Source organism: Anaerostipes faecis (genome assembly GCF_910574135.1).
Classification (GTDB): Bacteria; Bacillota; Clostridia; order Lachnospirales; family Lachnospiraceae; genus Anaerostipes; species Anaerostipes hominis.
Genome location: NZ_CAJSYK010000020.1, coordinates 1 through 48,130 on the forward strand (window position 1 = coordinate 1; position 48,130 = coordinate 48,130).

The window sequence follows — 48,130 nt, forward strand, 5'->3', positions numbered from 1 at the left end:
CAAGGCATAGCTTCCTCTATGTCCAACGTTTATGCCCTTTTTTGCCAAATCTCTATTCCTGCACGATATTCAGTTTTCAAATTTCAGTTAGAATCTCATTCATTGAGATTCCGAGAAGTTATTATTGTGAGAAGGAGGAAAACTATGATTACAAAAAAAGAATGTGTAGCAATGTTGCTGGCAGGCGGCCAGGGAAGCCGATTGTTTGCGTTGACCCAGAAGAAGGCGAAGCCTGCCGTTCCCTACGGCGGTAAATATAAGATTATAGATTTTCCGTTATCCAACTGCGCGAATTCAGGGATCGATACCGTGGGTGTCCTGACTCAGTATGAACCCCTGGAGCTTAATTCCTATATCGGAACTGGAGGATTCTGGGATTTAGACAATATGAACGGAGGAGCCTTCGTGCTTCCGCCGTATGTGAGAGGAGAAAAAGGGAATTGGTACCGCGGAACTGCTGATGCCATTTACCAGAATATCAATTTCATCGACAACTATGATCCGGACCACATCATTGTATTGTCCGGTGACCAGATCTGCTGTATGGATTACCAGAAAATGCTCAATTACCATAAGAAGAAAGGTGCTGACTGTACGATCTCTGTACTGGAAGTTACATTGGAAGAAGCGAAGCGTTTTGGGATCATGAACACCGATAAGGACAACAAGATCGAGGAGTTTGAAGAAAAACCGGCTCATCCTAAGAGCACGAAAGCATCTATGGGTATTTATGTGTTCAAATGGAAACTGATCCGCCAGTACCTGATCGATGATGCCAATGATCCGGATTCAGAACACGATTTCGGCAAGAACATCATTCCGAGAATGCTGGAAGAAGGAAAGAAGATGTATGCATACAGCTTTGACGGATACTGGAGAGATGTAGGAACGATATCAAGCCTGTGGGAGGCCAACATGGAGCTGCTGGAAGAGAATCCTCAGCTGAATTTAAATGATGACAAGCTGAAAGTCTACACAAGGACTTACGGACTTCCGCCTCATTACATAGCAGAAGGCGCCAGTGTGAAAAAGAGTATCATCGCAGATGGTTCTTTCATTGAGGGAACCGTGGAAAACTGTGTCATTCATTCCGGCGTAAAGATCGGAAAAGGTGCGGTGGTGAAGAACAGTGTCATCATGAAGGATTCCATCGTCCGGGAAAACAGCGAGATCAATAAAGCGATCATTGATGAAGAAGTTGTCGTGGAAGAAGGAAGCAAAATCGGAGAGGGCAATGAAGTTACCGTCATCGGCTATCACAGTGTGGTGCTTGAGGATGCTGTCGTTGAGGATGGTGCAATGATCTATCCGGAATCTATTTTACACTAGGGAGGTAGAAACTATGGAAAATCAAATGCTTGGAATTATAAATGCAGGAGAAGAAAACAGAAGACTTCAGGATTTGGTGCGCACCCGAAGCTTATCGGCACTCCCGGTAGGCGGAAGATACCGGACCATAGATTTCCTCCTGAGCAATATGGTCAACTCTGCCATTAAAAACGTCGGAATCATGACAAGATACAATTACAGCTCTCTGATGGACCATGTTGGTTCCGGGAAAGACTGGGGCCTCAACAGAAAACGTGGAGGACTTTACACATTTCCTCCGTACATATCAGGAAGTGGAAGATCCGGAGAATATGCCAGTGTCATGGATGGTCTGAGGGGAACTTTGGGATTTTTAAAGAAAGCTACCGAGCCGTATATTCTTCTTGGCCGTTCTTATGTGATATTTAATTCCGATTTTAACGACATGCTGGAAAAGCATATCGACAGCGGCGCAGATATCTCCATGATGTATTTTGACAACAGTGATGACGCCACCAACTGTGATTACGACGGCGTATACCTGAAACCGGATGAGTCCGGACGCATTACGGATATGTGCTATTCTGAGACGAAGCACCGCTACGGTAAGAAGAGCATGGATGTGTATATTATGAAACGGGAACTCCTGATCGACTTTATCCAGGAGGCAGTATCCCACAACAGAAAACATTTCTTCTTCGACGTACTTATTCCGAATTTTGACCGCCTGTATATTCAGGGCTATGAATACAAAGGATATGTAGGCTGCATCACATCTGTGGAGGCTTATTACAATATCAATATGGATTTATTGAAACAGGATGTGCAGAAAGAACTGTTTTTTGGTAAGAATAAAGTGTATACTAGGACGAGTGACAGTGCGCCTGCCCGCTATGGTATCGAGGCGAATATCAGCAACAGTCTGATCAGCAGCGGCTGTGAAGTCGACGGAACCGTAGAAAATTCTGTTATCTTCCGCGGATGCCAGATTGAAAAAGGCGCAGTGATCAGAAATTCTATCGTTATGGCGGAAGGCTTTATCGGAAAGGGTGCGGACATCAACCATACGATCATGGACCGTCATGTAAAGATCTATTCTAACGCACATTTATCCGGATCCAGACAGCATCCGGTGTTCATACCGAAGGGAGCCAGCGTCAATGAATAAAAGGAATGAGTGTATGATGAACGTACTGATGGTTGCAGCGGAATGTGCTCCCTTTGTGAAACTGGGCGGCCTTGCCGATGTCATCGGTACTCTGCCGAAGGAGCTCAACAAGCTCCATGTGGATACCAGAGTCATGATGCCGTTCCACCGTCAGATTAAGGATAAGTATGCTGCACAGACAAAGCATATGGCAGATTTTTATATACATTTTGCCGGAAGAGACGTATATGTAGGCGTTGAGGGATTATTTTTCAACGATGTCACATATTACTTTATTGACAATGAAGAGTACTTCGGCGATGCGGTTTACAGGGGCGGGGACGCAGAAGGAGAGCAGTACGCATATTTCTGCCGCGCTGTAATCGAGGCTGCCGGAAGGATTGGATTCCTTCCGAATGTGCTCCACTGCAATGACTGGCAGACCGGGCTGATCCCGCTTCTTTTGAAGACTCAGTACAGCCATTGGGAGATCGGGCGTGCCAGGACGATCTTTACGATTCACAACATGATGTATCAGGGTGAGTATGCCTTTGAGGCTTTTCATCACTGGCTGGGTATCGATCCGAGGTATGATACACCGGAATTTATGCATAATTATGAGTGTGCAAGCTTCATGAAAGCAGCCCTCGTATTTGCAGACCGGATCAGCACGGTAAGTCCCACTTATGCACAGGAGATCAAAACTCCTGAGTTTGCATACAGGCTGGAAGGCATTTTGAATGCCAGAGCCTGGGATACATGGGGAATTGTAAACGGCATCAATACAGAAGAATTTGATCCGGAGACGGACCCGTATCTGCAGTATCATTTTAATAAAGATGATCTGACAGGAAAGAAAAAGAACAAGGAAAAACTGATCAGTGATCTGGGACTGAGCATTTCTCCCGGAGTGCCGATCATCGGCATGGTCAGCCGTCTTACCGCACAGAAGGGACTTGATTTAGTCAAGTATATCCTGGATGAGCTGATGTGTACGGAAGATATCGCTTTCGTCGTATTGGGAACCGGCGATCATGATTATGAAGAATTTTTCCGCTTTATGGAGAATAAGTATAAGGGAAGAGTATGCTCATATATCGCATACAACAATGCGGTGGCTCATCAGATCTACGCTGCCAGCGACTTGTTCCTTATGCCTTCCAAGTTTGAACCGTGCGGCATCTCACAGATGATCGCACTTCGATACGGAACTCTGCCGATCGTGCGGGAGACCGGAGGGCTTTGTGACACGGTCCAGAGCTACAATGAATTTGAAGAGACAGGAAACGGATTTTCTTTCAGGAATTATAATGCGCATGAGATGCTTTCGATCATTCGTTACGCATTGAATACGCTGCGCAGTCCAAAGCGCAGGAAAGGCTTGATTCAAAGGGCGATGGAGTCTGACAACAGTTTTGGGTCATCAGCCAAAAAATATCTAGAATTATACCAGAGCATTCTTTAGACAACTGGTGAAAGGAGCAACAGAGGATGAAAATTGTAAACAATAACAGCAAGGTGAAGGAGATCATCAGCAATGTTGAGAACAAGCTGAACAACAACTTCGGAACAACATTGGAGGAGGCGACCAGAGATGAGCTTTATAAAGCGGGAGCTGGCTGCATCCGGGATGATATCATGCATCTTTGGACCAAGAGCCGTAAAAAGACAGAGGATCTGGGACTGAAAAAATTATATTATATGTCTGCAGAATTCCTTATGGGAAGAGCATACAGCAACAACCTGATTAATTCCGGGGTTTTGAGGGACTATAAAGAGGCCTTCGAAAAGATGGGCATTGACTTTGACGATATTTTAGATGAAGAGAGCGATCCGGGGCTTGGAAACGGAGGGCTGGGACGTCTGGCGGCATGTTTCCTGGATTCTTTGTCTACATTAAATCTGCCGGCGATCGGATGCGGTATCCGTTATGAATACGGACTGTTCCGGCAGAAGATCATCGACGGCAGCCAGGTAGAGGTAGAAGATGACTGGCTGAGAGACGGTTTTGTGTGGGAAGTAGAACGCCCGGAACTGACGATGGAAGTCCACTTTAACGGAGAGATCAAGGAAAACTGGACGGAGGACGGCTTAAAGATCGAGCACTACAACTATCACACAGTGCTGGCCGTACCGTACGATGTGCCGGTAATGGGATATAAGACCAATGCCCCGGCCACATTGAGACTCTGGAGTGCAAAGAGCAAGCAGAACTTTGACCTTCACTCCTTCAATAAGGGAAGATATGAGAAGGCCTCTGCGGACTCAGAGTTTGCAGAGGTGATCTCAAAGGTTCTCTATCCTGCGGATGACCATATGCAGGGAAAACTGCTCAGATTAAAGCAATTTTATTTCCTGACATCTGCCACTATGCAGCTTATGGTAAAACACCACAAGGAAAAAAGAGGAGATCTCCATACTCTTCCTGAGTATGCGGCTGTCCAGATCAACGATACTCACCCGACCCTTGCGATCCCTGAATTAATGAGGATTCTCATGGACGAAGAAGGCTTTGGATGGGAAGAAGCAGAGGACATCGTAAGCCAGATCTTTAACTATACGAACCATACGATCATGGCCGAGGCTTTGGAGTGCTGGGACGAGAATATGTTTAAGCTCCTTCTGCCAAGAATCTATCAGATCATCTGTGTCATGAACCAGAAGTACTGTGAGCGCCTGAGAATTTATTATCCGAATGATGAGGCCAAGATTGCTTATATGGCGATCATCGGAAATAACCAGATCCGCATGGCAAATCTTTGTGTTGCCGTCTGCCACAGGGTAAACGGAGTGTCCCAGCTTCACGGAGACATATTAAAGACGAATCTGTTCCACGATTCTTACAATATTTATCCTCAAAAATTCCTTGCCATTACCAACGGCATTACACACAGAAGATGGCTTGCTCTGGCAAATCCGGAACTGTGTGATCTGATCCAGGATAATGTCAGGGGAGACCTGCTCGGTGACTACCGTCTGTTTGAAAAGATCATGCCGATGGCTGATGATGCGGAATTCTGCAAAAAATATGATGCTATTAAACAGCGCAATAAGAGAAGGCTTGCCAAGTATCTGAAACAGAAACAGGGAATTGAGATCAATCCGGATTCTCTGATCGATGTACAGTGCAAACGGCTTCACGAGTACAAAAGACAGCTGTTAAAATGCCTGCATATTATTTATCTGTACAAACAGGTGAAGAAAAATCCTGATTTCTTAAGCAAGCCGATCACCTTTATTTTCGGGGCAAAAGCGGCTCCGGGATATCAGAGGGCAAAGGAGATCATTCGTCTGATCAACTCCATCGGAGATATGGTCAACAATGATCCTGCTACGAAGGATAAGATGCAGGTTGTATTTGTAGAAAACTACTCTGTGTCTGTGGCTGAAGTGCTGATACCGGCGGCTGACATCAGTGAACAGCTTTCAACAGCCGGACTGGAAGCTTCCGGAACCGGAAACATGAAGTTTATGATGAACGGTGCGCTGACTCTGGGAACCATGGACGGAGCCAATGTAGAAATTTTTGAGCAGGTAGGAAAAGAAAATATCTTTATTTTCGGAGCCACTGTGGATGAGATTAATTCCATGAAACAGTACCGGACATACAATCCGGGAACCATTTTTGAACAAAACCCAATGATCCGTGAGGTGTGCAACTGTCTGATCGCCGGAGAACTTCCGAGATACGGAAAGAGAAAATACTCTGATATTTATCAGTCTCTGCTGTTTGGAGAACATAATATCCCGGATCAGTATTTTGTCCTGTATGATCTGCCTTCTTATGTGGAAGAATTTGAGAAGGTATACGACATGTATATCAATCACCACGATGAATGGGTGAAGAAAGCGGTGATCAATACCGCCAAATCCGGATTTTTCTCTTCCGACAGAACAATCGAAGAATACAATGAAAAAATCTGGAATTTACCAACATACAAATAGGCAGGGTGAGAGAGCATGATCCATAATGCATCAATTGAGCAGTACAGAGAACCTGTTGGGGCTGTCACAAAAGGCGAAGAGGTAAAACTTCGCCTTTTTGCCTTAGAGGGAACTGCTGTCACTGTGGAACTGGTCTTATATTCGGAAGATTACCATAAGACCTTTTCAATGAGAGAGAAAAAGGGCTTCTATGAATGTATCATAGAGATGCCCGAAAAAGCGTGTATCCTGTGGTATTATTTCAGGATCACAGAGGGTAATTACACGTATTATTACGGAGCAAGGCCGGGACGGACCTGCGGGGAAGGCATTCGGGTAGAAGAAGATGTCCGGGGCTTTCAGATAACGGTTTACGAAAGAGGGTTTGAGACGCCTAGATGGCTTTCAAAAGGCATTATGTATCAGATATTCCCGGACCGGTTCTGCCGGGGAGACCGGCAGAATACCGTACGAGGGGAAGCATACCACAGAAAAATGGGCCGTGATATTTATGTGCATAAAAGCTGGGAGGAACGCCCGCTTTTCGGACCGATGGAGGGAAAAGAATTTTACGATCCGTGTGATTTCTTCGGAGGCGATCTGGAAGGGATCAAAAAGCGGCTGGATGAACTGAAAAAGCTTGGGGTTACATGCATTTATCTGAATCCGATCGTCGAGTCAAGCTCCAATCACCGGTACAATACGGGAGATTATAAAAAAGTAGATCCGTTCCTTGGAGACAACGATGACTTCAGGGAATTATGCGAGGTTGCCAGAAGAAAAGGAATCCATATTATTTTGGACGGGGTTTTCTCCCACACGGGAGCAGACAGCCTGTATTTCAATAAAAATGGGAATTATAAGAGCGTGGGCGCGTACCAGAGCCAGGATTCACCATATTATGACTGGTATTCTTTTGACAGCAGGGGAGATTACAAGAGCTGGTGGGGCTTTCGGAGTCTGCCGGAAGTCAATGAGCTGGATGACCGCTTCCTGTCTTATATTATCACGGGAAGGAATTCCGTGTTAAAGCACTGGTTTAACCTGGGGGCATCGGGATTCCGGCTGGATGTGGCAGATGAGCTTCCGGATGAATTTATTTTCCTGATGCGAAAAACGATGAAAAAGATGTTTAAGAACTATGCCCTGATCGGGGAAGTGTGGGAAGACGTGACCACCAAGGAAAGCTATGGGGTCAAGAGAAAATATGCTCTCGGCAGGGGTCTTGACAGCACTATGAATTATCCGTTTAAGGTAAACTGTGTCAACTTTTTGCTTGGAAATGAAGATGCGTATGCCATGCAGCAGTTTTTGCTGGGGCAGCAGTGCAATTATCCAAAGCCGTTTTATTACAGTGTGATGAATCTGCTTTCGTCCCACGACATCCCAAGAATCCGGACGACACTGGCTTCCGGCATGAATGAGATGCTGCCGTCAAGGGAAAACCAGATCGACTATGTGGTCACATCAGAAAATGACCGCAGGGGAGCCGTGCTTTCCAGGCTGGCATTTGCGATCCAGTTTTTCATTCCGGGAATTCCCTCGATTTATTATGGGGATGAATATGGGATGAACGGCCTGATGGACCCGTTTAACCGGGGACCTTATTTTAAACATGACACGAAAATTTATGAAGAATTGAAGACGGTTTCTGTGTTCAGGAGCAGGGAGAAAATCCTTCAGACAGGGTATGCGCTGTACATCGGTGCATCGGAAAACGTTTTGGCTGTCCTGCGTTTTGTCGCCGGGAATAAAGATATATTCGGAGAACCGTGCGGACAAGGGGCCTATCTCCTGCTTGTCAATCCGGGAGAAGAGGAAGAAGAAATAGAATTTGACATCGCGGATCACAGGGAAGGGGTGCCTGAGGAGGAACACAGGCGTCTCGTCAAGATGCTTGGCAATACCCGTGTCCACACAAAGGTACAAAAATCAGACTATAAGATCATGCGTCTGTCATAATTCCGTCAATAACTCTTCGTCCGCATGATCCATGACGGAGAATGCAACATTTGTCCCGTGATCAGCGATCCGTTCGAGGGATGAAAGCATATCAGAAAATAACAGACCGGCCCGGGGCTCACAGATGCCCTGGGCCATTCTGTTCAGGTGGCGTTTTTGATAGCGGCGTTCCATGGCATCTATGGCCTGTTCGTGTTTATAAAAGTCGGGGATCATTTCTTTTTTGTGCTCTTTAAAGATCAGCACGGCGTCCTTAAGAAGGGCAGATACAGCGTTGTACATATTCACCAGCTCGCGCTTCGCATCTTTGCTCAGACGGGAATTGTGGTCAGCCGCTGAGCGGGCACTGTCAGCGAAATTTTCGGCAAGATCTCCGATGCGCTCGATGTCGCCGACGGTATAGAACATGCTGCCGAGAATCTCGCGGTCGCCTACGGGCAGTTCCTGCAGATTGGAATTGACGAGGAAGTCGGTGATCTTCTGGCTCAGACTGTCGATCTCTTCCTCTCTCTGGTAAATCTCTCCCAAATGTTTTGTACTGCAGTTTAAAAATGCGTGGAAAGCCAGTTCCAGATTCTTGTTCGCGAGCTCTGCCATGCGGGAAATCTCCTGCCGGACCTGAGGAATCGCGGAGATCGGAGAGCGGTACTCGCCGATGAAGTTAAGATCGGAGCGGGCAGGCTTTACTTCGTCTCCGGGGACGATCTTTTCTGCCAGTTTGACGATCAGTCCTGTGCTCGGGAACATGATCAGGACTTCGAAGATTTTGAAAAAAGTATGAGCGTTGGCAACGCTGCGCCCTACATTGCCGCTTGATATATGTAAGATCGTGTCGGTGATCGGGCCGAGGAATAAGCTGAGCATTGTAAAAATTGCAGCGCTTCCGAAGATGTTAAATAAAAAGTGAATCACTGCGGCGCGCTTTGCATTTTTCTTTCCGCTTAAACTGGCGAGGAGTGCAGACACACAGGAACCCATATTGCAGCCCAGAATGATGAAAAAACAGATGGGAAGTCCCAGCAGTCCCTGGGAAGCCATCAGGAGTACGATGCTGACCGTCACAGAGGAACTCTGGAGTACAGCGGTGATGACAAAGCCGATCAATACAGCGGCAAAATGGTTGTCCAATCCGGAAAGGGCCTGCATGACAGCCGGTGAGTCCTTGAGGAATGACATCGTAGATGACATGGTGGTAAGGCCGGTGAACAGCACGCCGAATCCCAGAACAACTTCCCCTGCTTTTTTAATCCTTGGGTTCTGTACGAACATGACCATGATCACGCCGGACATTAAAAAAACAGGTGCTGCATCTGAGAGATTAAATGCTACCAGCTGGGAGGTCACGGTTGTTCCGATGTTGGCGCCGAGGATCACGCCCGCTGCCTGTGACAGATTCATAAGACCTGCGTTTACAAAACTTACGACCATGACCGTGGAGGCACTGGACGACTGGATGATCGCTGTGAAGAAGATGCCTACCAGCATCCCGGAAAATCGGTTGGTTGTGAAAAATTCCAGGATCCCTCTCAGCCTGGCACCGGCGGCTTTCTCAAGACCGTCACTCATCAATTTCATTCCGTATAAAAAAAGTCCCAGGCCGCCGGCCATCGGTAATAGAAAAGAACTCATTGCTGCCTCCTTGGTTTATATAAAATTTAACATAGATTTTACAAATACGTTACTTCTATTTTACTTTAAAATAAGCAAAGAGACAAGAAAAACAGATTGTCATTTTTCATTGTACAAGGTATAATAAACCAAATATAAGGAGGAAGTTTATGAAGCATTATGATTATATTTTAGTGGGCGGAGGACTTTTTAACGGAGTCGTGGCCAGAGAAGCAGGAAAACAGGGGAAAACATGTCTGGTCGTGGAAAAAAGAGACGCCCTGGGAGGAAATATCATGTGCAGAGATGTGGAGGGGATCTTGGTCCATGAGTATGGAGCACACATTTTCCACACAGGCAATGAGGAAGTGTGGCAGTATGTGACCTCGCTGGCAGAATTCAACCATTACATCAACTGTCCGGTAGCCAACTATCACGGTGAGACATATAATCTTCCTTTTAACATGAATACCTTCAGCAAGATGTGGGGAATCACATTCCCCGCCGAGGCAAAAGAGATCATAGAGTCACAGAAACAGAAGGTGGAGGGAGAGCCATCAAATCTGGAAGAACAGGCCGTCAGTCTGGTGGGTACAGATATATATGAGAAACTCATCAAAGGGTATACGGAAAAACAGTGGGGAAGAGACTGTAAGGACCTGCCCGCATCGATCATTAAGAGGATTCCTGTCCGGTACATCTATGATAACAACTATTTTAACGATCCGCATCAGGGAATACCGAAAGAAGGATACAACAAGCTGATCGAGAGGCTGTATGATGGCTGTGATGTGATGCTCTCCACAGATTATCTGGAAAAGAGAGAGGAGCTGGAGGCTATGGGGGACAAGGTCATCTACACCGGAACGATTGATTCTTACTATGGATACTGTTTTGGAAAGCTGGCCTACCGGAGTCTCAGATTTGAACACGAACTGCTGGAAGAAGAAAACCATCAGGGCGTGGCAGTCATGAACTATACGGACCGGGAGACGCCGTACACAAGAAAGATCGAACACAAGCACTTTGCATTCGGAAAGCAGGAAAAGACTGTAGTCACAAAAGAGTATCCTGCAGAATGGGAAGACGGGATGGAACCTTACTACCCGGTCAACGATGAGAAAAACAACCGGCTGTTTGAAAAATATCGCGAATTGTCCAGGAAAGAAGAAAAAGTCTTGTTCGGAGGAAGACTCGGGGAGTACAAATACTACGATATGGATAAAGTCATCGAGTCTGCTCTGCGGTTTACGAAGGATACGCTGAATCTGTGATGCTTTTCGTGTAAATTCTGCCGGGGTTAACAGAAAAAATTTAAAAAGACCGTTTGGAATTTCTCACAGAATTCTGAACGGTCTTTTTTTGTCCTAGGGGGTTTGCACGATTTTTTAAATCTTGTTATAATAAATTCTATATGCCATGAAATGAAAAAGAATGGAGAATACCAATGCAGATATATAACGACGAAGCACAAAAACAGTATTCCTACATGGAAGAAATGAAAGAGTGGGTGAAGGTACAGGAGGAACGCCTAGGAAGACCTCTCACCTGTCATATCACCACATTTGGCTGCCAGATGAATGAAAAAGATTCAGAAAAACTGCTGGGAGTTTTAGAGACCATCGGTTATCGGCAGACCGATACAGAATATGCGGACCTGGTACTCTTTAATACGTGTACCGTGAGGGAGAATGCAAATACGAAACTTTACGGCCACCTGGGACATGTAAAGAAAGCAAAAGAACAGAATCCTGAAATGATCATCGGCCTCTGCGGCTGTATGATGCAGGAAGAGCAGGTCGTGGAGAAGATCAGAAAGAGCTATCCGTTTGTGGATCTTATATTCGGGACCCACAACATTTTTAAGCTGGCGGAGCTCTTGAAAGCAAGGGTAGATTCCGGCGGAATGATAGTGGATATTTGGAAAGATACGGATCAGATCGTCGAGGACCTTCCGAGCGACCGGAAGTTTTCTTTTAAATGCGGCGTAAATATCATGTTTGGGTGCAATAACTTCTGCAGTTACTGTATCGTCCCTTATGTGAGGGGCCGGGAGCGCAGCCGGAAGCCGGAGGACATTATAAAGGAGATTGAAGGTCTGGTAAAGGAAGGGGTCCGGGAAGTGATGCTGCTCGGACAGAATGTAAACTCATACGGGAAAAATCTCGCTGAACCTGTGAGTTTTGCACAGCTTTTACAGAGGATCGAACAGATCGAAGGGCTTGCCCGCATCCGGTTTATGACACCCCATCCCAAGGATCTCTCTGACGAATTGATCGAAGTGATGGCTTCGTCGAAGAAAATATGCCGCCACATGCATCTGCCGGTACAGTCCGGAAGCAGCAGAATCTTAAAGAAAATGAACCGGCATTACACAAAGGAAAGCTATCTTGCGCTGGCCCAAAAGATCAAAGAGAAAATTCCGGGGATCGCGATGACTACAGATATTATTGTAGGATTTCCGGGGGAGACGGAAGAAGATTTTGAAGAGACATTGGATGTGGTAAGAAAAGTGAAGTTTGACAGCGCCTATACGTTCGTCTATTCCAGGAGGACGGGGACGCCGGCGGCTGCCATGGAAGATCAGGTGGAGCCTTCGGTGGTGAAAGAAAGGTTCGGACGGCTCCTTGAGGTAATCAAGAAAAGTTCCAAAGACAACAGGAAAGAAGGAATAGGAAAAGAGGAGGACGTTCTTGTGGAGGAGAAAAATACCCACGAGGGCGGCATGGTCACCGGCCGGCTTTCCAACAATATCTTAGTACATTTTAAAGGAGACGAGAGTCTTATCGGACAGATCGTCCGGGTAAAGATCACGGAAGAAAAAGGTTTTTATTATATGGGAGAACAGGTAAATGGCTAAATTAACTCCAATGATGGAACAATATATGGCGATCAAAGAACAGAATAAGGACTGTATCCTGTTTTACAGGCTGGGAGATTTCTATGAGATGTTCTTTGACGATGCACTGACGGCTTCCAGGGAACTGGAGATAACACTTACAGGAAAAAACTGCGGTATGGAAGAACGGGCCCCTATGTGCGGAGTCCCGTTCCATGCGGTGGATTCCTATCTCAATAAACTGGTGGAGAAGGGATATAAAGTTGCGATCTGCGAGCAGGTGGAGGACCCGAAACAGACCAAAGGGATCGTAAAGAGGGAAGTCATCAGGATCGTGACTCCGGGAACAAATATTTCTCAGCAGAGTTTAGAAGACGAGAAGAACAATTATCTCATGTGTATCTTCTGCAGCGACGATAGTTTCGGACTGTCCGTGGTGGATGTGACGACGGGAGATTTCCGTACCACATCCATGGATGAACTCCACAAAGTTGTGGATGAAATCTTTAAGTTTGCCCCTGCCGAGATCATATGCAATGATGCATTTATGATCAGCGGTGCGGACATAGAATTTATAAAAGATAAGCTGGGCGTCTCTGTTTCCAATATTGACCATTATTATTTTGACGAAGAGCAGGGGGAGGCCGCCATCAAATCCCAGTTCCATGTGGGAAATTTAAACGGCCTGGGCCTTTCAGACCATCCTATGGGGAAGATTGCCACAGGAGCGCTTCTTTTATATCTGCATGAAACTCAGAAAAATGCGTTAAATCATCTGATGTCCGTCTCTCCGTATGAGACGAGTGAATATATGATTATCGACAGCTCCAGCCGAAGGAATCTGGAACTATGCGAGACGCTGAGGGACAAAAAGAAGAAAGGTTCCCTTCTGGGCGTACTGGATAAGACGAAAACGGCCATGGGGGCAAGACTTTTGCGGAGTATGATCGAACAGCCTCTGATCGACCGCGCAAAGATCGAGGAGAGGTATGATGCGCTGACGACATTGACAAAACAGGCCATTGCCCGTGAGGAGATCAGGGAATACCTGAATCCGGTCTATGATCTGGAGCGTCTGATGACAAAGGTCAGCTATCAAACAATAAACCCAAGAGACATGATCGCCCTGAAAGTGTCTCTCCAGTGGCTTCCGCCTATCAGGACGATCCTTGAAGAATGCGGTGACAGCCTGCTGTCCGGCCTCAGAGAAGACCTGGATACGCTGGACGATGTGGCAGGCCTTCTAGAGGACGCTATACTGGAGGAGCCTCCGATTGCAGTCAAAGAAGGCGGTATGATCAAGGATGGTTTTTCAGAGCAGATCGATCAGTTAAAGCGTGCCAAGACGGACGGCAAACAGTGGCTGATGCAGCTGGAAGAGCGGGAGAGGCGCGCCACCGGAATCAAAACCCTGAAGGTGAAATTCAACAAGGTGTTCGGATATTATCTGGATGTGACGAATTCCTACAAGGACAAAGTGCCGGAACATTATATAAGGAAACAGACGCTTACCAACTCCGAGAGATATACGACGGAGGAACTGAATAAGCTGGCAGACACGATTCTCGGGGCTGAGGACAGACTGTGTGCACTGGAATATGAGACCTTTGCGTCCATCAGGGAAACCCTGGCAGGAGAAATGGAGCGGATCAAGAAAACTGCCGGAGTCATCGCATATCTGGACGTACTCTGCTCTCTGGCCTGTGTGGCAGAGCAGAACGGTTATGTGAGGCCGAAACTGAACACAAAAGGGCTGATCGATATCAAGGAGGGGCGGCATCCTGTGGTAGAGCAGATGATGTCCAACGATATGTTCATTTCCAACGACACGTATCTGGACAGCAAACGGCACCGGGTTTCCATCATCACCGGGCCGAATATGGCAGGTAAATCAACTTACATGAGACAGTCGGCCCTGATCGTTCTCATGGCCCAGATAGGTTCCTTTGTGCCGGCCCAAAAAGCCAACATCGGCATTGTGGACAGGATTTTTACCCGGGTGGGCGCCTCTGACGACCTTGCCAGCGGACAGAGTACCTTTATGGTGGAGATGAGCGAGGTGGCGAATATTTTAAGGAACGCCACAAAGGACAGCCTGCTGATTTTGGATGAGATCGGCCGGGGCACCAGCACCTATGACGGTCTGAGCATTGCATGGGCCGTGGTGGAGTACATAAGCAATCCAAAGCTTTTAGGTGCCAAGACTCTGTTTGCTACCCATTACCATGAACTTACGGAGCTGGAGGGCAAGATCGGCAGCGTCAACAACTACTGTATCGCGGTGAAAGAACAGGGTGACAACATTGTATTTTTAAGGAAGATTGTGAAAGGCGGAGCGGATAAAAGCTACGGCATTCAGGTTGCCAAGCTTGCAGGAGTGCCGGATATGGTTATTCAGAGGTCAAAGGAGATTGTGTCAGAGCTGAGCGACAGTGATATTGTTTCCAGGGCACAGAAAATCCAGGTGAGCAATGAGCCCCAGCAGCTTTCTCTGTTTGCAAATGACGGTGAGCCGACGATGGAGCACCCGTTTATGGCGGAGATCCGGAAAAAGGACCTGTCTTCCATGACACCGCTGGAAGCACTGAACTATTTATATATTCTGCAGAACAGGCTTAGAGAAGAGGAATAGTTATGGCAGAAATTCAGTTATTGGATCAGAAGACAATCGATAATATCGCCGCCGGGGAAGTGATCGAGAGGCCGGCCTCCGTGGTCAAGGAGCTGGTGGAAAATGCGATTGATGCCAAAGCGACGGCGGTGACCGTGGAGATCAGAGACGGCGGCATGACTCTTATGAGGGTGACGGACAACGGGTGCGGCATTCCGAAAGAGGAAGTGAGGACCGCGTTTCTGCGTCACGCGACGAGCAAGATACGCTCCGTGGAGGACCTGGTATCCGTTTCGTCCCTGGGATTTCGGGGAGAAGCACTCTCAAGCATCAGCGCGGTTGGACAGGTGGAAGTTATCACCAAAACCGCAGGGGCTTTTTCCGGGGTTTCTTATAAGATCTTTGGCGGAGAGGAACAGGGCTTTGAGGAGATAGGCGCTCCGGACGGCACGACATTTCTCGTGCGCAATCTGTTTTACAATACGCCGGCCAGACGGAAATTCCTGAAAAGTCCGGTGACCGAGGCGGGATATGTGGAACAGATCATGGTGCACATCGCATTGAGCCATCCGGATATCGCGTTTAAATTTATCCATAACAGCAAGAATAAGATGTATACGTCGGGAAATGGAAACGTAAAAGATATCATCTACCATTTATACGGCAGAGACGTAGCGGGAGCTCTCCTGCCGATTTCGTTAAAGGGGCCAACGGTCAGTGTGGACGGGTATGTGGGAAAACCATTTATCTCCCGCGGGAACCGGAATTATGAAAGTTATTTTATAAACGGCAGGTATATTAAGAGCAAGATCATCTACAAGGCCATTGAGGATGGGTATAAAACGTTTACCATGGCCCATAAGTATCCTTTTGTATGTCTGAACATAAAAGTGGAGCCGGAACTTCTGGACGTCAATGTACATCCGACAAAGATGGAGATCCGTTTCCGCAACGAAAAAGAACTGTATGAGCTTTTAGTGTCAGGCATTAAGGAGACGCTGTCTCACAGAGAAATGATACCGAAAGCGGAACTCGGGAAGCAGAAGAAGGAAGCAAAGCCTGTACTTCCGGGGAAAATGCCTGAGCCTTTTGAACAGGTGAGAAGGGAAGAACATCACGGGGATAAGGCAGCAAAATATACGGCTCCCGAAACTCCGGCCGAACCGCAGGGGACACTGAAAAAAAATACTACGAAACCGGAGGCAAAGAAGTCTGTCTTTGCAGGAGTCAATTATCATAAAGATGCCGGGAAAGAAGATATACAGCAGATGACACTCAATGAAACCTCTCTTCTGGATGAGGAGGCAAAGCCGGACCGGAAAGTGATCGGACAGCTCTTTAAGACTTACTGGCTGATCGAGTACGAAGACCAGCTGTTTATCATGGACCAGCATGCGGCGCATGAGAAAGTGAATTATGAAAAGCTTATGGAGAGCTTCAGGGAAAAAAAGATTTACAGCCAGGGAGTGGAGCCGCCTTACGTGGTGACGCTGTCTATGGCGGAGGCAAAAGTGCTCGATGAGACAAAAGACATCTTTCAGGAACTTGGGTTTACGATTGAGGCGTTTGGAGGCAATGAGTTCTGCATCCGGCAGGTGCCTGCAAACTTATACGGCCTGAAAGAGAAAGAACTGTTTATGGAGCTTTTAGACTCTCTCACCGCGGATGGGGTGAAAAAAGATCCGGAGATGATTACGGATAAGATCGCTTCCATGGCATGCAAAATGTCGGCGAAAGGAAACCAGAGAATGTCGCTTCCCGAAATAAAACATCTTCTGGAACTCCTGATGGAATGTGAAAATCCGTATACATGTCCCCACGGACGGCCTACGATGATCAAGATGAGCAAGTATGAGCTAGAGAAGAAATTTAAGCGTATCGTGTGAGTTTTTTACCATTATTTCTGTCGCGTTTTGAAATGCGCTCCTCCAATAATGGTAAAAAACTGTTATAGAAAAAGGATGGGATTATGAACGATAGAGAGTTGTTGGAGTTGGCGAAGCAGGCCAGGGGGCATGCCTATGCGCCTTATTCCGGTTTTTTTGTGGGTGCGGCTCTGTTGTGTAAGGACGGGACCGTATTTACCGGGTGTAATGTGGAGAATGCTTCTTACGGCGCGGCGATCTGTGCGGAGCGCAATGCCGTTAGCACTGCCGTGGCGGCGGGATACAGGGAGTTTGATGCCATTGCCATCGCGGCAGAGGGAGACGGGTGTGTTTATCCGTGCGGTATTTGCCTGCAGGTGATGAATGAGTTTTCTAAAGATATGCGGGTGATCTGCCAGGATAGAGAAAGCTGGCAGGATTTTTTGTTAAAAGAACTGCTGCCGAAAGGATTTGACAGCTTATGAAGCCGATGATCATACTGACCGGGCCTACGGCGGCGGGGAAGACGGAGCTGTCTATAAGACTTGCAAAAGCAGTCGGAGGAGAGATCATTTCTGCCGATTCTATGCAGGTCTATAAAAAAATGAACATCGGGACGGCAAAGATCATGCCGGAGGAGATGGATGGAATCCCTCATTATCTGGTGGATGAATTGGAACCGGATGAGGAGTTTCATGTAGTCCGGTTCCAGCAGATGGCGAAGCGAGCGGCAGAGAAGATTTATGAAAAGGGCAGGATTCCGATTGTAGTCGGAGGAACCGGTTTTTATATTCAGGCTCTCTTATACGATATAGACTTTTCCAGGGAAGATGCAGACCGGGGATACAGAGACAGACTAAAGAAGCTGGCAGAGGAAAAAGGAAATGGATATCTCCACCGGATACTGGAAGAAGTTGACCCGGAATCTGCACAGGCTATCCATGAAAATAATACAAAAAGGGTGATCCGGGCATTGGAGTTTTATGAAAAGACGGGAACCAAGATTTCCATGCACAATGAACAGGAGAGAACCAAGGAATCCCGTTATAATTTTGTCTATTTTGTCCTGACTCATGAGCGGGAGATTCTGTATGAGAGAATTAACCAGAGAGTTGACCGGATGATAGAGGCAGGGCTGATCGATGAGGTCAGGCAGCTTGCCGGTGAAGGGTATACAAAAGACATGGTATCCATGCAGGGGATTGGTTATAAAGAAGTTTTTGACTATCTGAAAGGAAAACAGGATCTTTCAGAGACGGCAGAGCGCATCAAAAAAGATACGAGGCACTTTGCAAAGCGGCAGCTCACATGGTTTCGGCGGGAAAAAGAAGTCACCATGATTAACAGGCAGAATTACCGAATTGAAGACGAGATTCTGGCATTTATGCTGGAAAAGATCAGAGAGAAAGGCATATGGGATGGATCAGTTAAAAGAATATTATAAAGAATTGGGTGTGTCCGGAGAGGTATATGACTATGCAAAGAACATCGAGTCATCGCTTTCCGAAAGATTTGCAGAATTTGATGCAGTGGCAGAATTTAATCAGCTGAAAGTGCTGAAAGCTATGAAGAAGAACCGTATTTCAGAGGCACATCTCGGAGAGACCACGGGATACGGATATGATGATATCGGAAGAGAGGCAATTGAGGGAGTCTATGCGGATATTTTCCAGACAGAAGATGCCCTGGTGCGCCCGCAGATCACCTGCGGTACCCATGCCCTGGGCCTTTCGTTAAATGCTAATTTAAGACCGGGCGATGAAGTCATGTCTCCGGTCGGAAAGCCTTATGACACATTGGAAGAAGTGATCGGTATCCGGCCATCCAAAGGCTCTCTGGCTGAATATGGGATCACCTATGCCCAGGCGGATCTGAAGCCGGACGGTTCTTTTGACTATGAAGCCATAAAACAAGCCATAAACGATAGGACAAAGCTGGTCACGATCCAGCGGTCGAAAGGCTACGCCACACGGCCGACACTTTCTGTTGAGAGAATCGGGGAGCTGATCTCATTCGTAAAGGATATAAAGCCGTCAGTCATCGTCATGGTGGACAACTGCTATGGAGAGTTTGTCGAGGAGACGGAGCCGTCCCAGGCAGGAGCAGACTTAGTCGTAGGCTCGCTCATTAAAAATCCAGGTGGAGGGCTGGCACCCATCGGGGGTTATATCTGCGGAAAGAAGGAATTGATCGAGCAGTGTGCATACAGACTTACTACACCCGGCCTTGGAAAAGAAGTGGGTGCATCTTTAGGAGTCAACCGCCAGTTCCTGCAGGGACTGTTTCTCGCGCCCACAGTGGTAAACAGCGCCCTGAAAGGGGCTGTATTTGCGGCTAACCTGTATGAAAGCCTCGGATTTAAAGTGTTCCCTGACGGAAAGGAGAGCCGACACGATATTATTCAGGCGGTAGAATTCAACGACCCTGAAAAACTCAAAGCGTTCTGCCAGGGAATCCAGGCGGCTTCGCCGGTGGACAGCTATGTGACGCCGGAGCCGTGGGATATGCCGGGCTATGACAGTCAGGTCATTATGGCGGCAGGAGCGTTTGTCTCAGGCTCCTCCATCGAACTCAGTGCAGACGGTCCGATGAAACCTCCGTATGCAGCCTATTTCCAGGGGGGGCTTACCTATCCACATGCCAAGTACGGGATTACAATGTCCCTTCAGCGGATGGCGGAAAAAGGGCTCGTACTGCTGTGATGTCGGATGCCGGATTTTTATGTCGGGAGAATAAGAAAAATTTAAGGAAACCGTCATAGTTCCTGGGTATACAAGAAAAAGATCTTATGGTAAGATTTATTAATGAGAAATGTTTTTTTACGTATTCCTTTGAGGAAAGGAATCTATGGAAAAGAGACATTACACAATAAAAGAGCTTCCGGAGTCTGAGCGCCCTTATGAAAAATGCGAGCGGCTGGGACCGGGGGCGCTGACAGATGCGGAGCTTTTAGCCGCCATTTTAAGAAGTGGTGCGAAGGATAAAAGGGCCACGGGCCTGGCTGTGGAGATCTTAGGCCTGCACCCATATTATGAGGGGCTGCTGGGCATCTGTCATGTTACAATGAATGAACTGATGAGGATCAGGGGCATCGGCAGGGTGAAGGCAGTACAGATCCTTTGCATTGCAGAACTTTCCATGCGGCTGTCCTCACAGAAAGTACATAAGAAGATCAGTTTTCATACTCCAAAGTCCATTGCGGATTATTATATGGAAAAAATGCGTCACTTGAACAGGGAAGAAATGATTTTAATTCTTTTTAATGGGAAGAATAAAGTCATCAAAGAACTGAAGGTATCCGTAGGTACGGTCAATCAGACAGTGGCGTCACCCAGGGAAGTATTCCTGGAAGCATTGAAGTATGAAGCGGTCTATTTAATTTTGCTGCACAATCACCCTTCCGGGGACCCCACTCCCAGCAGGCAGGATGTCTCTGTCACGAAACGGATAAAAGAAGCAGGAGAACTGCTCGGCATTTATCTGTCCGACCATATCATCATCGGAGACCGTTCTTACGTAAGTTTTAAAGAACAACAATTACTTTAGCCCGATGGGGCGGTATGGAATGGAGTGCTTATGAAGAAGGGACTGATTGGAATCGAGCTGGGCTCTAAGAATCTTAGGATCTATTCGAAAGAAAAAGACCAGATTCTAAGGCTTAAAAATGTCATTGCCCTGACAGAAGATTCGGAGACAGCAGCAGTAGGAAACGAAGCGTTTTCAATGTATGAGAAAGAGCCACACCAGATACAGATCATTACGCCGATGGTCCACGGGGTGATCGGCGATTATACGAATATGCGCAGGCTTCTTGCGGAAATTCTCAGACGTTATCTGAGGAAGTTAAAAAAATATGAATTTTACATGGCTGTGCCGTCAGACATCACCGGCGTGGAGCGCAGAGCATTCTATGATCTGATGCTTGAGTCGTTCCGGTCGGTAAAAGAGGTCAGACTATGGCCAAAGCCGATGGCGGATGCCGTGGGACTGGGCATCGATGTAGGGGCCCCCTGCGGCAACATGGTCATCAATATGGGAGCCGACACGACCGAGATCTCCGTGATCTCCCTCGGGGGCATCGTGAGAAGCCGTCTGGTAAAGCAGGGAGGCAGCCAGATCGACCAGTGGATGATCTCAAAGCTAAAGAGAAACCACAATATTGAGATCGGGATGAAGAGCGCGGAGCGGTTAAAGCTTCTGTATTCCAGAAGGGAAGAAGAAGGGAAGCCTGCCTATGTAAAAGGCAGAGACCTTGTCAGCGGGCTGCCAAAGAAGATCCAGGTTCCGGGAGATCTGGCAGAAGAAAAGGTAAGAAGCTATGTCAACGACATCATTATCGAGGCCAAAGCCATGTTGGAGGTGATTCCTCCGGAACTGGCATCAGATATCATGGTGGAGGGCATTTATCTGTCAGGGGGAAGTTCCTCCTTTCAGAAGATTCCGGAATGGATGGAAGATGCCATCGGCATTCATATCCGCCCCGGGGAACAGCCGGAGGAGAGTGTTGTCCGAGGCTTGAAGACGATCATGAACAAAGATTGCAAATACCAGTGAGGAAAGAGAAATGAAATTTCATAAGAAAAATATGCGTTCAAGGCATTACCTGTTTATTTTTGTGGGAGTGTGCTTTTTGTTAATCGGGATCAGTGTTTTTGCGGGGGGCGTGCTGTCTCCGGTCAAAGCATTGGCCACAGGAATTTTAAGTCCTATGCAGAAAGGGATTAATTCCATTGGGAACGGTATTTTTTCCTGGAATGAAAATATAAAGACCAAGGAACAGCTGAAAGAAGATAACAAAGTTCTTCAGGAGAAGATCGATTCCCTGAAGATGCAGAACCGGATTCTGTCGCAGGACCAGATAGAGCTTGAGCGTCTCCAGGAACTTCTGAAGCTCAAAGCAAAATATAAAAAATACAGTACGGTCGGGGCCAGAGTTATCAGTAAGGGCTCCGGCAACTGGTTTGAAATCTTCGCCATCGACAAAGGAAGCAAAGACGGCATTAAGAAAAACATGAATGTGATCGCGGACAACGGGCTGGTGGGCATCGTATACGATGTGTCCGATCATTATGCGAAGGTGCGGACGATCATCAATGACACCAGCATGGTCAGCGCCATGTTTTTGAAGACAAAGGACTCCTGCATCGTCAGGGGAAGTCTGAGTACGATGTCTGACGGCTACCTGGAAGTCGTATATATTGATAAGACCGCAAAGGTCAAAGAAGGCGATGAGCTGGTGACCTCATATTTGAGTTCTAAATTTGTGGAAGGGCTCTCCATCGGAAAAGTATCCGATATCAAACTGGATTCCACAAAGCTTACAAAGACCGCAAAGGTCACACCGATCGTGGATTTCAAGCATTTAAAGGAAGTCCTGGTGATCACAGACCTGAAAGAAAATGTCAACCTGGATGAAAAGACAAAAGAATAGGCAGGTGGGATGATGAGACTGAAAAGGACTTTATTTTATATTCTATCTGTGATTTTTTGCTTTCTTCTGCAGACATCGGTGTTTCAGTTTTTAAAGCTTGCCGATGTCATGCCGAACGTTCTGCTGATCCTCACTGTGACCCTGGGATTGATCAGGGGAAAGAAAGCAGGGATCGGCATCGGATTTTCCTGCGGTCTGCTGATCGATATATTTTTCGGTGACGTTCTCGGGCAGTATGCCCTTCTTTATTTGCTCATCGGCTATATCAACGGATGTTTCAACTCTTTCTTTTATGAAGACGACGTCCTTCTGCCGTTCGGGCTTTTAGTCATCAATACCCTGGCTTACAGCTTTGCAATTTTTTTCTTTTTCTTTGCACTGAGAGGAAGATTTGCATTTTTCAGTTACTTAAAAGATATTATGATACCGGAAGCAGTCTATACAGGGCTGATCGCTCTGCCGCTGTATAAACTTCTTCTGTTCATCGACGTACGCATCAGCGATTCAGAAAAAAGGAGCATGTTCTAGTGTTTAGAAAGTTACAAAACCGGGTTGAAAAATTATTGGCAAACAGGCTTCTGGCAATGGCTGTTTTATTCGCAGTGCTTTTTCTTGTACTCGTCTGCCGGCTGTTTGTCATTCAGATTGTTCAGGGGCAGTCACATAAAGAAGACTTCACCTACAAAGTAGAAAAGACCGTCAAGACTTCCGGTACGAGGGGAAATATCTATGACTGCAACGGAAAACTTCTGGCTTACAACAAAATGGTCTATACAGTCAATTTTCAGAATGACAATAAGTTCAAAACGTTAGCCCAGGAAAACGATACATCTGAGAATTATGAAAAAAATAAGGTGATTTATGAAGTGATCAAGATCTTAGAGAAGAACAAAGATTCCTTCAAGAGCGATATCCCGATCGAGATCACAGGAAACGGCACGTTCCGCTTTACGGAGAAAGGCTCCAGACTGGAACGGTTCAAGAGGGAGGCATTCGGCATCGGGACAGATACCAAGGGTCTTTCCAAGGAGCGTTTAAAGCTCCGTCAGCAGCAGCTTAATGCCAGTGCGGAGGAAGTCTTTGAGTACTTAAGAAACGGGACTATGGGAAGTCCCGGAGTCGGGAAAATGTTTGACATTGATGAGAAGTATTCAGACAAAGATGCTTTAAAGATCATGTCTGTCCGATACAGCGCCTACTTAAGCCGTTATTCACAGTATATGAAGGTGACCTTTGCCACAGAGGTGAGCAGCAGGAGCATCGCGGAGATCGAAGAGCGTTCCAATGAACTTACCGGGATCGACGTGAGTACCAAGTCCATCCGGGTTTATAAAAACAGTGAGGCCATGTCTCATGTAATCGGCTATACCGGTACAATCAATACCGAGGAACTTGATGACTATAATAAGGGAAAAAAAGAAAGTGACAAGGACTATTATGCGATGGACGACGCGGTCGGAAAGGCGGGCATTGAAAAAGAACTGGAGTCTTATCTGCACGGCAGCAGCGGAAGCCAGACCATGATCGTCAACAATATAGGAAAGATCGTAAAGACGACCAAGACGGAAAAGGCAGGAACAGGAAACAACGTAGTCCTGTCGATCGACAGTGATCTTCAGGAATATGCATATAACCTGTTAGAAAGAAGGATTACAGGCATCGTTCTGTCCAAACTCACCACCTCTGATTCCAAGGGTGACCGGAGCAATATAAGGATTCCGATCAAAGACGTCTACTATTCACTGATCGGAAACAGTATTGTGGATATCACGGACCTGAACGGAGAGCGTGCAAACTCTTACGAAAAGAGCATGTATAAAAAGATTCAGAGCCTGAAGAAGGACAGTATCAAAACGATTCGGAAGAATCTTACAGGCAGTACAAAGGCCTACAAAGACGAGAGTGAGGAAAAGCAGAATTATGCTGACTACGTGTATAAGATGCTTTCCAGGAAAAAAGTTTTCCTAACCGGCTCCGTCGACACGAAGGACAAGACATATCTCAGGTGGAAAGATGAAAAGATCGGCCTGGGTGAGTTCCTTAAATATGCCATCAATAAAGAATGGATCGATATTTCCATGCTGGATCTGCCGTCCAAATACAGTGATACAGAGCAGATCTTTGACGCGCTTGTGTCCTATGTTGAAGAACAGCTTCAGAAGGATGATGAATTTGATCTGACAGTATGTGAACAAAAGCTCGGAACCGGTGAACTCAGTGGAAGGTCTGTATGTCTGCTTTTGTACGAGCAGGGAGTCCTGAATAAGAAAAAAGACGCGGGGACCTATCAGAGTCTGAAAAACGGTTCCCTGGATGCCTACTCCTTCATACGGCAGAAGCTGTCAAAAAGAGAAATCACGCCGGCCCAGCTCGGCCTGGACCCGTGTTCCGGCTCCATTGTGATCACAGATCCCGACACGGGAAAAGTAAAAGCCATGGTCAGTTATCCGGGATATGACAGCAATAAGCTGTCCAATGGAATCGACAACGACTACTACCGCCAGCTGTCCAATTCCACGGCGACGCCTCTTTATAATCAGGTGCTGAACCACAGAACGGCTCCGGGGTCCACCTTCAAGCCTTTATCTGCGATCACCGCCCTGAATGAGGGAACGATTTCCACAGGCACCCAGATACAGTGTACCGGCGTGTTTGACAAGATCAGTCCCGCGGCCCATTGCTGGATTTATCCCAACGGAAGGCACGGCTACAATAATGTGGCCGGGGCATTAGAAGTCTCTTGTAATTGCTTCTTTTATGAGGTAGGATATGACTTAGGAATGACAGGGGCATCTTACAGCAGCAAGAAAGGCCTGGAGGCCCTGAAAAAATATGCGACCAAGGTCGGCCTGAATAAAAAGTCCGGTATTGAGCTGAGCGAGATGGCTCCGCATATTTCAGACGAAACCTCTGTGCGTTCTGCCATCGGACAGGGCACGAACAGTTTCACGCCGAGCCAGATTTCCAACTACGTGACGACGCTGTCAAATAAGGGAACCGTCTACGACCTGAGTATTTTAGACAAAGTTACCACTTCGGGCGGAAAGACGGTGAAAAAATACGGTGTCAAGAAGAAGAGCAAACTCACTCTGAATGATGACTCTTACTGGGATGCGGTCTGGTCCGGCATGCGCAGGGTTGTTTCCGGAAAGAAAGGCGCTGTGACCAGCATATTCAAAGGGCTTAATGTGAAAGTGGCGGGCAAGACAGGAACCGCACAGGAAGATAAAAAGAGGCCGAACCATGCGCTGTTCATATCTTTCGGTCCCTATGAAGACCCGGAGATCACGGTCACTGCAGTCATCCCTTACGGATATACGTCATCCAATGCGGCAGCCGCGGCGAAGGATCTCTACAAGTATTATTTTGCAAATGATAAAGAGAAGGCGAAATTAAGGAAGGACAAGAAAGTAATTTCTGCGGCCGGTTCAGTATCCGATTAAGAGAGGTGAAAATATATGAAAGAACCAGTATTGTTGAAAGGAAACAATTTTGGTTTGACGATTGTTCTGGATGACAAGATAGAGTTTGAAGAACTGCTGGCGATTATCGCGAGAAAGTTTGTGGAAGCCGCGAAGTTTTTCAACACCAAAACTCAGGTTGTATTAAAAATCGAAGGAAGGGTTTTAAGCGTGGAGGAAACGGAGCGGGTTTTGGAAACGATCACAGAGAACAGCTCCCTCTCCATCGCCTATGTGATGGAAGGGGACCAGGTTCTGGAAACCAAATTTAAACAGCTGATCGAGGAGAGAGCCATCAGGCTGAAAGAGTCCAGGAGCGAATCCCGTTTAAAGAGCGGAGGAGTCTCCTTCGGACAATTTTACCAGGGGACTTTAAGATCCGGACAGAGTCTGGAATCCGATGCCAGTGTGGTAGTCATCGGGGATGTGAATCCCGGAGCTACCGTGAAGGCAAAGGGCAATATCGTCGTACTGGGGTGTGTAAAAGGCTATGTGTTTGCAGGAGTGGACGGGAATGACAAGGCTTTCATCGCTGCCCTTGAGATGAAGCCGATGCAGATCCGGATCGGCAGCTATATTGCGAGATCATCCGATCAGGTATCTGCAAAGAAGCGGCTGTTTGGGAAAAAAGCAAAGCAAGGCGACGAGGAAGCCAAGATTGCATTTGTAGAGGATGAAAATATTTACATAGAACCTATATCAAAATCACTTCTGAATGAAATTACAGCTTAAAACAATGGAGGAAGAAAACAATGAGTGAAGTAATCGTAATCACATCAGGAAAAGGCGGCGTTGGGAAAACAACCACGACGGCCAACGTAGGAACCGGTCTGGCAAAAGAAGGGAAAAAGGTCGTACTGATCGACACGGACATCGGTCTCAGGAATCTGGATGTGGTCATGGGGCTGGAAAACAGGATTGTCTATAATCTTGTCGATGTGGTAGAGGGAAACTGCAGGATCAAACAGGCGATGATCAAGGACAAAAAATATCCGGATCTTTATCTTCTGCCTTCTGCACAGACAAGGGATAAATCTTCTGTGAGTCCTGAGCAGATGAAAAAAGTTGTGGATGAGCTGAAAGAAGAGTTTGACTATATCCTTCTGGACTGTCCGGCAGGGATCGAACAGGGATTCCAGAATGCCATCGCAGGAGCAGACCGCGCACTGATCGTGACGACTCCGGAGGTATCTGCGATCCGTGATGCAGACCGGATCATCGGACTTTTGGAGGCCAACGATATACATAAGATCGATTTAGTCATCAACAGGATCCGTATGGACATGGTAAAAAGAGGGGACATGCTGTCAAAGGATGATGTCCTGGATATCCTGGCAATCGATCTGATCGGCGTTGTGCCGGACGATGAAAACATTGTCGTATCTACAAACCAGGGGGAACCTCTTGTGGGCAGCGACAGTATGGCAGGAAAAGCTTATATGAACATCTGTAAGAGGGTTATGGGACAAGAAGTACCGTTTTTGGATTTGGATACCAAATCATTCTTCGAGAAACTTGCCGGCATTTTTAAGAAATAGTCAAGGAGGAGAAGAATGGGTTTGTTTGATAGCTTTTTTAAAAAGAAAAATTCCGCTGATGAAGCAAGGGACCGGCTGAAGCTTTTGCTGGTATCTGACCGTTCCAACTGTTCTCCGGAAACTATGGAACTGATCAAAAATGACATCATCAAGGTGATCTCAAAATATATGGAGATCGATCCGCAGGGATTGGATATTCAGATTACTCAGAACGACGAAGAACACAGCGGACCGGCGCTGTTTGCGAATATCCCGATCCGGGAAATGAAAAAGAAAAAATAGACATGGAGTGATAAAATGCTTAGAAACTACCGACTGCAAAACTACAATATAAAGCTGGTTCTCAATGTATTGGTGCTGGCCACATTAGGAATTATTTTTATCCACAGCGCAAATCCGTCTTTTGTGATGAAACAGGGCTTGGGTCTGATCCTTTGTTTTGCGGTCATGGCAGTAGTTTCTCTGATCGATTATCAGACGTGGCTTCGGAGTTCCAATCTGCTCTATATCATCAATCTTTTGTTGCTGATAGGCGTTAAGCTGTTTGGAAAAGACGTAAACGGGGCAAAGCGCTGGTTTTCACTGGGGCCCCTGGGGACGCTTCAGCCGTCAGAGCTCAGCAAGATCGTGATGATCATTGTCATCGCAGATTTCGTAGTCCGCCACGAGGACGATCTGAACGAACCGAAAGTATTGGGGAAACTTGCACTTTTATGTGCACCGCCGCTGTATCTGATTCTGAAACAGCCGAATCTGTCCACGACACTGGATATCGTTTTTATCATTCTTGCCATCGTCTTTGTGGGAGGATTAAGCTCTAAGCTGATCCTGAGAGTTTTGATCATAGGGATTCCTCTTTTTGCAGTGTTTATATGGTATGTCCAGACACCGGGACAGATTCTTTTAGAGTCTCATCAGGTGGCGCGGATCATGTCCTTTTTAAACCCGGCTGCCTATGCGGATTCTACGGCACTGCAGACAGCCAACTCTGTTATGGCCATCGGGTCCGGAGGTTTGTTCGGAAAGGGATTCGGATCAAATACGATCTCTGATGTCTCTGCCAGCGATGTAAATCTGGTGTCAGAACGCCAGACAGACTTTATTTTTTCTGTGGTTGGAGAAGAGTTCGGGTTTTTAGGGTGTCTTGTTGTGATCGGCCTGCTGGTTCTTTTAGTAGCCCAGTGCCTGAATGTGGCCCGGAAAGCCGATAATGGAGCAGCCAAAATGGTAGCTGTGGGCGTGTCTGCCTATATGGGATTCCAGTCCTTTATCAACATAGGAGTTGCCACAGGGACTTTGCCCAATACAGGACTTCCGCTGCCGTTTATCAGCTATGGCCTGAGTTCACTCTTGTCGGCATCCATTGCGATCGGCCTGATGCTGAATATTTATCTTCAACGCAAAAAATATTAGGAGGAACCTTTATGAATGTAGGATTAATTGCGCACGATGCGAAAAAAATGCTGATGCAGAACCTCTGCATTGCTTATCAGGATATTTTAAGACGGCATACGCTGTACGCCACAGCCACCACGGGAAAGGTGATCGAGGAAGTGACAAACCTGACGATCCATAAGCTTCAGGTGGGACATTTCGGCGGCATGCATCAGATCGGGGCGTTGATCGAAAACAATGAAATGGATCTTCTTATCTTTCTGCAGGATCCGGACAACAAGCAGAGGACACAGGGCTTCTATGATGTACTGAACCTTTGTGACAAACACAACATCCCGTGTGCCACCAATCTGCCGACGGCAGAGGCTCTGATTATGGCCCTGGACCGGGGGGATCTGGACTGGAGAGAGATGTATACTCAATAGGCTGTCACATGACAGTCTTTCTTTTCATTTCTTAGGACATTTGCTTGAAATCAGGAGGACAGAATGAAAAAACGAATTTTATGTATATGTATGACGGCAGTATTGCTCGTTTCTCTGACCGGGTGCAGCGCGGCGGATACATTGACGCAGCTTTCCGTCACTTATGAAAAACATCTGGAGCAGAACCAGGATGAGCTTAGAACGGAGACTCTGGGGGATAACTGGAAGTCGAAAGGAGCCTATGTAGGCGTTATATCCAGGGAGGATGCCGACACAGAGCAGTATTCCGGAGTGAAAGAGGCGCTGCTCGTTAACAATACGACAAATCAGGTGCTCGTTGCGCAGAAGGTATTTGACAAGGCCTACCCTGCGAGTATCACAAAGATCATGACTGCCCTTCTGGTCCTGGAAAACTGCAGTCTTGATGATGTTGTGACCATTGACCGGGATATCACCTTCGATGACCCGGCAGCAGTGAGCCTTCATCTGAAAAAGGGCGACAAGATCACGGTGGAAGCACTTTTAAACGGACTGATCGTCATGTCGGCCAACGATACTGCCATTGCTTTGGGAAGAAAGGTGGCCGGAAGCGATAAAAAGTTTGTGGCGATGATGAATAAGAGAGCCCGTGAGCTGGGAGCTACCAATACAAATTTTCAGAATCCAAACGGCCTTCATTTGAAGAATCATTATACGACTGCGTATGACCTGTACCTGATCTTCCAGGAACTGGTGAAACATAATGAATTTTTATCCATTGCAGGAAAGGCGAGCAGTTATATAGAATATACGAACCAGAAGAACAAGCTGCAGGCATTTGATATGGCAGCGACCAATCAGTACCTGCTGGGCAATTACAATCTTCCTCACAAAGTGTTTATGCTGGGAGGAAAGACGGGGACAACGGGAGAAGCCGGTTCCTGTCTGATCATTCTCACGAAAAACGAGGAGGGGGAAGAATTTATCTCTGTCATCTTAAAGGCTTCCAGCAAACAGACTCTATATCACACGATGACAGAAGTACTGAAAAAGGAAAATTAAGAAGATGGAACGCTACAACACTTACTCGGCACATTTGAAGAAGAGATTCGGTGAGAAAGTATATAAACTCCCGGTCAATCTCCCGGTGACCTGTCCGAACCGGATAGAAGGCAGAGGCTGCAGTTTCTGTGCCGGAGTCGGGACCGGCTTTGAAGCCATGTCTGAAACAGTGCCCGTAAAGGACCAGCTGAATAGAACAAAAGCTTATATCGGCAAACGGTACGGGGCAAAAAAGTTTTTAGCTTATTTTCAGAATTACACGAATACATTTCTGCCCCTTGGGGAATTTCGCGACTATGTGCTGGAAGCACTGGAGGAAGAAGATATTGTGGGGATCTCAATATCCACCAGACCCGACTGTATCCGGAAAGATTATCTGGAATTTTTAAATGAGATACAAAAGGAGCGGGGAGCCGCCGTGACCATGGAATTCGGACTTCAGACGGTCAATTACCATACTCTGAGGAAGATCAAAAGGGGCCATACTCTGGCAGAGTATTTGAATGCGGTCCTTCTCACGGCACCCTACGGGTTTGAGATCTGCACTCATGTCATTCTGAATCTGCCCGGAGATACAGCCGAAGATGCAGTGGAGACAGCCAGGGTGATCTCTGCCCTGCCCGTGTCTGTGGTCAAAGCCCATTCCCTTTATATTCCGAAGAACTCCGTATTGTATGAAGAATACAGGGATGGTAAAATATCTTTATGCACAAAAGAAGAATACATAAACCGGCTGACAGAGTTTGTGGCTAACCTGAGAGAAGATATTGTCATCGAGAGGCTGTTCAGCAGAGTGCCTGAGGAAGATGCCGTATTTTCAAACTGGGGAGTCAGCTGGTGGAAGCTAAAGGATTTGTTTGAGGAAACAATGAAACAAAAAGGATATGTCCAGGGATGCAGATGTGATTATTTAGACGGGGCAGCTTTGAGGCGCTGGAGGATATAGATGACTAGAAAAAAATCGAGATGGAATATCGGGACTATCGTTTTTCTTGTCCTGCTGATCTATGTTCTGATCAATGTAATGATCTTCGTAGGCAAGGAAAAGCTGACGGTTTATAAAGTGACAGAAGATAAAATTTCATCGACATATTCCCTCACCGGAATCGCCCTCAGGAACGAGAAACTTTTGAAGGCCGAAGATGACGGTTATATTACATATTATACGGAAGAGGGAAAGAGGGTCAAAAAGTCCGGCATGCTCTATGTTTTGGACAAGAACGGTAAGGTCCAGAAAGAGTTTGCCAATCAGGTGGAAGAGATGAAGGGAAGAGGAGATATCCAGGAGAATACCAGGATTAAAAACCGGCTTTCCGAGTTTAAATCAATCTACTCGGACAAGGATTTTGAAGATGTCTATGACTTGAAATATGACCTGAAAAATGCTGTGCTGGGCATTAATGAAAAATCTTTGAAGAAGGTCATGGAACAGGTGAAAGAACAGGTTGGGGATGCGTCGTTTTCTACCAGAAGGAGCAGTATAAGCGGCATTGCAAGCTTTTATTCGGATTCCTTCGACGGCAGGGAGGCAGGCCAGATTAAAGCGAGTGATTTTGAGAGAGAAAATTACAGGGTCACAAAACTGAATTCTACAGACAAAGTGAAAAAAGGGGACACCGTATGCAGGGTGACGAAAAATGAGAAATGGACACTGACGGTACTTCTTGATAAAGAACAGTATACCAGCCTTAAAGGCAGAAAGACCGTAACCGTGAAATTCGTGGATGACCAGATGAAAGCAGAGGCCGGCGTTGAGACCGAAAAAAAAGAAGACGGCTATTTTGCCTATCTGTCTCTGGACCAATATCTGATCCGTTACATCGGAGAGCGGTATGTGGATATCGATCTGCTCCTGGATACTTACCAGGGACTTAAAATTCCGGATTCTGCGATTGTCTCAAAACAGTTTTATCAGGTTCCGGTCAAGTACATTACAAAGGGCAATAACGGAGCAAGCGAGGGCTTCAGTGTCAGAACCACGTCCAAGGACGGAAATGTCAAGGTAGAACAAAAAGAATTTAAGATTTATAAAAAGACAAAGAATTACTGTTATCTGAATCCGGAAGAGGTGGAGGAAGGCACTACCTTTGAGGCAATGGACGCCGGTGACCGCTTTACCGTAGGAGAAAAGAAGAGACTGAAAGGAGTCTACTGCACGAATCAGGGCTATGCTGATTTCCGTCCGGTACAGGTTATTGTAAATAAAGACGGCTATACCATAGTACAGACAGATACGTTAAACGGTATTCGACTGTATGACTTTGTTGTTCTCGACAGCAAAGCGATCAAGGAAAACCAGATCATATATTAAAGTTAGGAAGTGTGTGATATGTTAATCGATCAGTACAATCTAGTGAAAGAAAATGTAAAGGCTGCCTGTGAAAAGGTGGGGAGAGATCCGGAAGAGGTTACTGTGATTGCGGTCAGCAAGACAAAACCTCTGTCTATGATCGAGGAGCTTATGGACTGCGGGGTCATGGATTTCGGGGAAAACAAGGTCCAGGAGATCATGAAGAAATATGAGGAGATCAAGTCTCCGGTGCGCTGGCATATGATCGGCCATTTCCAGACAAATAAAGTGAAATATATCGTGGATAAGGTGGCGCTGGTCCACTCTGTGGATTCTATAAAGCTGGCAAGACAGATCAGCAAAGAAGCCTTAAAACACAAGATCCAGGTGCCGGTACTGATTCAAGTGAACCTGGCAAGGGAAAAGACAAAATCCGGCTTTATGGAAGAAGATCTCTACAGTGCGCTGGAAGAAATTTCTAGCCTTCCGGGCGTTTTTGTGCAGGGACTCATGCAGATCGCACCATTCGTGGAAAATCCAGAAAATAACCGGGTATATTTCAGAAGGATGCGGCAATTATTTGTTGACATCAAAGAGAAAAACTTTGATAATATAGCTATGAACATCCTTTCCATGGGTATGACGAATGATTATCAGGTTGCGGTGGAAGAAGGCTCTACCATGGTACGGGTAGGAACAGGTATTTTTGGGGAAAGAGACTACAATAAATAGTGGAGGATAAAGAGCATGGGTGCAGTGGATAAGCTGTTGAATTTTATGAAACTTACGGAAGATGAAGAATATGATGAATACGACGAATACGAAGAGGAAGAAGAAGAACCGGATACAGAACGGCGCTCATTCTTCCGGAAAAAAGACACTGTCAGAGAAGAGTCAAATGTGATTGAACCGATCACATATACGAGCAGAGAAACGAAAGATCCGAAACCCCGCCGCTTCGGCTCCGGAAAAGTAGTATCTATGAACGGACACGGTGTAGAAGTTTACGTGATCAAGCCTCAGGACTTTGCAGAGGCCCAGACGGCAGCAGATCTTCTGAAAGAAGGCAAGACAGTTGTCATCAACTTAGAAGGAGTTGAGCTGACGGTTGCCCAGAGAAGCATCGACTTTGTGGGCGGAGCGACCTATGCGATTGACGGCTCCCTTCAGGCTGTTTCCAACAATATTTTTATTGCGGCACCGGACAGCATTGAGGTCAATGGAGATTTAAGAAGTGAGATCATGAATGAAAATATCATCTCACCTCAGCTAAAATAAGCCATGGACGAGCAGCTGTTTAAAAAGCGACTGGAAGAATTGGCTCAGACTGCATTTATGAATTCAGTGTATACCCATACACCGTTTTTGTCGGAGAGGGAACAGAGCCTCTTTCATGAGATGAGACAGGATCTTTCTTTTGCAGACGCATCACTTTATGGCGGCCATGAAGATTATGACCGCTGTATTATTGTGTTCGGCTCAGAAGAGATGTTTGGATATGAAGGTGAGATTCCATTGGCATGTGCCAAAATCTCGCCTCTTTTTAAAAAGTTTGCAGAAACGCTCACCCACAGGGACTACCTTGGTGCTCTCATGAACCTGGGGATTGAGAGAAGCCAGATCGGTGATATCTTAGTTTCGGATGGGGAGGCTTATGTTTTCTGTTTCAGACATATGGCTGAATTTCTGTGCCGGGAACTTACAAAGGTCAGGAATACACAGGTGGAAACCGTCCAGATGGATTTTAAGGACATTCATTACTGCCAGGAATATATTACAAAAGATGGATTTGTGTCTTCCCCAAGGCTGGATGCGCTTGTGGGGCTGGCTTTCGGCCTCTCGAGGAGCAAGGCTCTTTCATTATTTCAGAGTCAGAAAGTATTCATCCGAGGAAAAATGGAGACAAGGAACAGTTACCAGGCAAAACCAGAAGACGTCATATCTGTCCGGGGATTCGGCAAATTCCGGTTTCAGAAACTGGGAAGAGAGACGAAGAAGGGCAGATTTCACGTAAAGCTGCAAATTTATAAATAGGAGGATGCACATGATTACACCAATCGAGTTATTAGGTAAGGAACTGAAAAGAGGATTTGGCTATAAAGCTATTGAAGTCGATGAATTTCTCGAAGAAGTGGCCAGAGATTACGAGAAAGTTTACAAAGAAAACAACGAGCTGAAAGAGAGAGTCTCAGCCCTTACAGAGAATCTGAATCATTACCGTGTCATCGAAGAGTCATTAAAAAAGGCACTGGTGCTTGCGGAGGAAACTTCCAAGGAGACGATCGCAAATGCCGACAAGGCGGCCAAAGCCATGGAAGAGCAGGCAGAGATGGAAGCCAGGGAGATCCTTGAAAAAGCCAGAAGAGAAGCCGAGGATTTTGCAAGGCAGGCGAGAGAGGCATTTGACAAAGAAAACCAGGAAAAGCTGGGAGAGATCGCGTCTCTGGAAAAACAGATCAACAAATTGACTGGGGATTATGTGTCATACAAATCCAGAATGATGCAGTTTATCAACGGGCAGCTGGATTATCTGAAGAACCCGGTATATGATCTGGAGATCTCCAAAAAAGAGAAAGAAGAGACAGAAGAGACAGAGGCAGCGGCTGCTGAGGAGCCTGATTATGATGGAAGAGAGTAAGCTTAGCGTCAGGGAACAGGGGAAAAAGATATATGATATTTATTTCAGGGACTCTTTTGATGACCTGACAGAGGCACTCTCTGATGCTGGCCTATTAAACAGAAAAGTGTGCATTGTGACAGAGAGCAATGTAGCACCGCTCTATTTAAAAGAGTTGTATGACTTGTTAGGCCCTGTCTGCACGAAAGTGACCACATTCAGCTTCAGTGCGGGAGAAGCCCACAAACAGCTGAAGACCGTGGAACATTTATACGAGCAGCTGATCCGGAATCATTTTGACCGGAAGGACCTGATTGTGGCTCTGGGCGGCGGTGTGGCAGGAGATATGGCCGGGTTTGCCGCAGCGACTTATTTAAGAGGGATCGATTTCATTCAGATTCCGACGACTCTGCTTTCTCAGGTGGACAGCAGCATCGGAGGAAAGACCGGCGTAGATTTTATCCAATACAAAAATATGATCGGTGCTTTTCACCAGCCCAAGCTGGTCTATATCAATGTCAACACATTAAAGAGTCTTCCAAAGAGGGAGTATTTGTCCGGAATGGCAGAGGTGGTAAAGCACGGACTGATCAAAGATCAGGAGTATTACCGCTGGATCAGAGACCATAAAAAGCAGATCCTCTCGAAAGATCCGGATACAATGCTTGAGATGATCCGAAAAAGCTGTGATATCAAACGGCGGGTCGTGGAGGCAGATCCGAAAGAGCAGGGAGAGCGTGCCCTTTTAAATTTTGGACATACACTGGGCCACGCAGTGGAGACTCTGATGGATTTTTCCCTGCTCCACGGAGAGTGTGTGGCGGCCGGGTGCAGGCTCGCTCTGAAGCTTTCCAGAAACCGCAGGATGTTATCTGAAAAAGAGACAGAGGAAGCATGTGCATTGTTTGATGCCTTTTCTCTGGATCAAAGGTTTGACAGGCTGACGCCGGAGCGGATCATAGAGACAACAAAGTCTGACAAGAAGATGGCAGGAGGACATATCCGTTTTATTCTTTTAAAAAGGATCGGGGAGGCCTGCATTGACCTCACGGTCAGCGACAAAGAAATGATGGAAGTATTAGAGGAAGAGCTGAGATGAAGCAGATAAAAGTATTCGCCGCGATCGCAATTTTTCTGGCTGCAGACCAGATTTCTAAGGCAGCGGCGGTGATGTCCCTGAAAGGGAGAGAAGGGATTTCAATCCTGAAAGATATATTTGAACTTCAGTATGTGGAAAACAGGGGGGCGGCTTTTGGGATTTTACAAAATCAGCAATGGCTGTTTTTTGTCATCACGGTGCTTGCTGTGGCGCTGCTTACATTTGCTTATTCTAAGCTGCCGGATGAGAAAAAATACCGCCCGCTCCGCTTTTGCTACGTTTTTTTATGTGCCGGAGCCGTCGGCAATCTTATAGACAGAATTTTCAGGGGGTATGTGGTGGACTTTTTCTATTTTAAACCGATCAATTTTCCTGTGTTCAACGTAGCTGACATCTATGTGACAGTATCTATGACAGTGCTGTTTTTTCTCATTCTCATTTACTATAAAGAAGACGATTTTGCATTTTTAGAAAAAAGGAAACAGGTCTGATGGAACAATGGAGACAATTTACAGTTTCGCAGAAAGAGGCCGGCAGCAGACTGGATGTCTGTCTGGCCGGAAGGTTCCCGGAATTTACCAGATCCTATTTGCAGAAACTTTGCAGGGATTCAGCGGTGCTGGTAGATGACGCGGAAAAAAAGAGCAATCATAAAGTCCGGGAGGGTGAACAGGTCATTTTGAAGGTTCCGAAGCCGACCGAGCTCTCCATAAGGCCTGAAAAAATGGATCTGGACATTGTCTATGAAGACCGGGATATCATCCTGGTTAATAAACCGAAGGATATGGTAGTTCATCCGGCGCCGGGCCACTATGAGGGCACTCTGGTCAACGGGCTGATGGAACACTGCAGGGATGAGCTGTCAGGGATCAATGGGGTACTGCGCCCCGGCATCGTCCACAGGATCGATAAGGATACCACAGGAATTCTCATCGTCTGCAAAAATGATATGGCTCACCAGTGTCTTGCAGAACAGCTGAAGGATCACACGATTACAAGGCGTTACCATGCCATTGTTTATCACAATATAAAAGAAGAATCAGGAACGGTGGATGCACCGATCGCAAGAAGCAGAAAAGACCGGAAGAAGATGGCGATAGACCGGGAGACAGGCAGGAGAGCAGTCACTCATTACCGGGTGCTGGGACGCCTGAAAGAAGGTTTTACCTACATCGAATGCAGTCTGGAGACGGGAAGGACCCATCAGATCCGGGTGCATATGGCATCCATAGGCCATCCGCTTTTGGGCGACACCGTCTATGGTCCGAAAAAGTCAAGGTATTCCCTTGACGGGCAGTGCCTTCACGCCAAAGTCCTCGGATTTGTCCATCCGAGGACGAAGGAATACATGGAGTTTGAGGTGGGGCTTCCTGCATACTTTGAAGAGCTTTTAAAACGTTTAGGTTAAAGAAAGGAAATCAGCATGGAAATTGGATTTATAGGGTGCGGAAATATGGCGAAGGCCATGATTTCGGGAATTCTTGCAGAAGGCACATATACAAAAGACGAGATTATTGCTTCCGGGCCTTCTGAGGACAAAATGGATCAGATCTCAGAACAGCTCGGCATAACAACAACAGCAGACAACATAAAAGCGGCGAAGAATTCAAGGATCATTGTTTTGTCCGTAAAACCGCAGATGTATGATAGGGTAATCCGGGAGATCCGGGACGAGGTCGGCAAAGACCAGATCGTTGTCACCATTGCGGCAGGGCTTTCTATGGAGACTGTGGAGCGGAGCTTCGGAAAAGAGACAAAAATTATCCGCACCATGCCGAATACACCGGCTCTGGTAGGAGAAGGCATGACCGGCATGTGTATGAATCCATATGTTGAGGAGGAAGAAGCCCGGGAAGTCCGGAAGATTTTTGAAAGTTTCGGGAAGGTAGAAATCGTGGATGAAAAGCTCATTGACGCGGTAGTCGGTGTCAGCGGAAGTTCACCAGCCTACGTCTATATGTTTATCGAGGCGCTGGCAGACGCTGCGGTGCTCGGAGGGATTCCGAGAGAAAAAGCATATACCTTTGCGGCTCAGGCAGTGCTGGGAAGTGCCAAAATGGTCCTCGAGACAAAAGACCATCCGGGTAAATTAAAAGATGCGGTGTGTTCTCCGGCGGGAACGACGATCGAAGCCGTGAGAGTCCTGGAACAAAAAGGTCTCAGAAGTGCTGTCATGGAAGCGGCCAGCGCGGCTGTGGAAGTGAGCAGAAATATGTAAATGATCCTTTACAAGGAAATTTTTCTGTGATATACTCATCGAGTTGACCGGTACTCAGATTTCGGACATCTCCGACCAAGTCTTAGTATCTGGCGGCTATTTTATATAATTTAAGGAGGAAACAAAATGATTTCATCAGAAAAGAAAAAACAGATCGTTGCAGAATTCGGAAGGAATGCCAATGACACCGGTTCACCGGAAGTACAGATCGCGATCCTTACAGCAAGGATTGAAGAACTTCAGGAGCATTTTGATATGCACAAGAAGGATCACCATTCCAGAAGAGGTCTGTTAAAGATGGTAGGTAAGAGACGTAATCTTTTAGCATACTTAAAGAATAAGGATGTTGCAAGATACCGTGCGCTGATCGAAAGACTCGGACTGAGAAAATAGCAGAATTATGGGGACAGGAATTCAAATTCCTGTCTTCTTTTTTTCATGCAGTTGTGATACAATAAAAAAGTTGTGAAAGACGTATTCCGAGACTACTAAGGAGCCCATAGGCTGTGCTGTGGACCGCTTAGTTGTTTCGGCGTCTTTTAAATATCGTTTTAAGGAGAATTAAACATGGTAAAAAAATTTAGTATGGAACTTGCAGGCCGCACTTTAACTGTAGAAGTAGGACGTGTGGCGGCACAGGCAAACGGTGCGGCATTTATGCACTACGGAGATACAGTTGTCCTCTCGACAGCTACGGCTTCCGACAAACCGAGAGACGGGATTGATTTCTTTCCGTTGAGTGTCGAGTATGAAGAAAAACAGTATGCAGTAGGTAAAATCCCGGGAGGATTTTTAAAGAGAGAGGCAAGGCCTTCTGAGAATGCAATCCTTACGGACCGCGTGATCGACCGGCCGATGCGTCCTCTGTTTCCGAAGGATTACAGAAATGACGTACTGCTGGACAACCTTGTCATGTCCGTAGACCCGGACTGCAGCCCGGAACTCACCGCAATGCTCGGATCTGCTATCGCGACATGCATTTCTGACATTCCTTTCGACGGACCTACTGCATCCACTATGGTTGGACTGATCGAAGGAGAGTTTATCATCAATCCGACTGCGGCCCAGAAAGAAGTATCCGAGATGGCACTGACCGTGGCGTCTACGAGGGATAAGGTCATCATGATTGAGGCCGGAGCCAATGAAGTGCCGGAAGACGTAATGATCGAGGCGATCTTTAAAGCGCATGAGGTAAATAAAGAGATTATCGCATTCATCGACACTATTGTGGCAGAATGCGGCAAAGAAAAGCATGAATATGAGCACCATGAAATCGATCAGGAGATGTATGAGGACATGGTTTCCTTTATCACACCGGAAGCCATGGAAGAAGCGGTCTTCACTGACGAAAAACAGGTGAGGGAAGAAAATATCCGCGGCATTGAAGAAAAATTAGCGGAGCGCTATGCCGATAACGAAGAGTGGCTGTCCCAGATCGGGGAGGCTGTGTATACTTTCCAGAAAAAGACAGTGAGAAAAATGATCTTAAAAGATAAAAAGCGTCCGGACGGAAGGGATATCACGGAGATCCGCCATCTGGCGGCAGAGGTTGACTGTCTGCCGAGAGTCCATGGTTCTGCACTGTTCCAGAGAGGACAGACCCAGGTTATGACTGTGACCACTCTAGGCTCTCTTTCAGAAGCTCAGAGACTGGACGGCATGGATCAGGACGAGACGAGCAAGCGCTATATGCACCACTATAATTTCCCTTCCTACTCAGTAGGAGAGACCAGACCGAGCAGAGGTCCGGGACGAAGAGAGATCGGACACGGAGCTTTGGCAGAACGTGCACTGATACCGGTGCTTCCGACAGAAGAAGAGTTCCCGTATGCGATCCGTACCGTGTCTGAGATCATGGAATCCAACGGTTCCACATCCCAGGGAAGCATCTGTGCATCCTCTCTGTCACTGATGGCAGCAGGTGTGCCGGTGAAGGCACCGGTTGCCGGTATTTCTGTAGGATTGGTGACAGGAGACAGCGACGATGATTATCTGATCCTCACCGATATCCAGGGTCTGGAGGACTTTTTCGGAGACATGGACTTTAAGGTGGCAGGAACCGATAAGGGAATCACAGCGATCCAGATGGATATCAAGATCCACGGACTCACAGACCAGATCATCCGTGAAGCGATCGCAAGGACAAAAGAAGCAAGAACCTATATTCTTCACGAGGTCATGAATCCGGTCATCGGAGAGGCGAGAGACCATGTAGGAAAATATGCGCCTAAGATCTCCCAGTACACCATTGATCCGGAGAAGATTTCCGAAGTCATCGGCAAACAGGGCAAGACGATCAACGCCATTATTGATGAGACCGGCGTAAAGATCGATATCGACGAGTCCGGAAGAGTGGACATTTTGAGCGAAGACCAGGAGATGATCGACAAAGCCATCGGCATCATCAAGTCCATCGTAGAGCCGCTGAATGTAGGAGATATCTATGAGGGCGAGGTTGTCAGGATCATGCAGTTCGGTGCCTTTGTACAGGTTTCACCGAACAAAGACGGACTGATCCATATTTCCAAGCTTGCCAAAGAGCGTGTGGAGAAAGTGGAAGATGTGGTCAACATTGGGGACCGCGTAGCCGTCAAAGTACTGGAAATTGACAAGATGGGCAGAATCAACTTAAAACTGGAAGAAAAATTATCATAGGGTAGAATATGAGACGAAAAGCACAAGCGTTTGGCATCCTGGCAGTGTTTGCGGCTGTGATGGCTTTTACAGGATGTGCAAACAAAAAGTCAGATAATGTAAAGCGAATCGGAATTCTGCAGCTGGTAGAACACGATGCGTTAAATGACGCCAGAAAAGGATTTATTGACGGTCTGAAAGAAGACGGATACGTGGACGGCAAAAATATTGAGATTCAGTATAAAAATGCCCAGAATGATCAGTCCAACTGTCAGACCATCGCCTCCCAGTTTGTCGGAAACCGGAGTGATCTTGTGCTGGCCATTGCAACACCGGCGGCACAGGCCATGGCTACGGAGACGAAGGATATTCCGATCCTGGCCACGGCAGTGACAGACCACCAGGCAGCCAAGCTGGTAAAGGATAATAAAAAACCGGATACAAATGTGTCGGGAACTTCTGACATGGCTCCGGTGAAAGAACAGATCGGGCTGATTAAAAAGCTGATGCCAGAAGCAAAAAAAGCTGCGTTTTTATATTGTTCGGCGGAAGCAAATTCTGTGCTCCAGGTAAAACAGGCCCGTTCGGCGGCTAAGACACAGGGATTTCAGACGATGGACGCAACGGTGTCGGAATCCAGTGAAATCCGGCAGGTTGTGGAGTCTTTAAAAGGCAGGGCAGACGTGATCTACGTGCCGACTGACAATATCATCTCCGCCAGCATGAATACCGTCACCATGGTGGCCAATGAGGCTAAAATTCCCGTGATCGTCGGAGAGGAAGCTCTCTGCACGGGAGGCGGGCTTGCCACATACGGCATCAATTACTACCGGCTCGGAAAGCAGACCGCAAAACAGGCGGAAGATATACTGGAAGGCAAAAAAAAGGTTTCTGAATTGCCGATAGGATACCAGGATCAGTATGACTTGATCATCAATGAAGACCAGGTAAAAAAACTGGGGATCCGGGTCCCGGACGAACTGAAAAAAACAGCTAAGTTCGTTAAAACACAGAATAAGAGTAAATAAGCGACTGCGTCAAATCGCATCAGGCACGCAAAGTTGTCAAGCCCCTTAAAGAATGAGAGTTGAAGAGATGAGATGGGCTTGCCCACTTTGTTCTTTGCTTGACAATGAGGAACGGCAGTGTTATAATTTAGCACATAAAAGCGTTGAAGTGCTGACGCAACAACAAGGACGGAGGACAGAGTTATGAGTTTAAAAAAGTTTATGGCAGTGGGACTTGCAGCCGTGATGAGTGCAGCGCTACTCTCCGGATGCGGGGGAAGTGACAAGAAAGACGAGGCAAAAAAGGAACAAAAGAAAATCGGTGTTGTGCAGCTTACTGAGCACGCAGCTTTAGATGCGGCTTACAAAGGCTTTAAAGAAGGCCTTGCAGATGCCGGATATAAAGACGGAGATAAGATCAAGATTGAATATAAGAATGCTCAGAATGAGCAGTCCAATTGTCAGACCATCGCATCTCAGTTTGTCAATGACAAGTGTGACCTGGTATTGGCGATCGCCACACCTGCGGCCCAGGCTATGGCGAATGAGTCAAAGGATATTCCGATCCTGGTGACAGCCGTGACGGATCCGGCTGCATCTAAGCTTGTAAAGAGCAATGATGAGCCAGGCAACAACGTTTCCGGAACTTCAGACCTGACACCGGTGAAAAAGCAGATGGAACTCTTAAAACAGATGCTTCCGAAGACGAAGAAAGTGGCTATGTTATACTGCTCAGCAGAAGCAAACTCAAAGATCCAGATCGCTATGGCAAAGAAAGAGGCAAAGAAGTTAGGATTTGAGACCATGGACGCCACAGTGTCCGAATCAAGCGAGATCCGCCAGGTAGTGGAATCCCTGAAGGGGAAAGCGGATGCCATCTATGCGCCGACAGACAACCTGATCGCAGCCGGAATGAACACTGTATCTATGGTAGCCAACGAAGCCAAGATCCCTGTCATCGTAGGAGAGGAAGGTATGTGTACCGGCGGAGGCCTTGCTACATACGGAATCAATTACTATGAACTCGGAAAACAGACCGCTGCACAGGCAGTCAAGATCTTAGAAGGCAAAGCAGAGATAAAGACAATGCCAATCGAATATCAGAGCAATGCTGACTTGATCATCAACAAAGATACCGTAAAGAAGCTGGGAATCAAAGTTCCGAAAAACTTAGAGAAAAAGGCCAAGATGGTGACAACGATCACAGAAAAGAAAAAATAAATGCACCGTCCTGAATGATGGGTACAAAACTGTCTTCTTTCGTTAATTGAAAGAAGACAGTTTTTTATTTCATAGGGAAGGTCACAGAACTTTACTGGTGCAAAGCCTTAAATCGTGATATAATAAATTTTCGTGGACAGTAAAGTAAGAAAAGGAGAAGAAGAATGGATTTAGCAGTAAACATGCAAAGTGCGATTGCCCAGGGTACACTGTGGGGAATCATGGCGCTTGGTGTCTATATTACATTCAGGATATTGGATATTCCGGATTTGTCCTGTGAAGGTACGTTTGCCCTGGGGGGATGCATCAGCGCAGTTATGATCGTAAAAGGAGTAAACCCTTTTGTATCTCTTGTCATCGCATTGGCAGCGGGAATGGCGGCAGGAGCAGTGACTGGATTTTTACATACGAAATTAAAAATCCCTGCGATCTTAGCCGGTATTCTGACAATGATTGCCCTGTATTCGGTCAATATCCGTATCATGGGACAGCCAAATACATCACTGCTGGGAGAGGATACCGCATTCACTCAGGCCATTGATGCGCTGAAACTGGACCAGACGATGGCAACACTGCTGGTTGGAGCAGTGATCAGCATTTTTGTGGTGCTGTGCATCTACTGGTTCTGCGGTACTGAACTCGGATGCGCACTGAGGGCGACCGGAAACAACGAATATATGGTCCGGGCTTTGGGGGCCAATACGAATACATCAAAAGTCATCGGCCTTGTCATCTCCAACGGAATGATCTCCGTCTCAGGTGCACTGGTTGGACAGAGCCAGGGATACGGTGATATTAAAATGGGGACCGGAGCCATTGTCATCGGTCTGGCATCTATCGTTATCGGAGAAGTAATCTTTGGAAAACGGTTTAATTTCATGTATATACTGGCTTCTGTTGTGTTTGGCTCTGTGATTTACCGCATGATTATTTCACTGGTGCTGTATATGGGACTGAGCACAGACGATATGAAGCTGTTTACGGCATTAGTCGTGGCATTAGCTCTGGGTATTCCGGCGATCAAGTCCAGATATTCCCAGAAAAGAATTCCTGGAAAAGGAGGAAACACCGCATGTTAAACATCATCGATGTGCACAAGACATTTAATAAAGGCACTGTCAATGAAAAGAAGGCGCTGGACGGGATCGATCTTCACCTGAATCCAGGGGACTTTGTGACTGTGATCGGAGGCAACGGGGCAGGTAAGTCAACGATGCTGAACATGATCGCAGGCGTATATCCTATCGACCAGGGAACGATCCTCCTGGACGGCAAAGACATTTCGGACCTGCCGGAGCATAAACGGGCCTATATGCTTGGGCGGGTGTTCCAGGACCCAATGATGGGAACCGCAGCCGGTATGGAGATACAGGAGAATATGGCGATGGCTCACCGCCGTGGGAAAAACCGCGGCCTGCGCTGGGGCATTACGAAAAGCGAGAAAAAGCTGTATAAGGAGAAGCTGGCGATGCTGGATTTGGGACTCGAGGACCGTCTTACTTCAAAGGTAGGACTATTGTCCGGAGGACAGAGACAGGCACTGACACTGCTCATGGCTACGCTGAATAAGCCGAGTCTTCTGCTCTTAGACGAGCACACGGCGGCCCTTGATCCAAAGACGGCGAAAAAAGTACTGGAGCTTACGGAGAAGATTATCGCGAGGGACAGTCTGACCGCTATGATGGTAACTCACAACATGAAAGACGCCATACGCATTGGAAACCGCCTGATCATGATGAACAGCGGAAGGATCATCTATGATGTTTCAGGAGAAGAAAAGAAGAACCTGAAAGTTACTGATCTTCTGCAGAAGTTTGAGGAAACCAGCGGGGAAGATTTTGCCAACGACAGAATGTTATTATCATAAGAGAGAGGAAGAAACATGAGCGATTACAAAATTGAGACAAAATGTATTCAATCCGGATGGGAGCCAAAAAAAGGGGAGCCGAGGGTGGTGCCGGTATATCAGAGCACTACATTTAAATACGACACAAGTGACCAGATGGGACGCCTTTTTGACCTGGAGGATGCGGGATATTTCTATACGAGACTTCAGAATCCCACCAACGACTCGGTGGCAGCAAAGATCTGTGATCTGGAAGGCGGAGTGGCGGCAATGCTCACTTCTTCCGGACAGGCGGCCAACTTTTATGCCATCATGAATATCGCGGAGTCGGGAGACCATATCATCTGTACAACGGCTCTATATGGGGGGACTTATAACCTGTTTGCCCATACCTTGAGGAAGATGGGCGTGGAAGCAACGTTTGTAGATCCGGAAGTCAGTGAAGAAGATTTAAATGCGGCATTCAGAGATAATACAAAGGCCGTGTTTGGAGAAACGATCTCAAATCCCTCTTTGGTCGTTCTTGATTTCGAAAAGTTTGCAAAAGCGGCTCACGGACACGGAGTTCCTCTGATCGTTGACAATACATTTGCAACGCCGATCAACTGCCGCCCGTTTGAATGGGGTGCGGATATCGTCACCCATTCCACAACAAAGTATATGGACGGCCATGCGGTATGTGTGGGCGGAGCGATCGTCGACAGCGGTAACTTTGACTGGGATGCATACGGAGACAAATTTGCATGTCTTACTCAGCCGGATGAGACGTACCATGGTGTGGTTTATACAGAAAAGTTTGGTAAAGGCGCCTATATTACAAAGGCTACGGTCCAGCTGATGCGGGACCTGGGTTCCATCCAGTCACCTCAAAATGCTTTTTACTTGAACATTGGCCTGGAAACTCTGCATTTAAGAGTGGCCAGACATTGTGAAAATGCAAAAGCCGTAGCTGCATGGCTGAGAGACAATGATAAAGTTGCATGGGTGCACTGCCCGATGCTGGAAGGCGATGAGGCTTATGAGAGAGCACAGAAATATATGCCAAACGGAACCTGCGGGGTTATTACGTTTGGCCTGAAAGGCGGACGCGAGGCATCGATCCAGATGATGGACAGCTTAAAGCTGGTGGCCATCGTAACACATGTGGCAGATTCCAGAAGCTGTGTTCTGCATCCTGCCAGTCATACCCACCGTCAGATGAATGACCAGGAACTTTTGGAGGCCGGAGTACAGCCGGATCTGATCCGTTTCAGCGTGGGAATCGAAAATACTGAGGATATCATTGCAGACCTTGACCAGGCGTTGAGCCAAATAGGATAAATACTGAATATATTATAGTGCCCGGAACTTTCTGAGAGGAATTTTCCGGGCGCTATTTTTCTCTTCATCACTGAGGATCACACGGTATATAGAACAGGCATTGGAAGCATACTATCAGCAAAAGCTTAAATAGTATTCGACAGGGGGTACAAAAATGGGAACAAAGATAAAAAACATAGAAAAGGCTGAGGTATTTAAGATGCAAGATGAAGTGCAGTATCAGGATGGACAGGTGGTCAGCAAGACATTGTCCCAAAACCAAGCAGTTAGTCTGACATTGTTTGCCTTTGAAAAAGGAGAGGAAATCAGCACCCACAAATCAGGCGGTGATGCGATGGCAACAGTTCTCGAGGGCACAGGGAAATTTACCATAGACGGAAAAGAGTATATTTTAAATGATGGAGAGAGCATTGTTATGCCGGCAGAGATTCCACATGCGGTGTATGGGCAGGAACGTTTTAAAATGCTTTTGACTGTTATATTTTGATCGGCGGCTCTATTATGTGCGGACGTTTTTTTATTTCTTAGGAAAGTCCTTGCCACGCTAATGCATGAAAGTCTTTCCTAAGAAATAAAAAACGCTCCGCGGGTTGTGCACAGATGCGTAAGGAAATCATTTGACTACGACAAATCGCATCTGGCGCGCAAAGTTGTCAAGCCCCTCAAAGAGTGAGGGAGGGGTTGGGGCGTTGAAGTGGGCTTGCTCACTTTGTTTTTGCCGCAATTTAAATACTTGCAGATGAAAAAAAGTTAGAAGGTGTAGTGGCAAAACGTAAGGAAAGTATCTACTATATGGGGAAACGGTCGAAAGACTGGGTCAAATTTAAAAGAATGGCTGATGAAGACTTTATAACAACTGGGTATATTCAAAAAGGGAAAAATATTTATAGTATCATATTGGGGATAAAGGTGATGGGCAGATACAATATAAAGGACATGTAACAGCAGGAGTAACAAAAGAAGCTGTAAGGCAATTAACACCAATACGAAGTGCCATGTCTGCGTTGTAGAGTATATGCCTAATACAAAAAATGCTCTTAGGCAACCTGTGTTTAAGGGATTTAGAACAGATGTAGATCCGAAAAGTGTACAGCAAGAAAAAGAGTAGCCTGATCCATTGGCTACTCTATTAACTTGCCCACATTGTCCCAGGGCACCATGCTATATTCTTTATAGAGATCATGATCTGAAGAAATAAAAAAGTAGCATAGCCATAGATTTTTGAATGGCTTCTGTGAAACAACCGTTTATATCAGGAGGTATTATCATGAATATTTGGGAAAACGCAGTTTTAACAGACAAAGGGACAGCTCTGCAGGCTAA

At 46.7% G+C, this 48,130-nt stretch carries 43 protein-coding genes; 42 read left to right on the plus strand and 1 reads right to left on the minus strand.

Annotated elements, in window-relative coordinates:
* Positions 1 to 144: 144 nt before the first annotated feature.
* Genes QGT46_RS12585 through QGT46_RS12605 form a run of 5 tightly spaced genes read left to right on the plus strand, consistent with a single transcriptional unit; the run spans position 145 to position 8,341 of the window.
* Positions 145 to 1,329, plus strand: coding sequence for a glucose-1-phosphate adenylyltransferase (locus QGT46_RS12585; protein ID WP_024727054.1), 1,185 nt, complete (start codon positions 145 to 147; stop codon positions 1,327 to 1,329).
* 13 nt (positions 1,330 to 1,342) lie between these two features.
* Positions 1,343 to 2,476 (plus strand): glucose-1-phosphate adenylyltransferase subunit GlgD, encoded by a 1,134-nt coding sequence (glgD, locus tag QGT46_RS12590; protein WP_024727055.1) that lies wholly within the window; start codon positions 1,343 to 1,345, stop codon positions 2,474 to 2,476.
* Positions 2,469 to 3,920 (plus strand): glycogen synthase GlgA, encoded by a 1,452-nt coding sequence (glgA, locus tag QGT46_RS12595; protein ID WP_301591082.1) that lies wholly within the window; start codon positions 2,469 to 2,471, stop codon positions 3,918 to 3,920. The genes glgD and glgA overlap by 8 nt, the downstream gene beginning before the upstream one ends.
* Before the next feature lie 26 nt (positions 3,921 to 3,946).
* On the plus strand, positions 3,947 to 6,400 hold the full coding sequence (locus QGT46_RS12600; RefSeq protein WP_148459057.1) for a glycogen/starch/alpha-glucan phosphorylase: 2,454 nt from the start codon (positions 3,947 to 3,949) through the stop codon (positions 6,398 to 6,400).
* 15 nt (positions 6,401 to 6,415) lie between these two features.
* Entirely contained in the window at positions 6,416 to 8,341 is a 1,926-nt protein-coding gene (locus QGT46_RS12605; RefSeq protein WP_148459058.1) for a glycoside hydrolase family 13 protein, read from the plus strand.
* Here the strand turns inward: QGT46_RS12605 and QGT46_RS12610 are convergent.
* The gene (locus QGT46_RS12610) at positions 8,336 to 9,970 is read right to left on the minus strand and encodes a Na/Pi cotransporter family protein (protein ID WP_148459059.1); all 1,635 of its coding nucleotides are present in this window, start codon (positions 9,968 to 9,970) and stop codon (positions 8,336 to 8,338) included. The genes QGT46_RS12605 and QGT46_RS12610 overlap by 6 nt on opposite strands.
* A gap of 149 nt (positions 9,971 to 10,119) precedes the next feature.
* On the opposite strand from QGT46_RS12610, the gene glf reads away from it, so the two are divergent.
* The 37 genes from glf to QGT46_RS17350 all read left to right on the plus strand — a co-directional run bounded on the left by glf (position 10,120) and on the right by QGT46_RS17350 (position 47,749).
* Positions 10,120 to 11,223 carry a UDP-galactopyranose mutase gene (glf, locus tag QGT46_RS12615; RefSeq protein ID WP_024727060.1) on the plus strand — a complete coding sequence of 368 codons (1,104 nt, stop codon included), beginning with the start codon at positions 10,120 to 10,122 and terminating at the stop codon, positions 11,221 to 11,223.
* A gap of 173 nt (positions 11,224 to 11,396) precedes the next feature.
* Positions 11,397 to 12,809 (plus strand): tRNA (N6-isopentenyl adenosine(37)-C2)-methylthiotransferase MiaB, encoded by a 1,413-nt coding sequence (gene miaB, locus QGT46_RS12620; RefSeq protein WP_148459060.1) that lies wholly within the window; start codon positions 11,397 to 11,399, stop codon positions 12,807 to 12,809.
* A complete protein-coding gene (gene mutS / locus QGT46_RS12625) occupies positions 12,802 to 15,420 on the plus strand; it encodes a DNA mismatch repair protein MutS (protein ID WP_148459061.1) in 2,619 nt (872 codons plus the stop codon). The genes miaB and mutS overlap by 8 nt, the downstream gene beginning before the upstream one ends.
* A 2-nt stretch (positions 15,421 to 15,422) precedes the next feature.
* Positions 15,423 to 17,285, plus strand: coding sequence for a DNA mismatch repair endonuclease MutL (mutL, locus tag QGT46_RS12630; RefSeq protein WP_148459062.1), 1,863 nt, complete (start codon positions 15,423 to 15,425; stop codon positions 17,283 to 17,285).
* An 83-nt stretch (positions 17,286 to 17,368) separates the two neighbouring features.
* Positions 17,369 to 17,749: a cytidine deaminase gene (gene cdd, locus QGT46_RS12635; RefSeq protein ID WP_148459063.1), complete on the plus strand. Its 381-nt coding sequence runs from the start codon at positions 17,369 to 17,371 to the stop codon at positions 17,747 to 17,749.
* Positions 17,746 to 18,708, plus strand: coding sequence for a tRNA (adenosine(37)-N6)-dimethylallyltransferase MiaA (gene miaA, locus QGT46_RS12640; protein WP_148459064.1), 963 nt, complete (start codon positions 17,746 to 17,748; stop codon positions 18,706 to 18,708). Before cdd ends, miaA begins: the two co-directional genes overlap by 4 nt.
* Positions 18,683 to 19,966, plus strand: coding sequence for an aminotransferase class I/II-fold pyridoxal phosphate-dependent enzyme (locus QGT46_RS12645; protein WP_148459065.1), 1,284 nt, complete (start codon positions 18,683 to 18,685; stop codon positions 19,964 to 19,966). The genes miaA and QGT46_RS12645 overlap by 26 nt, the downstream gene beginning before the upstream one ends.
* A 145-nt stretch (positions 19,967 to 20,111) precedes the next feature.
* Positions 20,112 to 20,810, plus strand: a complete 699-nt coding sequence (radC, locus tag QGT46_RS12650; RefSeq protein WP_148459066.1) for a RadC family protein — start codon at positions 20,112 to 20,114, stop codon at positions 20,808 to 20,810.
* 30 nt (positions 20,811 to 20,840) lie between these two features.
* Complete coding sequence (locus tag QGT46_RS12655) at positions 20,841 to 21,818, plus strand: rod shape-determining protein (RefSeq protein WP_148459067.1); 978 nt, start codon at positions 20,841 to 20,843, stop codon at positions 21,816 to 21,818.
* Positions 21,819 to 21,828: 10 nt separating this feature from the next.
* On the plus strand, positions 21,829 to 22,695 hold the full coding sequence (gene mreC, locus QGT46_RS12660) for a rod shape-determining protein MreC (protein WP_148459068.1): 867 nt from the start codon (positions 21,829 to 21,831) through the stop codon (positions 22,693 to 22,695).
* Between the two features lie 9 nt (positions 22,696 to 22,704).
* Positions 22,705 to 23,223: a rod shape-determining protein MreD gene (gene mreD, locus QGT46_RS12665; protein WP_006565826.1), complete on the plus strand. Its 519-nt coding sequence runs from the start codon at positions 22,705 to 22,707 to the stop codon at positions 23,221 to 23,223.
* Positions 23,223 to 26,138 (plus strand): penicillin-binding transpeptidase domain-containing protein, encoded by a 2,916-nt coding sequence (locus QGT46_RS12670; protein ID WP_148459069.1) that lies wholly within the window; start codon positions 23,223 to 23,225, stop codon positions 26,136 to 26,138. Before mreD ends, QGT46_RS12670 begins: the two co-directional genes overlap by 1 nt.
* Before the next feature lie 15 nt (positions 26,139 to 26,153).
* Positions 26,154 to 26,888 (plus strand): septum site-determining protein MinC, encoded by a 735-nt coding sequence (minC, locus tag QGT46_RS12675; RefSeq protein WP_024727071.1) that lies wholly within the window; start codon positions 26,154 to 26,156, stop codon positions 26,886 to 26,888.
* A gap of 20 nt (positions 26,889 to 26,908) precedes the next feature.
* Positions 26,909 to 27,694: a septum site-determining protein MinD gene (minD, locus tag QGT46_RS12680; protein ID WP_009290508.1), complete on the plus strand. Its 786-nt coding sequence runs from the start codon at positions 26,909 to 26,911 to the stop codon at positions 27,692 to 27,694.
* Positions 27,695 to 27,709: 15 nt separating this feature from the next.
* Positions 27,710 to 27,976 (plus strand): cell division topological specificity factor MinE, encoded by a 267-nt coding sequence (minE, locus tag QGT46_RS12685; RefSeq protein WP_009290509.1) that lies wholly within the window; start codon positions 27,710 to 27,712, stop codon positions 27,974 to 27,976.
* A 15-nt stretch (positions 27,977 to 27,991) separates the two neighbouring features.
* Entirely contained in the window at positions 27,992 to 29,107 is a 1,116-nt protein-coding gene (locus QGT46_RS12690; protein WP_009290510.1) for an FtsW/RodA/SpoVE family cell cycle protein, read from the plus strand.
* Positions 29,108 to 29,118: 11 nt separating this feature from the next.
* Complete coding sequence (locus tag QGT46_RS12695; protein ID WP_022261002.1) at positions 29,119 to 29,514, plus strand: methylglyoxal synthase; 396 nt, start codon at positions 29,119 to 29,121, stop codon at positions 29,512 to 29,514.
* 63 nt (positions 29,515 to 29,577) lie between these two features.
* A complete protein-coding gene (locus tag QGT46_RS12700) occupies positions 29,578 to 30,555 on the plus strand; it encodes a D-alanyl-D-alanine carboxypeptidase family protein (RefSeq protein ID WP_235824558.1) in 978 nt (325 codons plus the stop codon).
* A gap of 4 nt (positions 30,556 to 30,559) precedes the next feature.
* Positions 30,560 to 31,501: a TIGR01212 family radical SAM protein gene (locus tag QGT46_RS12705; protein ID WP_034549105.1), complete on the plus strand. Its 942-nt coding sequence runs from the start codon at positions 30,560 to 30,562 to the stop codon at positions 31,499 to 31,501.
* Positions 31,502 to 32,866 (plus strand): HlyD family efflux transporter periplasmic adaptor subunit, encoded by a 1,365-nt coding sequence (locus QGT46_RS12710; RefSeq protein WP_148459070.1) that lies wholly within the window; start codon positions 31,502 to 31,504, stop codon positions 32,864 to 32,866. It abuts the gene before it with no gap.
* Positions 32,867 to 32,884: 18 nt separating this feature from the next.
* The gene (locus tag QGT46_RS12715; RefSeq protein ID WP_024727075.1) at positions 32,885 to 33,577 is read left to right on the plus strand and encodes a YggS family pyridoxal phosphate-dependent enzyme; all 693 of its coding nucleotides are present in this window, start codon (positions 32,885 to 32,887) and stop codon (positions 33,575 to 33,577) included.
* 15 nt (positions 33,578 to 33,592) lie between these two features.
* A complete protein-coding gene (locus QGT46_RS12720; protein ID WP_006565815.1) occupies positions 33,593 to 34,123 on the plus strand; it encodes a cell division protein SepF in 531 nt (176 codons plus the stop codon).
* A 3-nt stretch (positions 34,124 to 34,126) separates the two neighbouring features.
* On the plus strand, positions 34,127 to 34,879 hold the full coding sequence (locus tag QGT46_RS12725; RefSeq protein ID WP_024727076.1) for an RNA-binding protein: 753 nt from the start codon (positions 34,127 to 34,129) through the stop codon (positions 34,877 to 34,879).
* Between the two features lie 10 nt (positions 34,880 to 34,889).
* A complete protein-coding gene (locus QGT46_RS12730; RefSeq protein ID WP_024727077.1) occupies positions 34,890 to 35,483 on the plus strand; it encodes a DivIVA domain-containing protein in 594 nt (197 codons plus the stop codon).
* The gene (aroB, locus tag QGT46_RS12735; RefSeq protein ID WP_148459081.1) at positions 35,470 to 36,561 is read left to right on the plus strand and encodes a 3-dehydroquinate synthase; all 1,092 of its coding nucleotides are present in this window, start codon (positions 35,470 to 35,472) and stop codon (positions 36,559 to 36,561) included. Before QGT46_RS12730 ends, aroB begins: the two co-directional genes overlap by 14 nt.
* Positions 36,558 to 37,052, plus strand: a complete 495-nt coding sequence (gene lspA, locus QGT46_RS12740; protein WP_148459071.1) for a signal peptidase II — start codon at positions 36,558 to 36,560, stop codon at positions 37,050 to 37,052. The genes aroB and lspA overlap by 4 nt, the downstream gene beginning before the upstream one ends.
* On the plus strand, positions 37,052 to 37,969 hold the full coding sequence (locus QGT46_RS12745; RefSeq protein WP_024727080.1) for an RluA family pseudouridine synthase: 918 nt from the start codon (positions 37,052 to 37,054) through the stop codon (positions 37,967 to 37,969). Before lspA ends, QGT46_RS12745 begins: the two co-directional genes overlap by 1 nt.
* 15 nt (positions 37,970 to 37,984) lie before the next feature.
* Positions 37,985 to 38,779 (plus strand): pyrroline-5-carboxylate reductase, encoded by a 795-nt coding sequence (proC, locus tag QGT46_RS12750; RefSeq protein ID WP_148459072.1) that lies wholly within the window; start codon positions 37,985 to 37,987, stop codon positions 38,777 to 38,779.
* Between the two features lie 126 nt (positions 38,780 to 38,905).
* The gene (rpsO, locus tag QGT46_RS12755) at positions 38,906 to 39,172 is read left to right on the plus strand and encodes a 30S ribosomal protein S15 (RefSeq protein ID WP_024727082.1); all 267 of its coding nucleotides are present in this window, start codon (positions 38,906 to 38,908) and stop codon (positions 39,170 to 39,172) included.
* A 174-nt stretch (positions 39,173 to 39,346) separates the two neighbouring features.
* Complete coding sequence (locus QGT46_RS12760) at positions 39,347 to 41,434, plus strand: polyribonucleotide nucleotidyltransferase (protein WP_024727083.1); 2,088 nt, start codon at positions 39,347 to 39,349, stop codon at positions 41,432 to 41,434.
* An 8-nt stretch (positions 41,435 to 41,442) separates the two neighbouring features.
* Complete coding sequence (locus QGT46_RS12765) at positions 41,443 to 42,441, plus strand: ABC transporter substrate-binding protein (RefSeq protein WP_148459073.1); 999 nt, start codon at positions 41,443 to 41,445, stop codon at positions 42,439 to 42,441.
* A gap of 183 nt (positions 42,442 to 42,624) precedes the next feature.
* Positions 42,625 to 43,641: an ABC transporter substrate-binding protein gene (locus QGT46_RS12770; protein WP_024727085.1), complete on the plus strand. Its 1,017-nt coding sequence runs from the start codon at positions 42,625 to 42,627 to the stop codon at positions 43,639 to 43,641.
* Positions 43,642 to 43,805: 164 nt separating this feature from the next.
* Positions 43,806 to 44,720 carry an ABC transporter permease gene (locus QGT46_RS12775; protein ID WP_024727086.1) on the plus strand — a complete coding sequence of 305 codons (915 nt, stop codon included), beginning with the start codon at positions 43,806 to 43,808 and terminating at the stop codon, positions 44,718 to 44,720.
* Entirely contained in the window at positions 44,714 to 45,508 is a 795-nt protein-coding gene (locus tag QGT46_RS12780) for an ABC transporter ATP-binding protein (protein ID WP_024727087.1), read from the plus strand. The genes QGT46_RS12775 and QGT46_RS12780 overlap by 7 nt, the downstream gene beginning before the upstream one ends.
* 15 nt (positions 45,509 to 45,523) lie before the next feature.
* Positions 45,524 to 46,807, plus strand: a complete 1,284-nt coding sequence (locus tag QGT46_RS12785) for an O-acetylhomoserine aminocarboxypropyltransferase/cysteine synthase family protein (protein WP_024727088.1) — start codon at positions 45,524 to 45,526, stop codon at positions 46,805 to 46,807.
* Positions 46,808 to 46,961: 154 nt separating this feature from the next.
* Positions 46,962 to 47,294 carry a cupin domain-containing protein gene (locus tag QGT46_RS12790; RefSeq protein WP_148459074.1) on the plus strand — a complete coding sequence of 111 codons (333 nt, stop codon included), beginning with the start codon at positions 46,962 to 46,964 and terminating at the stop codon, positions 47,292 to 47,294.
* 275 nt (positions 47,295 to 47,569) lie between these two features.
* On the plus strand, positions 47,570 to 47,749 hold the full coding sequence (locus tag QGT46_RS17350; RefSeq protein ID WP_301591115.1) for a hypothetical protein: 180 nt from the start codon (positions 47,570 to 47,572) through the stop codon (positions 47,747 to 47,749).
* Positions 47,750 to 48,130 lie beyond the last annotated feature (381 nt).

What these genes read in the sequence shown, in the direction of transcription:
- aroB (WP_148459081.1), top strand. Translation starts at nt 35,470, where the DNA reads ATGGAAGAGAGTAAGCTTAGCGTCAGGGAACAGGGGAAAAAGATATAT.
- QGT46_RS12785 (WP_024727088.1), top strand. Translation starts at nt 45,524, where the DNA reads ATGAGCGATTACAAAATTGAGACAAAATGTATTCAATCCGGATGGGAG.
- lspA (WP_148459071.1), top strand. Translation starts at nt 36,558, where the DNA reads ATGAAGCAGATAAAAGTATTCGCCGCGATCGCAATTTTTCTGGCTGCA.
- QGT46_RS12715 (WP_024727075.1), top strand. Translation starts at nt 32,885, where the DNA reads ATGTTAATCGATCAGTACAATCTAGTGAAAGAAAATGTAAAGGCTGCC.
- QGT46_RS12585 (WP_024727054.1), top strand. Translation starts at nt 145, where the DNA reads ATGATTACAAAAAAAGAATGTGTAGCAATGTTGCTGGCAGGCGGCCAG.
- radC (WP_148459066.1), top strand. Translation starts at nt 20,112, where the DNA reads ATGGAAAAGAGACATTACACAATAAAAGAGCTTCCGGAGTCTGAGCGC.
- QGT46_RS12780 (WP_024727087.1), top strand. Translation starts at nt 44,714, where the DNA reads ATGTTAAACATCATCGATGTGCACAAGACATTTAATAAAGGCACTGTC.
- QGT46_RS12610 (WP_148459059.1), bottom strand. Translation starts at nt 9,970, where the DNA reads ATGAGTTCTTTTCTATTACCGATGGCCGGCGGCCTGGGACTTTTTTTA.
- QGT46_RS12645 (WP_148459065.1), top strand. Translation starts at nt 18,683, where the DNA reads ATGGATCAGTTAAAAGAATATTATAAAGAATTGGGTGTGTCCGGAGAG.
- glgA (WP_301591082.1), top strand. Translation starts at nt 2,469, where the DNA reads ATGAATAAAAGGAATGAGTGTATGATGAACGTACTGATGGTTGCAGCG.
- QGT46_RS12765 (WP_148459073.1), top strand. Translation starts at nt 41,443, where the DNA reads ATGAGACGAAAAGCACAAGCGTTTGGCATCCTGGCAGTGTTTGCGGCT.
- glf (WP_024727060.1), top strand. Translation starts at nt 10,120, where the DNA reads ATGAAGCATTATGATTATATTTTAGTGGGCGGAGGACTTTTTAACGGA.
- QGT46_RS12695 (WP_022261002.1), top strand. Translation starts at nt 29,119, where the DNA reads ATGAATGTAGGATTAATTGCGCACGATGCGAAAAAAATGCTGATGCAG.
- mreC (WP_148459068.1), top strand. Translation starts at nt 21,829, where the DNA reads ATGAAATTTCATAAGAAAAATATGCGTTCAAGGCATTACCTGTTTATT.
- QGT46_RS12710 (WP_148459070.1), top strand. Translation starts at nt 31,502, where the DNA reads ATGACTAGAAAAAAATCGAGATGGAATATCGGGACTATCGTTTTTCTT.
- QGT46_RS12725 (WP_024727076.1), top strand. Translation starts at nt 34,127, where the DNA reads ATGGACGAGCAGCTGTTTAAAAAGCGACTGGAAGAATTGGCTCAGACT.
- mutS (WP_148459061.1), top strand. Translation starts at nt 12,802, where the DNA reads ATGGCTAAATTAACTCCAATGATGGAACAATATATGGCGATCAAAGAA.
- QGT46_RS12775 (WP_024727086.1), top strand. Translation starts at nt 43,806, where the DNA reads ATGGATTTAGCAGTAAACATGCAAAGTGCGATTGCCCAGGGTACACTG.
- QGT46_RS12700 (WP_235824558.1), top strand. Translation starts at nt 29,578, where the DNA reads ATGAAAAAACGAATTTTATGTATATGTATGACGGCAGTATTGCTCGTT.
- QGT46_RS12790 (WP_148459074.1), top strand. Translation starts at nt 46,962, where the DNA reads ATGGGAACAAAGATAAAAAACATAGAAAAGGCTGAGGTATTTAAGATG.
- QGT46_RS12745 (WP_024727080.1), top strand. Translation starts at nt 37,052, where the DNA reads ATGGAACAATGGAGACAATTTACAGTTTCGCAGAAAGAGGCCGGCAGC.
- cdd (WP_148459063.1), top strand. Translation starts at nt 17,369, where the DNA reads ATGAACGATAGAGAGTTGTTGGAGTTGGCGAAGCAGGCCAGGGGGCAT.
- QGT46_RS12720 (WP_006565815.1), top strand. Translation starts at nt 33,593, where the DNA reads ATGGGTGCAGTGGATAAGCTGTTGAATTTTATGAAACTTACGGAAGAT.
- QGT46_RS12605 (WP_148459058.1), top strand. Translation starts at nt 6,416, where the DNA reads ATGATCCATAATGCATCAATTGAGCAGTACAGAGAACCTGTTGGGGCT.
- QGT46_RS12600 (WP_148459057.1), top strand. Translation starts at nt 3,947, where the DNA reads ATGAAAATTGTAAACAATAACAGCAAGGTGAAGGAGATCATCAGCAAT.
- minE (WP_009290509.1), top strand. Translation starts at nt 27,710, where the DNA reads ATGGGTTTGTTTGATAGCTTTTTTAAAAAGAAAAATTCCGCTGATGAA.
- glgD (WP_024727055.1), top strand. Translation starts at nt 1,343, where the DNA reads ATGGAAAATCAAATGCTTGGAATTATAAATGCAGGAGAAGAAAACAGA.
- mutL (WP_148459062.1), top strand. Translation starts at nt 15,423, where the DNA reads ATGGCAGAAATTCAGTTATTGGATCAGAAGACAATCGATAATATCGCC.
- QGT46_RS12690 (WP_009290510.1), top strand. Translation starts at nt 27,992, where the DNA reads ATGCTTAGAAACTACCGACTGCAAAACTACAATATAAAGCTGGTTCTC.
- QGT46_RS12760 (WP_024727083.1), top strand. Translation starts at nt 39,347, where the DNA reads ATGGTAAAAAAATTTAGTATGGAACTTGCAGGCCGCACTTTAACTGTA.
- miaA (WP_148459064.1), top strand. Translation starts at nt 17,746, where the DNA reads ATGAAGCCGATGATCATACTGACCGGGCCTACGGCGGCGGGGAAGACG.
- minC (WP_024727071.1), top strand. Translation starts at nt 26,154, where the DNA reads ATGAAAGAACCAGTATTGTTGAAAGGAAACAATTTTGGTTTGACGATT.
- mreD (WP_006565826.1), top strand. Translation starts at nt 22,705, where the DNA reads ATGATGAGACTGAAAAGGACTTTATTTTATATTCTATCTGTGATTTTT.
- QGT46_RS12730 (WP_024727077.1), top strand. Translation starts at nt 34,890, where the DNA reads ATGATTACACCAATCGAGTTATTAGGTAAGGAACTGAAAAGAGGATTT.
- proC (WP_148459072.1), top strand. Translation starts at nt 37,985, where the DNA reads ATGGAAATTGGATTTATAGGGTGCGGAAATATGGCGAAGGCCATGATT.
- QGT46_RS12770 (WP_024727085.1), top strand. Translation starts at nt 42,625, where the DNA reads ATGAGTTTAAAAAAGTTTATGGCAGTGGGACTTGCAGCCGTGATGAGT.
- minD (WP_009290508.1), top strand. Translation starts at nt 26,909, where the DNA reads ATGAGTGAAGTAATCGTAATCACATCAGGAAAAGGCGGCGTTGGGAAA.
- rpsO (WP_024727082.1), top strand. Translation starts at nt 38,906, where the DNA reads ATGATTTCATCAGAAAAGAAAAAACAGATCGTTGCAGAATTCGGAAGG.
- miaB (WP_148459060.1), top strand. Translation starts at nt 11,397, where the DNA reads ATGCAGATATATAACGACGAAGCACAAAAACAGTATTCCTACATGGAA.
- QGT46_RS12655 (WP_148459067.1), top strand. Translation starts at nt 20,841, where the DNA reads ATGAAGAAGGGACTGATTGGAATCGAGCTGGGCTCTAAGAATCTTAGG.
- QGT46_RS12705 (WP_034549105.1), top strand. Translation starts at nt 30,560, where the DNA reads ATGGAACGCTACAACACTTACTCGGCACATTTGAAGAAGAGATTCGGT.